Here is a 57671-nt window from a genome sequence, read left to right as displayed (position 1 = left end):
TTCGTGCACCTTCTCCTGATGTCGCGCTTGATCCTCATAACCTTTGCGGTGGAGCGACCAATCTTCCCTTGAAACAATAAATAGCGGCTCTGACTCCATTTCCCTCACCTCATTCCATTATGTTAACGCTGCAGAATGAAAAAAAGCCTTACATGCTCATCGCTTATTTCTTGTCTGTTACTCAATATATTCAAGAGCAGAGCGGTTATGTGAGGGAAAATGAACAGGGATCACATGAATTTATCCCCATAAACAGCTTCTAGAAGTTTAAATCCGCTTTAAAATAGGTATCTTTTCCGAGCATCCTGTCTTGCTTTACGATGTTATTTTTGAGTCATGGCAGCAATCTTAGAAACAATTTGGAAGAAGCAGCGAAGAAGCCGCATACGCTAGTCTATAAGGATCGTTGATGGTCTCATCCACGGTTCATTCTATTATAGAAGCGGCAGCCGCGAAGGAGGAATGGCAGGCATGGGCGTGAATGAGGCAGCAATGAATGAAGAAGACAAAGCAGCTTTGTTAGAGAAGGATCGGAACTATTTATGGCATCATATTTCTCCTCATAATGAGAATCCAATGGTTATCGTATCGGGAGAAGGAAGCTGGCTAACGGATATGGATGGGAATCGCTATTTCGACGGCATGTCCGGGATGTGGTGCGTCAATGTCGGTCATGGCCGGGTTGAAATCGCTGAAGCGGCTGCGGAACAGATGAAGACAGTAGCTTATGCGACTCTCATTCAATCTCATATTCCGGCAATTGAGCTGGCTGCGAAGCTGAATGAATGGCTCATTGGCGATTATCGATTTTTTTTCTCCAACTCAGGTTCAGATGCCAATGAAGTCGCCTTCAAAATCGGCCGCCAGTATCATCATCAACGCGGGAAGGGCTCTAAGTACAAATACATTTCACGCCACCGCGCCTATCACGGCAATTCTATGGGGGCACTTAGCGCCACAGGGCAAGCGCAGCGCAAGCTGAAATACGAGCCGCTAGGTGTGGGATTTTCCCATGTGCCTCCGCCCTATTGCTATCGTTGTCCTTTCGGGCAAACGAAAGGCTCCTGCAAAATGCAATGCGCTCAAGCCTATGAGGATGCCATCCTATGGGAGGGTGCAGATTCGGTCGCTGGCATTATCGTTGAGCCAGTTATTACCGGAGGTGGAATGATTGTGCCGCCTGATCCCTATTTAGCTCGGCTGCGAAAGATCTGCGATAAGCACGATGTCCTGCTCATTGTTGATGAGGTCATTTGCGGCTTCGGCCGCTCAGGAGAGAAATTTGGGCATCAGAACTTTGGGGTAAGGCCGGATATAGTGACGATGGCGAAAGGGCTGACAAGCGCATATTCTCCATTATCTGCAACGGCAGTGTCCGCCGAAATGTATGAAAGCTTCAAAGAAAGCGGAGCAGACAATCACTTCCGTCATGTGAATACCTTCGGAGGCAATCCTGTATCCTGCGCGGTGGCGCTAAAAAATATAGAAATTATAGAACGTGAAAATTTAGTCAGCCGTTCTGCATATATAGGCAAAGAGCTGTTTAGCCGAATCAAGCCGCTTGAATCACATCAGTACGTAGGCGAGCTTCGAATTTTTGGTTCGGCTATCGGTATCGAGCTGGTGGAGGATAAACGAACAAAGGAGCCGGCATCTGCTGCTAGAGTTGCTGCTATTATTGCGGAGTGCAAGCAAAAAGGACTGCTCATTAGCAAAAATGGCGATACAGTGCCGGGGTTTATGAATATTTTGACGCTGAGCCCGCCTTTGTCGACTACGGATGATGAGATTGTATTTATAGCCGAAACGCTGCTTCAGGTTTTCGGTGTCTGAGGGAGGCGGATAAAAGAGTGGAGAAAGAACTCAGCATTAATGCGAAGCGGCTGCACAGGCGTATTGATGAGCTCGCTCAGATTGGCAAAATTGGTGATACAGGCGTTTGCAGGCTGGCGCTGTCGAAGGAGGATTTGGCAGGTGTAGAGCTGGTGCGGAGTTGGATGCTTGAAGCGGGGATGAAGGCGCGGATTGATCCGTTCGGCAATTTAATCGGTGTTCTAGAGGGAGCTGACTCGGCAGCACCGGTACTTATGCTCGGCTCCCATATTGATTCGCAGCCGTACGGCGGGCGATTCGATGGCGTGATTGGCGTATTAGGGGCAATTGAAGCCGTTCAAACGATGGTTGAAAAAGGCTTTAAACCAACAAGAAATATTGAAGTTGTCGCTTTTTGTGATGAAGAAGGCTGCCGGTTTAACAAAGGGTTGTTTGGCGCAAGAGGAATGACCGGGAAGCTTGAGGAGGGGGAGCTTGATCGGACGGATAAAAATGGTGTGACTCGCAGGGAGGCGTTGATCGCGTTTGGATGTGATCCTGCTGCGTTTGAAGGTTATGTCTTTGATGAAGGGCGGATAGCTGCTTTTCTGGAGCTGCATATTGAACAAGGTCCAGTGCTGGAGTCGCTCCATGAACCGATTGGAATCGTCAGCGGCATATCCGGCCCTGTCTGGTGGACGGTAGAAATGACAGGTTTCGCAGGACATGCGGGTTCCGTGCCAATGTCTATGCGCCAGGATGCATTGGTCGGCAGCGCTAAGGTTATCATCGCACTCCACGAATTAGCTAGCGCTGAACCTGGCGCACCGACTGTAGGAACGGTTGGTTCGCTGTCAGTATTTCCGGACTCGCGCAACATTATTGCTGAGAAAGTAAGCTTCACCGTTGATTTCCGTGATATTGATCAGAGTAGAAGGAACAGGCTGGAGGAACAGCTTCTTGCAAGGATAGATGCTGTTTGTTTAGAGCATGGCTTGACGTACACGATTCGTGAGGATACGAGGAGTGCTCCGCGTTACTGCGCGCCTGAGCTTAGGGAGCTTATGCACGAAGAAGCGGCGAAAATAGGGCTTGCCCCGCCCGTTCTGATGAGCGGCCCGTTCCATGATTCGCTAACGATGTCCTATGTTTGCAACTACGGAATGATATTTGTTCGCTGCAAGGACGGGATTAGTCATAATCCGAAGGAGTATTCATCACCGGAAGATATCGAACTCGGTGTAGAGCTTCTCTACCGAACAGCGCACAGATTAAGTGACTAAAAGTGAACGATTATAAGGAGGAGATGGGCATGGGCGCGATAGGAAAGGCGGTGTTTATACCTGTCGAATCACTGCGGCGAAACTTTGCAGAGGTGAAGGCAGGCATGCGGCCAAAGGAAGCTATAGAGGAATCGAACCGTTGTTTGTACTGTTACGATGCTCCGTGCATAAAAGCGTGCCCGACGGGCATTAACATCCCTTCTTTTATCAAAAAAATTGCTTCCGGCAATATGAAGGGATCTGCTCGCGTCATTATGGATGCCAACCCGGTTGGAGCGACCTGCGCCAGAGTGTGTCCGACTGAGGAGCTGTGCGAGGGCGCATGCGTAATGAACGAATCCTCAAAGCCGATTATGATCGGCAGCCTGCAGCGCTATGCTACGGATTGGGCGATAAAAAATAATCAACAGCTGTTCGAAGCTGGTCAAAGCAACGGCAAATCGGTGGCAATTATAGGCGGCGGACCAGCAGGTCTGTCTGCTGCGCGCGAGCTTGCGAGATTTGGCTTCGCTGTTACGATATTCGAAGCGAAGGAACAAGCGGGCGGTCTTGATACATATGGCATCGTTTCGTTTCGTTTGCCGCAGAGCATCGCTCTGTGGGAGGTTGAACAGGTGAAGAAGCTGGGCGTTGATATTCGGACGAATACAGCAATTGGTTCTGACGTTGCCACAGATTCGCTGCTTGCGCAGTATGATGCGGTTTTACTTGCGATAGGAATGTCGAAGGTGCCTTATCTTAACATCGAGGGCGAACAATTAACCGGTGTGTATGACGCCATTGATTTTGTAGAAGCGACCAAAACGGAGCTTACAAATGACTTTGCTGGTAAACGTGTAGCGGTAATCGGTGCGGGCAATACAGCGGTTGATGCGGCTACCTGCTCGGTGAGGCTCGGGGCTTCGAAGGTGAAGATGGTATACCGCAGGACGAGAGAGGAAATGACCGCCTACGATTTTGAATTCGAATTCGCGAAGCAAGATGGCGTGGAGTTTGAATGGTTAAGCGCTCCAAGCCGGATTATCGGAGATGTTGACGGAAATGTCGAGGCGCTTGAATGCATGAGGATGCAGCTTGAAGAGGATGAACAAGGGGGAAGAAAGAGGGTGACGCCCGTAGAAGGCTCCACTTTCCTGCTTGATGTTGATGTCGTAATTAAGGCGATTGGTCAGACACGTCACTTGCCGCTTATTGAGCATCTTGGCTTGAATCATAAACGGGGGATTGTGATGGTGAATACGGAAACCTATCAGACCTCTAATCCCAAAATTTACGCTGCTGGCGACGTTATTTTCGGTGAAGGCCAAGGTGATGCGATGGTGGTTGCCGCTGCACAGCAAGGCAAGCTGGCAGCTTATTCGATTTACAAAACGCTAGTTGCAGGGAGGGAAAATGATGGCTGATCTGCGCATTCAATTAGCAGGCATAGCTTCTCCGAATCCTTTTTGGCTTGCATCAGCGCCGCCAACGAACACCGGCTATCAGGTTCAGCGAGCATTTGAAGCGGGCTGGGGCGGAGCGGTATGGAAGACGCTGGGCGATCCAATTATTAATACATCCTCGCGATTTGCAGCTATTCATTTCAATGGACAACGAGTAGCAGGATTCAACAACATTGAGCTGATTTCGGATCGCCCGCTTGAAGTGAACTTAAAGGAAATATACGAGACAAAGAAGCGATTTCCGGAGCATGCGCTTGTCGTTTCATTGATGGTGGAGCCTAAACGCGAGAAATGGCATGAAATTGTAAAAAAAGTAGAGGCTGTCGGTGTGGATGGATTGGAATTGAACTTCGGATGTCCCCATGGCATGGCGGAGCGGGGGATGGGCGCTGCTTCTGGTCAGCAGCCGGATCTGGTTGAAATGCAGACAATGTGGGTCAAGGAGGCGGCGAGGACGCCAGTCATAGTCAAGCTTACGCCGAATATTACGGACATTACCGCGACAGCGAAAGCAGCCGTTCGCGGAGGAGCGGATGCGATCTCGCTGATCAATACCATTAATTCACTAGCTGGAGTTGATATCGATACATGGAATACGATTCCGCATGTTGGCGGAAAAGGCGCGCATGGGGGCTACTGCGGGCCTGCTGTTAAGCCGATTGCGCTTAATATGGTTGCGGAATGTGCCCGAAATCCTTTAGTTGGCGTACCCATTTCCGGGATAGGTGGAATATCGAGCTGGCGGGATGCGGTTGAGTTTATTTTGATGGGCTCAACTGGCGTTCAAGTATGTACAGCTGCCATGCATCATGGCTTTAGCATCGTAGAGGATATGATCGATGGTATAAACAATTATTTGGATGAAAAGGGTTTGAAATCAGTCAATGAGCTAATAGGCAAATCGGTAGAGCGCTATTCGGATTGGGGAGATCTTGATCTTAATTACGCGGTCGTTGCACGAATTGAACAGGATACTTGCATCGTTTGCAATAAATGCCATATCGCTTGCGAGGATACTTCGCATCAGTGTATTGAGCGGCATATAGACGATACTGGCGCAGCATACCTGAAGGTTCGCGAGGAAGATTGTGTAGGCTGCAACCTTTGTTCTATTGTTTGCCCGGTTGAAGGTGCGATTGAGATGGTAGAGGTTCCCTCGACGGAGCCAGCTCTAAGCTGGAATCAACGGCAAGCGGCAATTGCGTCACTAGGAAAAAGCAATGATTCTGACGATGGCGATAAGAAGGAGGCTGTATAGGATGACGGTGAAGCTCATAAAAAATGGGGTTATTGTAACGGCAGCCGACACGTATAAAGCTGATGTGCTGATTAAGGAAGGCATCATCGCCAAAATCGGCATTGACCTCGAGTCGGAAGCGGATGAGATTATCGATGCAACAGGCAAATACGTATTTCCAGGCGGCATTGATCCTCATACCCATCTTGATATGCCGTTTGGCGGCACGGTTACGGCGGATGATTTTGAGACAGGCACAAAAGCTGCAGCTTTCGGAGGAACTACAACGATTGTTGATTTCTGCTTGACGACGAAAGGGAAACCACTTAAGGAATCCATTGCGGCATGGCATCAAAAAGCAGACAGAAAAGCCGTTATCGATTATGGCTTTCACCTCATGATTAGTGAAATAAACGATGCAGTGCTTGCCGAGCTTCCATCGATTATTAAAGAAGAGGGCATTACCTCGTTGAAGGTGTTTATGGCTTACAAAAACGTGTTTCAAGCGGATGACGGCACGTTGTTTCGGACGATGCTCGCAGCCAAGGAGCATGGAGCGATGGTAATGGTGCATGCTGAGAATGGCGATGTCATCGATTTTCTCATTCGTAAAGCGTTGGAGGAAGGCAACACCGATCCTATTTATCATGCGCTTACGAGACCGTCGATTATTGAAGGAGAGGCAACTGGACGGGCAGCAAAACTAGCCGAGCTTGCTGGAGCGAGACTGTATGTTGTGCATGTGACATGCGCCGAAGCAGTCCAGCAAATCGCAGAGGCGCGCAATCAAGGCGTGGACGTGTGGGGCGAAACCTGTCCGCAATATTTGGTGCTCGATCAGTCGCAGCTGGAGAAGCCGGATTTTCAAGGGGCAAAATACGTATGGTCGCCGCCTCTTCGTGAAGCGCACCATCAAGAGGTGCTTTGGAATGCACTGAAGAGCGGCCAGCTGCAAACGCTGGGTTCGGATCACTGCTCTTTTAATTTTGACGGGCAGAAGGATTTGGGGCGGGGGGATTTCAGTAAAATTCCAAATGGCGGCCCCGTTATAGAGGATCGATTCTCGCTCTTTTATTCGGAGGGCGTTCATCAAGGGAGTATTACGCTTAATCAATTCGTAGACATTGTATCGACGCGCAGCGCCAAGCTGTTTGGTCTTTTTCCCCAGAAGGGGACGATTGCAGTTGGCAGTGATGCGGATATCGTCATCTTTGATCCGCTAGCAGAGCGTATTCTCTCAGCTGAAACACATCATATGAACGTTGATTATAACCCGTTTGAAGGATTGAAGGTGACAGGTTTGCCCGTTAGCGTGCTATCACGCGGTGAATTTGTTATTCAAGATTGTCAATTTGTTGGCTCTATTGGAGCTGGACGATACGTGAAGCGGACTCCTTACAAGGCGGCTAATCGATAGCTGCTTGTCGCATCGCTGCCTCGGAACATGAGGGATAAAGGGAAGCTATAGCGCCAAAGGAGGAAGAAATATGTCCACCTATGAGCAATACGTCGAGGAGAAAAACAAGATTGATGCGTACTTGAATCAGGAGTATGTCATTACTGGCGTGCGTGAAGGGCTGAGCGGCGATTGGCTGGAGCTTAAGCATCCCGGAGGTGATGAAGCTTCGCTGCTGATTGAGACAGCGGATGCTCGCAAATATTTTGTTAATATGCTGCTTAAACAAGATGCTAGAGAACAAAAAGACGCGCAGTAAATATTTGAGCGTCGTTTTCCAAAAGGAGATAGCTGCTTGAGTACGACAAAGGATAAAAGGTTTGTTCCCAACTATAATTAATAAACATAGGAGCTGATAGGATGGCTATAGAACCTATTTCCCTACAGGATTCGCTTAAATTGCGTAATTTTATAAATGGTGTTTGGGTGGAGTCTGTAAATGGACGAACAGATAAAGTGATAAATCCAGCTACAGGGGCAGTAATCGCATACGTCCCTTTATCCGTTCAAGAGGATGTTGAAGCTGCTGTGCATGCTGCGGAGCAGGCTTATCCAGCATGGAGCAAAACCCCTGTTCCACGCAGGGCGAGGGTGCTGTTTCGTTACTGGCAGCTTCTGCAGGAGCATGCGGAGGAGCTGGCGGAGATTATAACGATGGAGAACGGAAAAAGCTACAAAGAAGCGGTCGGAGAAGTGCAGCGCGGCATCGAAAATGTGGAGTTTGCGGCAGGAGCGCCGACGCATATGATGGGAGCAACGCTTGCAAACATTGCAACGGACATAGATTCGGAGCTGTTCCGAGTGCCGCTTGGTGTAGTGGGAGGCATCACGCCATTTAATTTTCCGATGATGGTACCCTGCTGGATGTTCCCGCTTGCCATCGCGCTTGGCAACACTTTTGTGCTCAAGCCATCAGAACGTACGCCGCTTACCGTTAACAAGCTTGCGGAGCTATTACGGGAAGCGGGATTGCCGGATGGTGTACTTAATGTGGTGCATGGCGCTCACGATGTTGTAAATGCATTGACGAGCAGTCCCAGTGTAAAGGCCATTTCATTTGTCGGCTCGCAGCCTGTTGCCAAATACGTATATGAACGAGCTGCGTATAACGGCAAAAGAGTTCAAGCGCTTGCCGGCGCCAAAAACATCCATATTGTAATGCCAGACGCGCATATCGATAAAACGGTTGAGAACATCATTGCCTCCTCCTTTGGCAGTGCTGGTGAGCGATGCATGGCTTGCTCTGCTGTTGTTGCAGTCGGTGATGGGAGCAGCTTTATGAAGGCGCTGCAAGCTGCAGCGGAAGCAATGATCATCGGTTCGGGAATGCGCGATGACGTCACCTTAACGCCAGTCATACGCGATGAGCATCGCAAGCGCATCGAAAAGTATATTGCGAGCGGGATTGCTGAGGGGGCTGCGCTTCTGCTTGATGGCAGGCTTGCAGCGGAGCGCAGCGGCGAAGGATACTTTCTTGGACCGACGATTTTTGACCAAGTGAAACCAGAAATGAAGATTGCCACAGAGGAAATATTTGGTCCAGTATTATCTGTCTTGCGCGCGGAAGATTTAAATGAGGCGCTTACTATAGTGAATAGTTCTAGATTTGGTAATTCAGCAGTCATTTATACGGAAAATGCTAAGGCGGTTCGTCAATTCCGCGAGGAAGCGGAAGCCGGTATGCTGGGCGTTAATGTAGGCGTACCTGCACCAATGGCTTTTTTTCCGTTTTCGGGATGGAAGGACTCTTTCTACGGAGATTTGCATGCCAATGGAAAGGACGGAGTGGAATTTTATACGAAGAAAAAAATGATGACATCGAGATATTTTTGAAAAGGCTGCCTGGAATAAAAATGCCCCCGCAGGGTGCTGAGCTTCAGCACTGGCAGGGGCATTTCTATTTACAATACAGCATTCCTATTTCTAAGCATGCGATAAAGAATGATCGAAGTGACCGAGCAGGCAAGCGCACATGCCCCGATGAATAGATAACCGCCTTGCAGACCTGCAACGAGGCTGGCATGCGAGTTTTCAGTTCCGGCAAACAGCTGCTTCGTCCATTCTGTAATGGCGCCGATAGCGAGGTTGCCGATGACACTCGCTATACCCATTAAGGTTACGGTAAAGGTAATAGCGGTATCAGCGTTGTTCGGGTAACGTTTGGCAAGCAGGGCCATGACGGTTGGATAGATTGGGGCGATACCAACTCCTGCGAGTGCAAACAAAAAGGCACCTGGTTCACCGATGATAATGGCTGCAACTGAGCATAACCCAGAAAAAGCAGATAGTAAAATGAGCGATCTCGTGTAGCCAATTTTGTCAGTGACGGGACCGAGAACGAGCCTTGCGAGCATAAAGCAGAAGAAAAAGGCAGATAGCATTTTAGCCGACGCATCACCGCTCCAACCGTAAGCCTTCTCCAAAAAGTTAACGAGCCAACCGCCAACAGCAAGCTCCGATATTACTCCGAAAGATAGCACGACTACAATGAGCCAAGCGATCTTGTCACGAGCAAATTCCTTTAAAGAGATTCGATCCTCGTGTTTTTGCTCATCACCGGCATATTTTGCGAAAAGTCCTGGAAGCATGGGCAAAATCGAGAGCGCGAGCATAAGCATGTACATTCCCCGCCAGCCTAGCGCAGAACCAAATACTTGAACACCCATCAGCGAAGCAGCAATGATCGGAGCAAAGGTTGAGCTGAGCCCATAAAAAAAGTGTGCGAGGTTCATCATTGTGCCCGTGTTTTTGATGAAAATTCGAGCGGCAAGGATGGCTAGCGCGATTTCAAGCATCCCATTTCCGACATACATGAGGAAATAAGCAGATGAAAGTGAGGTGTAATTGGCTGCAAAATAGATGCAAACACCCGATACCGCCATAGAGCCAAATGTGAGCACCAAGGTGAGCTTCATGCCTGCTTTGCGGGTAAGCCACCCGGTAAAGCTGCATGCAAGCAAATAGCCAAGGGAGTTAAATGCTAACAAAATTCCGACTTGCAGCTCGTCAAGCTTCAACTCACTCTGCATTCTAGGAAGAGCAGGCCCTTTAATATTTTCAGAGAAGCCAAAGATGAGGAAACCTCCGAATACGACAGTAAGCAGCAGTATGTAGTTTTTGGATAAAGTAGATGTGAAACGAGACAATTTGGTAGTCCTCCATCGTTGTCATTATAATAGGAGTAGAGTTTGATAAACGTATGCCGTGTCTAACTTTATCGTGTATTTATGCGATGTGCAATAGATAGCGGAAAGCAATTTCAGCTTTACTATGCGGCATGATGAATCGGATGTTAAAATAAATGATAGACCAATAACGTGTTAAGATAGATAGAAATGCAAGGAAGGGATGTTTGTGACGAATGAAGCTATTTCATACTGCGGACTGGCATTTGGGCAAGCTCGTTCAAGGCGTATATATGACAGAGGATCAGCGTTATGTTCTGATGCAGCTGCTGCAAGCAATCGAAATCGAACGGCCGGATGCGGTCATTATTGCTGGCGATCTCTATGATCGGGCTGTGCCGCCTACGGAAGCGGTAGAATTGCTTGATGAGCTGCTCAGCCGAATCGTAATCGAATTAGGTACGCCAGTGCTTGCAATATCAGGGAATCACGACAGTCCAGACCGTATTAATTTTGGTACAAAAATGATGGAAAATCGCGGTTTATATTTGGCGGGACAGCTTCGCAAAACGCTCGGACCAGTCGTGCTAAATGATGAATTCGGCGAGGTTCACTTCCATCTTGTTCCGTACGCAGATCCGGCGCAAGTACGCTACGAGTTTGGCGATGAATCGATAAAAACGCATGACGATGCGATGCGGGCAGTTACAGCAAACATTGCTGAGTCTATGAATCCAGAAGCTCGGCATGTGTTTGTCGGGCATGCTTTTGTTACGGCAACCGGAGAGCCGGAGCTTAATACAAGCGACTCCGAGCGGCCATTGTCTGTTGGCGGAGCTGAACATGTGAGTGCGGCTTATTTTGAAAAATTTAATTATACAGCGCTTGGACATTTGCATCAGGCCCATTTCGTTCGCAATCACAAGATAAGGTATGCGGGTTCCCCGCTTAAATATTCGATTTCTGAGGAAAACCACGCGAAGGGTTATTTCGTCATTGAGCTTAAGGAAGCGGGTGAAGTAGAGATTGAGAAGCGCGAGCTGCTTCCGCTTCGCAACATGCGCCGTATAACTGCTACTATCGAAGAGATAACGAAGCATGAAATAAACGAGGATTATGTTTTTGTTACTCTTTTGAATGATAATCCCGTATTGTTTCCAATGGAGAAGGTGCGTGCGGTTTATCCGAATGCGCTTCATGTGGAACGCAGGCCATTATTTTCAGGCAGCCATTCGAGCGATGGCAGCAGGTTGGACGCTGGAGTGGCAAAAGGACGGCGTGAGGCTGATCCAATCGAACTGTTTGCAGCTTTTTATCAAGAAGTAAAGCAGCAACCACTCTCGGAAGCGAAAAAACAGTTGTTTGCGAATACGTATGCAGAGCTGCTGCGTGAGGAAGGAGGTATGCTATGAGGCCAATCAAATTAACAATGACAGCTTTCGGCTCCTATCGAGACACGGAAACGATTGATTTCAGCATGCTGGAGGATCGACGCCTGTTTGTTATTTCAGGCAATACAGGCGCAGGGAAAACGTCAATTTTTGATGCGATTTGTTTTGCTATCTATGGAACGGCTAGTGGAGAGGATCGAGCTGATCCCCGTATGCTTCGCAGTCATTTTGCTGCAGAAGAAATACACACCGCGGTTCATTTCGATTTCGCTATCGGTCGCAGAAGCTACTTGGTCCTTAGGCAGATGCCTCATCGCAAGGGCGGGAACAAAAGTGAAACAGGTGGTAAATGCGAGCTGTACGAGACGACTAGCGGGGAACCTATTCCAGCTGTAGACCGCTTTATTTTGTCAGACGTGAATGCTAAGCTGGAGCAGATTATTGGCCTCACCAAGGAGCAATTCAGTCAGATTGTCATGCTTCCACAAGGAGAATTTCGAAAGCTGCTGACTTCCGATACGGATAATAAGGAAGAGATTTTGCGCCGAATTTTTCGGACAGAGCTGTATGAGCGTTTGGAAAATCGTTTTCAGCAAAAAAACCGTGCGCTGCAGGATCACCTGAAAGAAGCAAAAGCGACTCTTAATGCTTATATGAAGCAAGTGCAAGAGGCGCTGCCAGAGCGAGAAAATAGTAAGCTTGTTGAAACCTTTAAGCAGGAAATATATAGTGCGACGCAAGTGACGGACGCTTTGGCGCTGGAGTTCGATTTTTATAAGAAGCTTGCAGGAGATGCGGAAGAGCAAAAGGAGCTGCTTGGAGGAAGGCTAGAAGCGGCTGAAGTGCAGCTGAGGGTTGCGATGACGCTTAATAGCAAGTACGAGGAGCATGCGAGGAAGCGGACGCAGCTTGAGCAGCTGGATGGTCAGAAGCCGGAATATGGCTTGAAGGAGCAGCGGCTGGCGCTTGCTGAAAAAGCAGCCCATTTGGCTCCTTATCAGGAGCATGCTGAACGAACCGCTGCTGATGTGAAGTTGAAGCGGGAACAATTTGCTACGAGGCAAGCGGAGCTGGAAACCACGGAGCGCGATTTTAAGCTTGTAGTTGAGCGGTTTGCAGTAGAAGAGCAGCGCGGCGAGGAACGGCGTGAAGCGGAACGTGAGCTTAGCAAATTGCTAGAGATGGCTCCAATCGTAAGAACGCTCGCTAGTCAGCAGCAAGCGATCGACAAGCTCGTACTTGCGGAGAAGGCTTGTACAACTAAGCTTGAGGCAATGGATGCAGAGCTTATAAAGCTGCGAGAAGCGAAGCTCGCTGCAAATGCACAAGTGAAGGAAACAGAGCTTGAAACGGCAGAGCTGACAGATAAGCTGGATCAGCTGCGTCTTATTGAGCAGCAGGGGAAACAATTAAAGCGAGTAGTTGACGTCGAGAAAGAAATGACGAGAATCGCTCTATTAGAGAAAGAATTCGCTCAAACTCTCAGCAAAGCAAAAGACAACCACGATCAGCTTGAGGCTGCATGGCTTGAGGGGCAAGCGTCACTGCTGGCTGCCCATCTGCATGAGGGCATGCCTTGTCCTGTGTGCGGCAGTGAGGAGCATCCAGCAAAGTCAGTCATCCATTCAGAGATTCCTTCTCGTGAACGGCTGCAAGAGGCAAAATTACAATTAGCCGCAGTGGAGCGGGAATGGCTTGAAGCGCGAGCACAAGCAGCTGCAGCACAAGCAACACGCGAGGATGGTGCTAAAGAGCTGGCGGAATTTGGATTGAAAGCCGTCATGCTGGAGGAGCAACGAACGCAGCTGCTGCAGCTTTGGCGCGGCCTTAAGGAAGAAACGGACAAGCTTCTATTGAAAGTGAAGCAGCTTCCTGAGCTCAAGCAGTTGATCGAACGTCAGGAGCAGCAGCTCGAGAAGCAACAGCTTAGTAAGGAACAACTACAGCAGGAGCAGCAGCGCTTAATCGTTGAGCGAACGTCACAGCAATCGGCGCTGCAGCAGGAGCTGGGCCGCATCCCAGAAACACTGCGTACTCCTGAGAAGCTGACTGAAAAACTAAATGAGCAGCAGGTAGTTTATGACCGAATGTCAGCAGCTTGGAAGTCTGTTCAAGAGCAGCAGCAAAAAATGACAGCGAAGCTGGCCGAACAGAAAGCATATGCCGTGCAATCCGAGCAGCAGCAGCAAGAATCTGAAAAAAACAGGCAGCTAGCAGATCAGCGATTGCTGGATGAGCTCGTGAAAGCGGGTTTTGACACGGTTCAGCAATATCGAGCAGCAGCTTTGCCTGACCCAGCTAGAGAACAGTTGAAAAAAGAAATTGCCGCATACCAAGCAGCCGTTGCTTCACTTATGCAGCAGCTGGTTGAACTGCAAAGCGAGCTTGCAGGCAAACCTAGAGTGGATCTGTCGCAGCTTCAGGAGCAGCTTGCTGCTTTGAAGCAGCAGCAGGAAAAACTATTTGCCGCCGTACAAACGGCAATACGGACCGGTCAAGTTGCTGAGCGACTTGCCATTTCAATTGGAAAAGCCAATGATTATGTGAGCGAGCTAGAGGCTAAGCTTGAAGAGGTCATGGATGTATTCCAGATGTTGAAAGGGGATAATGCGCTCAAGGTATCGTTCGAGCGCTATATTCTAATCGAGTTTTTGGAGCAGATTCTCTTTGCTGCCAATTCGCGTTTGCATGATTTATCGAATGGGCAATTTATGTTGCAAAGAAGTGACCGCCTTGAAACTCGAGGCAAGCAAAGCGGACTAGGCCTCGATGTCTATGATGCGTATACGGGTCAGAATCGTGACGTGAAAACTTTGTCCGGCGGTGAGAAGTTTAACGCCTCGTTATGCCTTGCACTTGGAATGACGGATGTTATTCAATCCCACATGGGCGGCGTGACAATTGAAATGATGTTCATTGATGAGGGCTTTGGTTCACTGGATGAGGAATCGCTTCAGAAAGCTATTACAGCGCTTGTTGATTTGCAGAAATCTGGGAGAATGATCGGTGTTATATCTCACGTTCAGGAGCTTAAGGATGCATTTCCGGCTTGCCTTGAGGTTAATAAGACGAAGGAAGGTTTTAGTCGGACGAAATTAACGGTGAGATAAGCGGCATAAATAAGAAAAGCCTGCTTCGAGCGCTCCATTGAGGCTGAGACAGACTTTTTACAGCTGGCCGAAATTTAATTAGGCAACCGATGAAGCAATAGAAGCAGAGCCTACAAAAAATAAGGCAATACCGCCTACAAATACGACAACGTTAAGTACAATGCCAATAACGCCAAACGTTTTACGACGCTTGCTTGAGACGGCACCGATAATGGCTAATATAAGACCTACAAGGGAGAGTAGCCCTGCTCCAAAAATACAAACGATGGTAAGCATCATAGAAACAAGAACTTCTTGACCAAGGGCTTCGATTGAAGCTTGAAAAGCTGCTCTATCAGAAGGGTCTGCTATAATGATGTCTGTATTTGCGATCTGATCAGCGAATGAGAAGCCTGAGACGATTGCAATAATAAGCAATACGGCTGAGAGCAGCCCAATGATGAAGGATGTAATGCCAATTCCTGAATGTTTCTTAGGACCTTCATAGATGGTTTGGTCATTTGAGAAAACGGGTCTTGAACCATAAGGCTCATTGCTGGAAGATGGATTAGCATTGTTATTGGTTTCATTTTCCATTTATATCAGCTCCTTTACTAATTACGGTAAAATTATACACAAATACGAGAGGATTGAAAACAAATGTTTCCAAAATATTTTGCAATCGGAGCAATAAACGCGGCTTTAGCCATTGCTTTAGGCGCATTCGGAGCACATGGATTAGAAAAACAATTGAGTGATCATTATTTAGAGGTTTTTGAAACAGGAGTTCGTTATCACATGTACAGCGCACTCGGTTTAATGCTAATTTCCTTGTTCGCAAAACAAATGGGGACGAGCAAGCTTGCTTTAAATGGCGGTCGATTAATTCTAACAGGAATGATCATTTTTAGCGGCAGTTTGTACGTATTATCGCTTACGAGCTTTAGCAAGCTTGGCATGATTACACCTATTGGCGGCGTTGCGATTATTGCTGGCTGGATATGTATTATTACCGCAGCACTTAAGAAAGAAAGTAATTAGTTAGAAATAAATAATGAATTGACGACATATTACTCTGTATTACAACAAATAAACAAGCTGCTTTAGTAAATATTTCTATACCAGAGCGCGTACATCGTTTATAATAAAGCGAACACTGACTTGACTCGAAATAGAGGAAGGACGTTTGTGCGTGACGAAACGGATAGATGGTTTTCCTGATAGAAAGCGGCAACTCCTCAAGCAATCATTGAATGGATCGTTGGTTGTTAGCTGTTTGCTGGCAGCACTCGGGTTGGTCTGGATTATCGTATCATTTACATTAATTTCTAACACGATGTACAAATGGACCGCTTTGGCCATCGCTGCATCGTTAATCGTAACTGCAGTAATTGTTTATATAAAGCGAAATGTGACGTTTAGCTTCCAAAATTATCATACGGCAATTGTAGAGACCTTGCTTCGTTCAGAAGCCGTTCCGCTGGCGATATTGGATAAAAACGGGATTGTCATGGAGTTGAACGAAGCGTCTGGCCGTACACTTGGCTATGACCGAACCGAGCTTCTCGGAGAAACGATTTTGCGATTAGTCGAGCCAGGCAGCCGGCAATTGCTGCAAGAAACATTTGAGCATGCTTTGCTTGGAGAAACGAAACAGATCAATATTAACATTACGCATGGTTCAGGCTTTCCGCTCGAGCTTCAAGTTGTTTGCTCACCTATGATACAGATGGATGAAGTCATCGGAACGGTAGTAATAAGCCAGGATTTAAGCGATCGCAAACGTAATCTTGAACGAATTCGCTATATGGCTTATCACGATGATATGACCGGATTGCCGAATCGCACTTTGTTTCAAATGAAACTGACGGAGACGTTGACAAGGGCGAAGGAAGAAGAACGTATCGTTGGTATTTGTTATTTGGATTTAGATCGCTTCAAGCTGGTCAATGCATCCTTTGGACGCGAATTTGGTGATATTCTTCTCATGCAAGTTGCAGAAAGACTAAATCGAGATCTTGATGACAATGATTTTGCAGCGCGTATGGAAGGCGATGAATTTGCTTTATTATTTTGCAATTTACGATCGGAGAAGCATTTGCTTGAGCTGTGCAGAAATCTCCTCAGGTCGATTGAAGAGCCCTATGAGCTGAGCGGCTTCCCGTTACATATTACAGCGAGTATTGGTTTGGTTACAAACCGCAACGCGGATGATGATAGTTATTCGCTTATCAAGAAAGCAGATATGGCGCTTGTCAAAGTGAAGGAAAGCGGGAAAAATGATTGCCTGCTTTATTCGGAGGACTGGAGCAATTCGTCATTGGAGCGACTTACGCTGCAGCATGAGATGTACCGCGCTATTCAGCGCGAAGAATTCATTTTGCATTATCAACCGCAATATGATTTGAGCTCAGGTACTATGGTTGGCGTAGAGGCGCTAGTAAGATGGAATCATCCGATTAAAGGCATGATACCGCCAGGGAACTTTATACCGTTAGCTGAAGAGAGCGGCATGATTGTCCAAATAGGCGATTGGGTACTGGAAGAGGCCTGCCGTCAAAACAAAGCATGGCAAGATGCTGGATTGCCACTAATGCCGGTATCCGTCAATTTATCGATTAGGCAATTTGTTCAAACGGATCTCGCAGGCAAGGTAGCGGCAGTACTTGAGAAAACAGGCCTCGATCCAAAATACTTGGATCTGGAAATCACGGAGTCGATGACGATGGATGTGAGCCATGTGTCTCGCTGTTTGCTCGACTTAACGGCATTAGGCGTTAATATTAGCGTTGATGATTTTGGCACAGGCTATAGTTCATTCCATTATTTGAAAAACTTCCCGATTGATCGGTTGAAAATTGACCGTTCCTTCGTACGTGATATTCAGCAGGACCCGAGTGATGCAGAAATCGTTGCTGCAATTATTGCAATGGCTCATAACCTGAATATTCAGGTTATCGCAGAAGGCGTGGAGACTGAAGGGCAAATGGAGTTTCTTCGCAAGCATAAATGCGATGAAATGCAGGGCTTCTTTTGGAGTCCGCCTGTATCAAGTGACAACATTGAACAAATGTTATCTCCGGGTTATGCATAAAAAAACCGTTCTATGGCTGATAAACAGTCATTGGAACGGTTTTTCTATTTCATGCGTGGATTAGTAAGAAAAGTCTTCAATTTCGTTCATTCGAAACGTATACACTTGCTTCTCGTCGACATGATAAACGGTAATAATATTTTCCGACTCATCCATATTAATGATTCGGCAAGGAATGCTGAGCGTAATACCTAAGCCTTTATTAATGAGGAGCCGGATTAAGGTATTGTTTTTCATGAGTGCTCTTATTTTGTCGTAATAGCTTAAAGCTTCCAGAGCATCTGCTGCTGGCTTGTCAGCCTTCTTAGCGTCTTTTGTTTTCTCAGGAATGGTGGTTGAAGTTCCGTTAGGCTGTATGCTGTCAGCATCTTTAGTTAGGTTAGGCGGCAAAGGAATTTCTCGTGTGGAGCTTGTATTGTTCTTGCGATGTTCGATTTGCTCTCCAAGTTGGATGCCAGATAATATACGGAAATCAACAAAGTCAGAACCATTTAGCGAATGAAGCAATTGCTCAAGCGCTGCAGCGTTGTTTTTCCCTTCTACAAGCACCTCAATATTAAAAATAAAGGATGCTCGGTCTTGTGAAGAGTTATGTTTTTCCATAGGACCTCCGGACGATTCGATATAGTACTAATATACCACTAAATCGATTTTTCATGTAGTAGTGAGCAGCGATAACTCGAGTGATGCAAGAAAATGTATCCGCATTCAAATGGATAGATACAGGAATTAGATTAAATCTGTGCTATACGGTATAAAGACCTAACTAGTTATAATAAAGTTATGGCTGATCTATTTTAGCATATATTATTATTTCTTTGAAACATTAAACGAAAGTTGTGATGTAAAGATTAAATGCAGAATAAATGTAAAATTTTATAAAAATAAAAAAATGGATTGTTGGTCTCGATATATTATATGGTCTTTGTATGGGAAGGGTTAGACAGGTTAAAAGTAGTGAAAAAGCTAGAGTCACTTTGCCTTATTGAAGGTAGAAGTGGCTCTATTTTTAGGTATGCTCCAAATGACTATTATTTGGAAGATAAGGCTTGAGTACAATCAATAACTGAGGAAAATTCATTTACTATTAATAGAGTCTGCCGATAGAGGGGGAGAATATTCTCTGTTTCTGGGAGAATTTTTATTTTAAACGATTTGTTTTATATAGATTAATGATAGGGAAATTGGGATTGAATATTTTCATCGATTCTAATTTTTAATGATATATGTATTCAAGATTGTTGTACAAAGGATGGGGCTAATGGATATGTATTGTGGCAGCTCAAAACTTAACAGATCGCAATGTTCAAGTAGCAATTGTTCATGCTCCGGTTCATTAAGCTGCGACGGATCGCGTAAGAAGGGGATTACTGGCGCGACGGGGGCGACAGGTGTAACGGGAGTGACGGGTGCAACAGGAGCAACAGGCACGACAGGAGCGACGGGGGTAGGAGTAACGGGTGCAACTGGAGCAACCGGAGCTACAGGTGCGACGGGAGTAGGAGAGACGGGTGCAACGGGTGCAACGGGAGCAACCGGTGCTACAGGAGCTACGGGAGTAGGAGTAACGGGTGCAACGGGAGCAACCGGAGCTACAGGTGCGACGGGAGTAGGAGAGACGGGTGCAACGGGAGCAACCGGTGCGACAGGAGCTACGGGAGTAGGAGTAACGGGTGCAACTGGGGCAACGGGCACGACAGGAGCTACGGGAGTAGGAGTGACCGGAGCAACCGGTGCAACGGGCACGCAGGGAGCTACGGGAGTAGGAGCAACCGGTGCAACGGGCACGACAGGAGCTACGGGAGTAGGAGTGACCGGAGCAACTGGAGCAACGGGCACGACAGGAGCTACGGGAGTAGGAGTGACCGGAGCAACCGGAGCAACGGGCACGACAGGAGCTACGGGAGTAGGAGTAACCGGAGCAACAGGGGCTACAGGTACCACAGGAGCAACCGGAGCTACTGGCCCGAACTTTGCTGCTGAAGGGTTTTCGGCATATTTGTCTACTCTTACTTTATCAGCAACGGGTCAGCTTATTAACTGGTCTGTAGCGAATCCTTATTATGGAAATGCGAATTTCAATGCCACAACTGGCAATTACACGATACCGGTCACTGGTAGATATTCTATTTTAGCAACAGTAAATTATATAACGACTGCAGCAATTGGCGTAAGCCTCGGAGCTGGAATAAACCCTTTCTTTATAGTTCAAAGAACATCGCCTACTACAACAAGTTTGGTTACGGGATTATTACCTATTTTGAATGTTAATATTGCGTTGCTTCTAACATTGAGAGCTGTACTTGGTAATGGAACAGTAACTTTGGCAGGTGAGGTTACGCTCTCCGCTGGAGATGTTATTGGGCTTTACTACAATGCGAACGGTCTGACAATATCACTTAATATAGGTGGCGGTTCTACGAATGGTGTGGTTTGGTCCATGCACGAGCTTACGTAATAATCAATCATACATTTCGATAATGGAGGTCAAATCTACTAGGCATATGACCTCTTTTGGAATAAATTCAGATAATGTATAACCATGTGCCGGAAAGATACATTTAATATAAGTATGAACAGGAATATGTGTTTTTTGAAAGAGGGGGGAATATGCTGAAAAGGAGATACTGTTCAAGGAAAAAGCCCTTATTTGAATCAATGAATGTTCTCATGGTGAAACCCTCTTTTATACAAATAAATAAACAAAAATCAAAATATATAATAAAGAAAAAATGCTGTAAAAAAAGAGCCCGAAGGAAGAGATGTTTCCCGATACTTCCGTGCCCTCCTAAGCGATGTCACAGACCAAGTCCGAGACCATGTCCAAGGCCGTGTCCTAGACCTTGCCCGGATCCACCTTGTGTTGATCCTGCGACTATGCTGGTCGAAAAAGAATGCTGTGGAAATATATTACTCCAGGGTAATCTAACGGGACTTCAAATATGGGAGACAGATATTGAAGCAAAAGTTAAGGCGGCGCAAATTACTATATACTCGAGTCCATCGAGCACAGATCCTTTGGAAGTAGAAATTGTTGGTACAGAAACTAAACTAATGATTGTACCACCTGGTAATACGGTTAATTTTATTGGTGAAGGCATTAAGTCCGTAAAAGTTTCTGCAAAAGGCAATGAATTACTTTATATTGAGGGGAAATATGTAATTTCAACTACGATTGCTCTGCATTCGAACCCTATTCCATTAAATGAACAATAATAAAGGGTGGTTCTTCAATAAATGAAGAACCATCCTTTATTATTGAGCTATAAGATTAAAGACTATAACGGACAGTAATACAAAACTCCCCTTGTGCTGCTGCCGTCGTAGTTAAGGAAATGGTATTAAATCGTGCTACCGTAAATGATGCACTGCCTCCAACAGGAATAACTATGGTTTGAATAGCTGCTACGATTCCTGTTCTGAAGAAGTTTACTGTTAATGGTGCTGTACCAGTTTCATATTTAACATATCCTGTACCATTGATGGTTTGTGATATATTGTCCGAATAAATGATTTGGGTCCCAGCTGCAGCTAATTGCCAATTCGAGCACACTTTATCTTGCACAATGACTTTGTCTGAGCAACAACTAAGTGTAGAATTTGTTTCACACATATTCCTTTATCCCTCCACTCGTTTATTTTATTGGACAGGGTAACGGGTAGTTATGCAGAACTCCCCTTGATAGGTACCTGGTGAAGCTGCTGGAAGCGTTATTTGAATGGCACTGAAGCGCCTATACGTAAAAGCAAGACTCGTTCCGGGAGAGAGTGTAAATGGAGCAGCATTGATTGGAGTTCCCGTGCTGTCGAGAAAATTAAATGTAATATCATCTGGACCTATGTCGTATTGCAAATACCCGGTACCGACAATATTTTGATTAATATTATTTGTGAATACGACAACTAGGACGTCAGCAGCGACAACGGTGCCACTCCAGGGTGTACATACTTTATCTTGCACAAAGTTTTTATCAGCACAACACGTTAAAGCAGTTGCAGAATTATTACAACCCATACCTAAATCCCTCCTATTTATAATTTCTAACTATTTAATGCAGGCATTAACCTGCTCGCTTGGACATCTGCCTGAGGTAGGAAATATCTTTTAAACAAGAAGTTATTCGTTATTGCAATTTCTATAGGTAATAGAATCAGAAAAGGATGCTTACTCGTTTTAGGAGGAGCAAATGAATAAACACTTCGCCTTTATTGATATTTATTAGTTCTTTACGAAGTAGGACACTGGTATGATCTCCAATCTAAGTATATACATAGAGGTCTTACTGGCGAAACAAATGACGATGATAGGCAGCGTGTTGCTGCGATTTGGGATGGAGAATGGCATGACATAGAATTGCTGGATAAGTCTGATGCGGAATTGAAGGAATATCTGACAGAAGTAATTGATGATTACAATGTATACACAGGTGGAAAAATCAATGGAAATTTGATTAAACATGCGATAACAGAGGCTAAGAAGATTAAAGAAGAACTAAATTTTAATGAAATACGTTTAAATGGAATAATTAAAATGAAAAATAATAAAATCTAGTCTGTATAGCCATGCGACTCCCAACATGCAACAAGAGCTGGCAGTGCAGATTGATTGACTTATAAATTTGTGACCGCATTTGTGATTTCACCCCTCAACCACTGCATAAATAAGCAAACATCCAACACTGCAAACTTACTTTTGCATATACTGATGTTGCAGTGCATTGCCTTTTACATTATGTAAAAGAAGGGGGTGGATCCTATATGATGCGGATGGTTCCTTTCACACTGGAGAATGGAGAAACCGTACTTGGCGTTGAAGTGAAGCTGCCCAAAACAACTTTGCTCGCTATCATGACGGACAAAGGATATATTATGTGCGGTGCGCTTGATGTTTCTCTGCTTAATGAGCGACTCAAAGACCGGGAAATTATAGCTGGCAGAGCTGTCGGAGTAAAAACGTTGGAAGAGTTGATGGAAGCCCCTTTGGAATCCGTTACTTTAACAGCAGAGACAAAGGGTGTTGTAGTAGGCATGAAAGGCTCGGAAGCGCTCCAATTGATGCTTTAACAAAAAGAAAACAAAGAGCCCCAATCAAGCTGTACGCGTAAATGCCGCGAACAACGGATTAGGGCTTTTATTATCTAGTGATTATTCAAAAAGTTTGCGAAGATTAACATCGTATGGCGCTTGGACGATGCCTTTTTCAGTAATAATGGCAGTTACATATTCATTAGGCGTTACGTCGAAGGCCGGATTGTATACTTTAATGCCCTGAGGAGCAGTACGTTTGCCGAAGCCTTCTGTAATTTCTTCCGCGTTGCGTTCTTCAATTGGAATTTCAGAACCAGTCGGCGTATTCAAATCAATTGTGGAAAGAGGACTTGCTACATAAAAAGGAATGCCGTGAGCTTTAGCGAGTACAGCTACGCTGTACGTTCCGATTTTGTTAGCTACATCACCATTTGCAGCAACGCGGTCAGTACCTACGATAACCGCATCTACCCAGCCCTTAGCCATAATCATACCCGCCATGTTGTCGCAAATAAGCGTCACATCGACGCCTGCCTGCTGCAATTCAAATGCTGTTAACCGAGCGCCTTGAAGGACAGGACGCGTCTCGTCAGCATATACACGCAGTGTAATACCGCGTTCCAAGGCTAAGTAGAAGGGTGCAAGAGCTGTGCCGTATTTAGCCGTAGCCAAGCCGCCAGCATTACAGTGTGTCAAAACGCCCATATCATCTTTAAACAATGATAGTGCATGTTCACCGATCATTCTGTTTGTTTCTTCATCTTCGCTTTGAATCGCGATTGCTTCCGTTAGCAAAGCGGCTTTGCTTTCCTCAAGCGACAAGCCTTTCTCGATGTAAGAAGCGGCAGCTGCTTTCATGCGATCAAGTGCCCAGAACAAGTTAACAGCGGTTGGTCTTGAAGTCGCGAGATATTCTGCTTGCTTGACGACTTGCGCGAGCCATGCCTCAGTGGTTTGCTCATCTCGGCTGCCTAGAACGACGCCGTAAGCTGCTGAAATGCCGATGGCTGGAGCTCCGCGTACTTTTAAGTGACGAATCGCTTCCCATACATCTTCTGCTGTCGTTAAAGGCAAATAAACGATTTCTTCTGGCAAAAGCCGTTGGTCAAGTAAATCAAGCCTGTCTTCGGTCCAGATAACCGATTGCAAGCCAGCATAATTATTTGTTGTCATGGTGTCATTTCCTCTCTGTGTTCAATCATTTATTTGCAAGTGATAAGGCAACGTCAATAATTTCCTCAATGGATTGCGTATTGCGGTTGTTGCGAATCAGCGATGTTCCAATAGCAAGAGCGAGGCGCTGAGCTTTCTCTTTAGCAGCTGCATCAGGGATACGATCTACATCGATTACATGAGACAAACCGACGATTCGGCGTACGATTTTACAGCCTGCAAAACCAACAGCGTCCTGCAGCAAACGATTCATATAGTAATCTTGGTAGCCTGGTGTTGAAGAAGCAATACGATCGAGACCATGCTCATCCCATAATGCACGGAATTTTTGATCGAATAGGTTCCACACATCACGCACCGAATCGGTCAAATAACGACGGAAGTCATTTCTCGTTTCACTATCCGTGCTCCAATGCTCTTGCCCTGCAAAGTTGAGAAGCAAATTCGCAATAACAGCACCGATATCAAAGCCGATAGGGCCATAATAAGCGAATTCAGGATCGATGACCTTTGTAGATTCAGGCGTTACGAAAACACTGCCCGTATGAAGATCGCCATGCAACAGCGCTTGTGCATTTGTTAAAAATTTGTCTCGTAGAATCGCTACTTCAAAATGAAGCTGTGAATCCTGCCAAAGCGTCTCAGCAGCATCCTGAATAGCTGGATCAAAGCTGTTGTTAGGCGAATTCGTATAAGGATCGTCGAATATGAGATCCTCTGTTATTTTACATAACTCAGGATTAATAAAAGCTTTTACGCGCTGCTTCTTTTCCTGCTGGTTCATGCCAAGATCAGAGGTGAAAAATAAAGTCCGCGCCATAAATGTTGAAATATCGTCCGCGAATTTAGGATAACGTGTTCCGCCAATCAACCCTTGACGCATGATAATATGATCGCTGAGATCTTCCATAATGGTGAGATAGAGCTCAGGGTCATATTTATAAACGTTTGGAACAAGTCCAGGAGCAAGCTCGCCTTCCAAAATAAGCTTATCACTTTCAATACGTGCACGATCGAGTGTAAGCGGCCAAGACTCACCAACAACTTTAGCATAAGGAAGCGCCTGTTTCATAATAAGGCTCTTGCCGCTGCTAGAATCAACGATGTGGAAAACCAAGTTTAAATTACCGTCTCCAATTTCTCGGCTGGTTAAACTTGCCCCCTTTGGGAAATAACCGTCAAGCGAAAGAGCTATTTGAATGGCTTCTTTTTCTGTTAATGGATGATATGCAGACACGGCTGTCCACCTCCGGTTTATAGTAGTTGGGCAGCAATGCCCAGTATTCATCTCAACATAGTATAATGTATATTATTTCGCCTTGGAATACCCTCATTTGATATAATGTTATCAATTATAGACAAGTTGGATGGAGGAAGTATAGTGACTGCAAAAAAAGAACAACAGCCGATCGCTTTGAAAGAGTGGGCTGTCAGTGTAAAAGCGCTCGCAGAGGGGCAGCAAATTATTGTTATGCGTAAAGGCGGAATCATTGAAGAAACAAGAGATTTTCAGCTTATTAGCCCTAGCTTTTATTTAATGCCTGCTTACGAGCACCAGAAGAAACATCTTTTAAAGGAGCAATATGTTGACGGTTTGGATGAAACGTTAGCGAATTGGTCGATAGACATGGAAACGATTAAGCTAGAAGCTTACGCTGAGGTCGTTGAAGATATTGAAGTAACGGATCAAGAAACACTCGATCGTTTACGCGATTTGCATATATGGACAGATACGTTTGCAGAGGAAAGATTGCGCTGGAAAAAAAACAAGCCGCTGCATGTTTTATTGCTTCGAGTTTACCAATTGGAGACGCCTTTGGAAATTTCGATGAGGCCTGCTTATAATGGATGCAAATCTTGGGTAAGAATGGAAAATGAAATACCATCTCCAAAGATGCTGCCTGTACTGGATGAAAAAACCTTTCTGTTTGAAGTTCAAAAAATTAAAAATGCATTGGCATAAAAGATTTATTTTGATCAAAGGATCTTACGAGGAAAACCCATCTAATTGCCGATTAAAGGTGAAATAGGAGAAATATAAGCCGAAATCAACTTTTAGCTTTTCGTTTTATATCTACAATAAAAAGACATTATCAATGAATCAAAGACATCTCACATTGATTTATAACAAAAACTATATTAAAATGATTATTGAGAATCATTGAGAATCACTCTATAATAGAAAGTCTATTATTTATAGAAGTGACTGAGCGAATTAAACCAACCTTGGAGGGATCAGCATATTATGTCTACTCATTTTGTCATTGATGGTCTGAAAGCGGCTATCGACGGAAAAGAGATTTTGAAAGGTATTAACCTAGAAATTAAAGGTGGAGAAATTCACGCGATCATGGGCCCGAACGGTACCGGTAAATCTACACTGGCATCCGCTTTGATGGGACATCCTAAATATGAAGTAACAGAAGGAACGGCAGTACTAGATGGCGCTGACATCCTTGAAATGGGTGTTGACGAGCGCGCACTTGCTGGTTTGTTTCTTGCAATGCAATATCCAAGTGAAATTCCAGGCGTAACGAACTCTGACTTTCTACGCAGTGCGCTAAATGCACGTCTTGGCGAAGGCAATGAAATCTCGTTGATCAAGTTCATTCGCAAAATGGAAAGCAAAATGAAAGAGCTTGAAATGAATGCTGAATTCGCTCACCGTTACCTTAACGAAGGTTTCTCAGGCGGCGAGAAAAAACGTAACGAAATTTTGCAAATGATGCTTCTTGATCCAAAAATCGTTGTTCTTGATGAGATCGATTCGGGTCTTGACATAGATGCACTTCGTATCGTATCACAAGGCGTAAATGCTATGCGTTCGGAAGATCGCGGTTTCCTTATCATTACTCACTATCAGCGTTTGCTTAACTATATTACTCCAGACTATGTACATGTTATGATGCAAGGCCGTATCGTTAAATCGGGTGGTCCTGAGCTGGCTGAGCGTTTGGAAAACGAAGGTTATGATTGGGTAAAAGAAGAGCTTGGAATCGAAGATGAAACGGTCGGTCAGGCTTAAGCAGAGAAGGGGGCAAAACGGATGAGTACACAACTATCAACGCAGGCCAACCGTCAAGCTGCTGAAGCGCTGGCACGTAGTAAAGGCGAGCCGAACTGGCTTGTTGAACTGCGCGGAGAAGCGGCAGACCTTGCCGGAACACTCGGATGGCCTAAGCCGGAGAAGGTTCGTATTGAAAGGTGGAATTTGACAGCACTAGGAAACTACGAGCAACCGACAACGGTTGGAGCAATTAGCGAACTTCCACAAGCTGTTCGTGAATTGATCACAGAAGGAACTGAAAATTTGCTTGTTCAACGTAATTCCGGCATCGTATGGAATCAGTTTTCAAACGAATTGGCTAGCAAAGGCGTTATTTTCACAGATTTGGAGACGGCATGCAAAGAGCATGGCGACCTCGTTCAAAAATATTTGTTCCAAGCAGTAGCGAAGGACGAAGATAAGCTTACAGCACTTCATGCAGCACTTTGGAACGGCGGCGTATTCGTTTACGTTCCCAAAGATGTTGAAGTTGAGCTGCCGCTTCAAGCGATTTTCTACAATGATAATGCTGAAGCGACATTTGCTCCGCATATCTTGATCGTAGCGGACAATAATAGCCGAGTGACATATGTGGATTGTGTTGTATCCGAACCGGGAGCAAGCAGTGCTCCTTTCGTACATCCATCTGTTGTTGAAGTGTTCGTGAAGCCAGGCGCTCATGTTCGTTTCAGCTCCATCCATCATATGGCTGAGACGGGCGTGGATATGTCAATCCGTCGTTCGGTCATTGAAAATGACGGCCAAATGGAATGGATTATCGGTGATTTGAATGACGGAAATACGTTGTCAGACACGAAATCCATGTTGAAGGGCACAGGCTCTACTTCTGATGCAAAAGTAATCAGCGTAGGCAAAAACGCTCAACAAAACAGCTTGACTACGCAAGCCGTTCACTTCGGCAAAAGCTCTGACAGCAACATGGTAACACGTGCAGTAATGAAGGATTCCGCTTCAGCGATCATTAACGGAATTACAAAAATCGAGAAGGGTGCGACGAAAGCGAACGGTGTACAAACCGAGAAGGTGCTCATGTTGAGCCCTAAAGCGCGCGGCGATGCCAATCCGATTTTGCTTATAGATGAAGATGATGTAACAGCAGGCCACGCAGCAAGCGTGGGGCAAGTAAACCCTGAGCAGGTATATTACCTAATGTCTCGCGGTATATCTAAGCAAGACGCTGAACGTCTAATTATTTACGGCTTTTTGGCTCCAGTCGTATCGGAAATTCCAGTCGAGGCGGTACGCGATCAGCTTCAGCGTTTGCTCGAAAGGAAGCTAGAGGGATGAACATAAATGCGATTCGGGAGCAGTTCCCGATATTGCATCAAGAAATAAACGGGCACCCGCTCGTTTATCTGGACAGCGCGGCATCTTCGCAGAAGCCGCGCTCCGTCATTGATGCGGTTAATCGGTACTATGAGCTGGATAACGCGAACGTTCATCGCGGTGTGCATACACTTGGTTCCAGGGCGACTGATGCCTATGAGGGAGCGCGCGAGAAGGTAGCGAAGTTTCTGAATGCGGGAGCACCGGAGCAAATTATTTTCACACGCGGTACTACAACAGCATTAAACTTGGTTGCTTCAAGCTATGCACGCAGTGTATGCGGTGAAGGTGATGAAATTGTCATCACACCGATGGAGCATCACAGTAATTTAATTCCGTGGCAGCAGGCTGCTAAGGCCACTGGCGCAACGTTGAAATATATCCCGATGCAGCCCGATGGTACCATTTCTCTTGAGGACATTGAGAAAACGATCACTCCACAGACGAAGGTGGTTTCCATCACTTACGTCTCAAACGTGCTCGGTCTCATAAATCCGATTAAAGAAATTACCCAAATTGCGCATCGTAACGGTGCCATTATGGTCGTGGATGGCGCTCAGAGCACACCGCATATGAAGATCGATCTCCAAGATTTGGATGTTGATTTTTATGCTTTTTCTGGTCATAAAATGTGTGGTCCTACCGGCATCGGCGCATTATATGGCAAGAAGGCACTGCTTAACAAGATGGAGCCGATTGAGTATGGCGGCGAGATGATTGATTTTGTTGATCTTTATGAGTCTACGTGGAAAGAGATTCCGTACCGCTTTGAAGGCGGCACTCCCATTATTGCGGGTGCGGTTGGACTCGGTGCTGCAATTGACTTCCTACAAGAAATTGGACTAGATGAAATTGATCAGCATGAGAGACGTTTAGCCACATATGCTTACGAGAAGCTATCTTCGTTGGAAGGCATCACATTGTACGGTCCGAAGCAAAATCGTGTAGGACTCATCACATTCAACTTGGATGATGTACATCCGCATGATGTTGCGACCGTGCTTGATTCCAAAGGCATTGCGATTCGTGCAGGCCATCACTGCTGCCAGCCGCTAATGCGTTGGCTGAATGTATCGGCAACGGCAAGAGCAAGCTTTTATTTATATAATACTGAAGATGAAATTGACCGCTTAGCCGATGCCTTACTACAAACAAAGGAGTTCTTCGGTCATGCAATTGGATGATTTATATCGCAGAGTCATTATGGATCATTATAAAAACCCTCGAAATCGCGGTACCTTGGATGAAGAATCAGTTACCATCAACCTGAATAACCCTACCTGTGGCGATCGTATTTCGCTGCAGCTGCAGGTCGTAGACGGCCAAGTTGCCAATGCGAAGTTCAGTGGTGAAGGCTGTTCGATCAGCATGAGCTCTGCATCGATGATGACAGAGGCGATAAAAGGAAAAACATTTGATGAGGCGCTTGCCATGGCTGAGAAATTCTCAGCTCTAATGAAAGGCGAACCGGTTGAATTTGATGAATATGAAGAATTGGATGCACTTTCTGGTGTAAACAAATTTCCTGCAAGAATTAAGTGTGCGACACTAGCGTGGAACGCCTTACGCAAAGGGATCGAGCAGCAAGAATCACATTAAACTAGATTTATGAGGAGCGTGAATGACCATGGCTAAATCAATGCCGGAAATGGAAGATTATAAGTATGGTTTCCGTGACGAGCACAAAGCCGTATTCGAATCAGGCAAAGGTTTAACGGAAGAAATCGTGCGTACGATTTCGGATATTAAAGGTGAGCCGGAGTGGATGCTGGATTTCCGCTTGAAATCACTTGAGCAATTTTTCAAAATGCCAATGCCTAAATGGGGCGGCAACATGGATGAGCTTGATTTTGACGACATCCAATATTATGTTCGTGCTTCAGACAAGCAAGGGAAAACATGGGAGGAAGTTCCTTCCGAAATTAAAGAAACATTCGACAAGCTGGGTATTCCAGAAGCTGAGCAAAAGTTTCTAGCCGGCGTATCGGCTCAATATGAGTCCGAGGTCGTTTATCACAGCATGCAAGAGGATCTTGAGAAGCAAGGCGTTATCTTCACAGATACAGATACTGCTCTTCGTGAGTATCCTGAGCTTATGAAAGAATATTTCGGAACGATTATTCCTCCGAATGACAATAAATTTGCTGCTTTGAACAGTGCGGTATGGTCAGGCGGAAGCTTTATCTACGTACCAAAAGGCGTAAAATGCGAAGTGCCTTTGCAGGCATACTTCCGTATTAACTCCGAGAACATGGGTCAATTTGAGCGTACGCTTATTATTGCCGATGAAGACAGCTCTGTTCACTATGTTGAAGGCTGTACAGCTCCAGTCTACAGCACAAACTCTTTGCACAGTGCGGTAGTTGAAATCTTGGTTAAGAAAAATGCACGCGTTCGTTACACAACGATCCAAAACTGGGCACCGAATATCTACAACCTTGTTACAAAACGTGCGGTAGCTGATGAGAATGCAACGATGGAATGGGTAGATGGCAACATCGGCTCCAAGCTGACGATGAAGTACCCAGCTGTTGTCCTTCGCGGTCGCGGCGCAAAAGGTATGGTATTGTCCATTGCCGTTGCCGGCAAAGGCCAGCATCAGGATGCAGGGGCCAAAATGACTCACCTTGCACCAGACACGAGCTCGACAATTATTTCTAAATCAATTAGTAAACACGGCGGTAAAGTAACATACCGTGGTCTTGCATCCTTCGGACGCAACTCCGACGGCGCGAAAGCTAATATCAAATGTGATACGCTTATTCTCGATAACGAATCAACGTCAGATACGATTCCTTATAACGAGATCTTGAACGATAACATCACACTTGAGCATGAAGCAACAGTGTCGAAGGTTTCTGAGGATCAACTGTTCTACCTCATGAGCCGTGGTCTGAGCGAAGCGGAAGCAACGCAAATGATCGTAATGGGTTTCATCGAGCCGTTCACGAAAGAACTGCCGATGGAATATGCGGTAGAGATGAACCGTTTGATCAAGTTCGAGATGGAAGGTTCTATCGGTTAACGATAAACTCAACAGGAAAAAGGGGGCTGTCCCAAAGTAGAATTTTCTACTTTAGGGCAGCCCCTTTTCAATGTGCATTTTCATCGTCTATTTTTCTTTTAGGAGCTTTACTGCTTTCTCGAAGTAGCTGCCAAGCTTAGGGGGTTCTTCCATGTTGCCTTAATACCATCCAAAATCCATTCCTTATCTGGACGGATCGGAGTCAAAAGCAGCTGCTGATTGTATAATTCTTCTTCGATTAGATTTAAATAAAGGGAAGATGCCACAACTTCTGGCTCAATAATTTGAACGGTAATTGCAAATCGAATCGGTGGCAACGAGTCCAGCTGCATATTGCCTGCTCTTACTGCAATAGGCTGACTAATAATTAGCTTCAAATAAACATCTTTGTCTATTTCATACCACGCTAGCTCGTGCTTTTGTTCTGCTTTCTCGATCCATTCATCCATCGTATTTTTCTCTTGTTTAGTCCAATTTGTTGCGATTAAAACACGATAAGAATCATTTTGATTGATTACTTTTTTGTCCATTACAAGTCCTTCGACCACTTTCTCTGGCTCTGACCAAGATAGTATTTCTCGAATCTTAATCGTGTCAGAAGGAGATAGTCTGAACATCGTATGCGAGTCATCTAAATTAGCAATTGAATCTGTATTATCATCACCGATCAAAAGATAATATTCCGAGCTGCCGATTATTACTTTATAAGTTGGAGCTGCCATTTTCACGATACCTTTTAATGGTTCAGCTTCTTCAAAAGCTTTTTTAAATACATCTACAAGGTCGGCTTCCGTTATGGTCTGATAGATGGTTTCAATAGCTGCCTTGCTGCCATCAGCATTTTTGAGGTTATAAATGACAACTTTTTCGCTGATACGATTTGGCTGTTGGCTCGGCTCATTACTTGCTAGCTCGCTTGGTTGAACAATTGGTGTATTGCTAATTGCTTCGGATTTGCATCCGGTCATCATTAAAGCGGTAATGATTATTGCTAAAATGCTTCTCACTCTATCACCTCTAGTCTTAATTTGCATATTTGGTATCATTTACAATAACAACGATAAAATCATTGTATAAGTTGCGAACGTGGTTGATAAGAATAAGCGGCAGCATAAAAAAAACCCGCAATCGCAGATATGATCTGCAATTCGGGTTGTTTTTGAAACATTTAAATATAAACCTGCTGGATTTCATACTCACGCTCAATGGCCATATCGATGAATTCTTCACCAATTTGAATAAGCGGGCGGAAAAACTCGGTAGGGTGAGTCATGACAATAATTCCACTTTCTCCACCTACAAGCTCGATTCTTTTGCCTATGAAATTAGGCATCATATGTTTAATAAAGGTGTGGGTTGTATAGGGATCAAGCTCTTTGAAGCTCAGCTGATAAAGCTCCTTAAGCACAAAAAGCAAATCACGCTTCTGTTGATACACGCGCTGGGAAATCATCGCACTGTAAATATCGACTACAGCAATGATTTTGGATACGGGATGAATCTCATCACCCTTCAGACCTTGAGGATATCCAGTGCCATCATTTCGCTCATGATGTTGAAGTGCTCCAATGGCTACAAATGGTTCATCCAGAGAGTCTAAAATAATTTCATGTCCGTACAAGGTGTGTCTCTTCACTTCTTCGTACTCTTCATCAGTCAGCTTCCCAGGCTTATTTAAAATGCTCTCTTCAATTCGGCATTTTCCGATATCATGGAGGAAGCCGGCATTGCCGATTCGAACAGCTTCTTCATTGGAGTATCCAACCCAAGTAGCGAGATAATAGGACAACATGCCGACCTGCACGGAATGCTGATACGTATAATCGTCTTTAGAATTGAGTAATAGCAGCATAGATACAACATCACGTTCCATTTGGAGGTTGCTCAGTAGAGGCTGGAAGATGGACGTTACTTCCTCGACATCAACTTTCCCTTGCTGATTCGCTTTCGTGAATAATCCCTCAAAGCTTTTGACAGCGTTTTCGTAAAGGGGCTGAACGGTAGGAAGCCACTTGGGATTTATAGTAGATTCAAGTGTACGACCTTCCGTTTCTTCGCTTACTCTTTCATCTATATCAATATAGTCCATTTGATGTTGAAATAATCTTGATATATCTTGGTTATTGAGTACTGTTCCTTTGGAGAGTACATGAAGTCCGTAATTGTTGAAAGTGTCATTGCTTAAACGGTCTCCATTAATTAATTCTGTAACATGAACTCTCATCGAGACACCTCATTGGTAGTAGTAGAAAAGATATACCTACAATAGTAGCAATGATTGATCGGATTGGCAATATGAGGGTATTATAATAGCGACTAATTACCTAATAATTCAGCATAAAGCGACCTTGCTTTTGATAATTGATCTGTGCCTTGGACGATGGCTCGGCCATCCTGGAACAGGACTAAGGTCAAATCAGCCTCAAGTTCAATTCGCAGTAAAAAACGATTGCGAGTTATTGTGCCAACCGGCTTTAAGCGTTCAGCTAACTCTTCCAAGTTCAGTAGAGCATCTTGACTCGGTGTAATTTGCACAGAATGGCGACCGCATAGAGCAGCAGCTGATCCCGACATTTGATCTTCCAAAAATGCGAACTGCCTATTTCCGCAGCAGTCGCAATGGCTTCGCTTCGATTTGGCCACAGAAATAGGAAGCCAAGCATGATTCCATAGGTCAACTTGAAATAAGGTGCCGTGTAGTGCGTTCTTGTTGCCTGAGAGCAGCTTAATGGCTTCCGTAGCTTGAAGAGAGCCGATAATGTCAACGACTGGAGAGATGACACCTGCCGTTTCACAAGTATCGGTCGTACCAGGCGGAGGCGGTTCATTGAACAAGCATCGGTAGCAGGGGGATTCGCCTGGTATAATCGTCATCGTCATGCCGGATGCGCCGACGGCTCCGCCATAAATCCAAGGAATGCTGTACTTCACGCTATAATCATTAATTAAATATCGAACAGAGAAGTTATCACTGCCATCAACAATAAGATCAACATCAGTGAGTAATTCCTCCGCATTCATTGCCGTTAAATCAGCAACTATCGGATCAATGAAGACAGAGCTGTTCATGGCGCGCAAATGTGCAGCAGCGGCCTCTGCTTTGGGAAGCAGCGATAATACATCTTCTTCGGTATACAGCATTTGCCGCTGTAAATTACTCCATTCAATAATGTCCCGGTCTATAATACGCACATATCCAACGCCGGATCTGACCAAATGCTGGGCGATGACAGAACCAAGCGCACCCATGCCAACGACCGCAGCGCGACTGCCGGCAAGCAGCTGTTGTCCTTTCTCTCCAACGGGAGAGAAGCGGACTTGTCTCGCATAACGAGCTGATCCCACGCCCGATATTTCAGGTGCAGCGTTATTTTGTGTGATTGGATTGTTCATTTTTGCTAATCTCCTTAAAAGCATCGTGAAGCCATATTCGACTCGCCTAGTTGTAAATTTAAAAGTCCTTTAATTGTTCAGTAGGATTCCACGGACCAAGCTGATGCCCTTTCCATTCTGATCCGTCTTCCCAAATTTCTTTCTTCCATATAGGAACGATTTGTTTAAGACGTTCAATGGCATAGCGGCTCGCCTCGTAACAGCTGTCACGGTGGGGGGATGACACCGCGATAACGACGCTTGTCTCAGCGAGGCCAACTACGCCAATTCTATGGCTGATGGCACATAAGGCGCCTTGCCAGCGCTCGGCAATTTCATTGCCGATTTGCTGCATCGTTGCAACGGCCATCGGTGCATACGCTTCATATTCAAGCCGTACCGTACGCTGACCATGTGTCCATTCACGCGTTGTTCCTACAAATGCAATAGAGGCACCATTTTCCGGTACGATAACTTTTGCAAGCACAGCATCGGAGCTAATGACATCGTTTGTTACGATATAGCGCTCTATAGGCTCCTTGGCAAGCTCTTGTTTCTCTTCTCCTCCGGATACTGGCGGAAGCAGGGCTAGCTCGTCAGAGGCGTGTATGATCGTATCCTCGGCGGCGTAAACGTGGTTGCATGCGATAAAAGCTATCTGTATTAATGCTTGATGATCTGGGTATTCATCAGAAATGGCGGCCTTCAGATCGGATACGCTCATTTTCTCCAAATCAGATTGCAGCTGTATGGAAGGGACCCCAATTCGTTCGGGAAGCCCTGCAAATAATTTAATAATCCAGTCATATTTCATGGTATAAAACCTCTCATCGTATAGGCTTGAAGCTGTTTATAGAATATCATAATTCAAGAAAAAATGTTATGCTTATACTCGTACAGAAAGGGAGTGAAGGTCATGCCGACATTGACGGATCGTTTTGGACGGGTACACGATTACTTACGTATTTCAGTAACGGATCGTTGTAATTTGCGATGCTTGTATTGCATGCCAGAGGAAGGAATGGAATTCACAGAATCAGAAAATTTACTTTCCTATGATCAAATTGTCGAGGTAGTTGAAGCGGGTGCGGCGCTTGGCATTACGAAGCTGCGCATTACCGGAGGCGAGCCGCTTATAAGGCCGGGTCTCGATGGTTTAATTAAAAGATTATCTGCCATAGCTGGCATTAAAGATATAGCATTAACGACGAATGGTGTTTTTCTAGCCAAACAAGCGGAAGCGCTTCGAGCAGCAGGCTTGAATCGTGTCAATATTAGTTTAGATACGCTGGACTCCACAAGATTTCGCTTTATTGCAAGAAGCGGGGAATTAAAACGTGTGATGGAAGGAATCGAAGCGGCAGCAGCAGTAGGCTTCGACCCTATTAAGCTGAATTGCGTGCTTCTTAAAGAAGTAAATGAGGATGAAATTGCCGCATTTTTAAAACTCGCCTACGAGCAGCCGATGCATGTTAGATTTATTGAATATATGCCAATCGGCCATGCGGATGAAAATTGGAAAAAGCATTATTTGCCGCTTTCGCGTGTACTGGAAGTAGCAGAGCAAGAGGGCTATACGATTAGCCGCGGACCAAACGTGCATGGAAACGGTCCTTCAGAGGATTGGCAAATGAAGGGCGGCCGCGGCTCCTTCGGGCTTATTCATCCTATCAGCGATCACTTCTGCAGCAATTGCAATCGGCTGCGCTTAACAGCGGATGGGTCCATTAAGCCTTGCTTATATTGGGTAGATGAGCTGAATGTAAGAGAAGCATTAGGGCATCCAGAGGAAATGCAGCAATTGCTGCTGAAATCGATGGACATTAAGCCGGAAAATCATGAAATGGCGGCTAAGCTGGCTGACAGCGCACAAACTCATATTCCTACCGAACGGCGGATGTCGCAGATTGGAGGCTGACGAGCAACTGATGCATGAGATCAAGATTGAACATTTTGAGATAGGAATGTCCGTTACGACCCCAGAGGAGATGGCAAAACTTTCGGGCGCAAGCTTCCTTATTGCAGGCAGAGTGCCGGATGCTGAAGGTGAAGCATTTGACTTATATCAATGGTACGCTGCATGGATGAGGGACAATAATTCTGAGAATGCTGCAGCGTCCAAGACGCCATCTTATTTAATTGTAGAAGCGGCGGATTCTTTCGAGGCTACTATTCCATGGGAGCAGCTTGAGCAGGCGGCTGTGCTTTACCGGATTAATGGCTTGCCTTTGCAGAAGGCAGGCCCTATCCGCCTTTATGTGCCCAACGGCAGCAGCAAATGCTTAAATGTGAAAAGCATCGTTAAACTCAAAATTGGACACGATGAGCCAAATACGCAGGTTGAAGCAGCATATGGTTTTAAGCATACATTTTCGATGAATGATTTGCGTAATAACAAGTAGACTGGTTTTGTGTCGATGAGTACAGGCATTAAGGAGGCGTGCATGAATTTGACGGACAGTTTTCGTACAAGGGTAGTGCTTCTTCATAGCAATGATATACATAGTCGTCTGGAGCATGCCGCCAAGATCGCTTCATTTATCACAGAGGAAAGACGAAGCTGGGGCAATGAGCGAGTGCTTGCGGTAGACTGCGGAGACCATATGGATCGCATGCGAGTGGAGACTGAAGGCAGCGATGGGATTGTTAATGTAGAGCTTTTAAATCAAGCTGGTTATGAAGTAATAACACTTGGCAATAATGAAGGACTTACTTATTCTTCTCAGACGATTTCGGAGGCGTATACCGATCGCGCTCAGTTTGCTGTCGTTTGTGCCAATATGCACGAGGCCGCTACAGGTGAGCAGCCTGATTGGCTGCTGCCAAGCACTATCATTGATAAAAATGAACTTCGAATCGGTATCATAGGCGTCACAGCGGCCTTTTCTGACTTTTATTTCTTGCTAGGCTGGCAAGTATCTGATCCATTCGCGGCGGTGCAAGAACAGGCGGCAAAGCTGAGAGATAAGGTAGATGTGCTGGTAGTGATGTCCCATATTGGGATTACCTTCGATAAGCAAATGGCGGAGAAGCTTGAGGGCATCGATCTTATTTTGGGAGCACATACCCATCATTTATTAGAAGAGCCAATTGTTATCGGTGATACGACGATTTGTGCAGCCGGGAAATTCGGCGAGTATATCGGGCGAGTAGAAATCGGAATGGATGACGTTTCCTCGCGCCCAATGTTCCGCGCAACCTGCGTTCCTACGGCCGCAATGGAAGAGCATCCCGAAGCTGCCGCCATCATCGGCAGCTACCTAAAGGCGGGACAGCAGCGCCTAAGCCGGGTTATCGCCCGGCTTTCTGCACCGCTGCCCGCCAGAGCCGAGCGGGAATCACCGCTCGGCAACCTGCTGGCCGCTGGCTTGCGCCGCTGGACCGATGCCGAGATCGGCATCGTCAACGCTGGACAGCTGCTCGGCGGCCTCGCGCAAGGGGACGTGACAGCGGGCGAATTGCACGCCCTCTGTCCGTCGCCGATTAATCCGTGCCTCATGCTCATCGCAGGCACGGATATAAGGACAGCGCTGGAGCAAGCGCTGCTGCCCGAATTTATCCATAAGCCGATCAAGGGATACGGCTTTCGCGGTGAAGTGCTGGGAACGCTTGCCATAGATGGCTTGTCCGTTACCTACGATTCGAACAGAATGCCGATGGATAGACTCATACAGGTAACGGTTAATGGAGAAACGCTGGATGATGAACGACTGTATAAGCTCGGAACGATCGATATGTTCAGTTTCAAGGCGGGTTACGAGTCGCTCGCCAACGCGGTGCAAGTGAACTATTTCTTGCCCGAATTCATTCGAGACGTGATCGAAGCGCAGCTGCAAAATTCGTCTGAATTGGCGGAATGTTGTCAGCTAAGATGGGAAAATACCTCGATTTGACAAAGAAGATGAAAAATATCGACAATTCATGTCGAAAATATAGTATAAAATGGTTGCGATTTTCCCGTATATCCCGTACATTAACATTACGAACGATTTTTTCCGATGTAATAGTTAGCCGACTTTTAATGGGGAAGGATCGAGAAAATGCGGTTGTTGCCAATAGCGAAATGCAGGCCGGGTATGAAGCTGGCCAAAAAAATATTTTCTCAAGAGGGTATCGTTCTTCTTGGCGAAAATATGGAACTGACAGAGAGACTTATATCCCGCTTGGATCAATGCGGAATTCAATATGTTTATATAACAGATCCGAAGACGGATGATATTGTGCTGCCTTCTTTAATTAGAGAGGAAACGATGCAAATCGCGCTGAAGGAAATTCGAACGAATTTCCGCGAAATGATGGATCGTCCTAAACGCAAAAAAGGCGTAACCTACCCCTATATTGCACAGCCATTTAAAAATATGATGAATATGATTATCGATGACCTCTCCGGTCATCAGGATGCCATGATCATGTTAATGGACATGAGCTCTGTTGATCATTATTTGTTCCAGCATTCTTTAAACGTCTGCGTTTATACGACCCTGCTCGGTATGTCGAACGGCTATTCCAAGGATGAGCTTACGACGCTTGGCATGGGCGCTCTTCTTCACGATATCGGCAAGACGCAGATTGCGATCGATGTGTTAAGAAAACCAGGCTCCCTCTCCAAAGAAGAGTTCGAAGCGATGAAGCAGCATGCGAGAATCGGTTACGAGCTGCTCAAGGATGAGCCTAACCTGCCGCTGCTTGTTGCCCACTGTGCATTCCAGCATCATGAGCGAATTGACGGAAGCGGTTATCCGCGCGGAATCAAAGGCAATGAAATTCATGATTATGCAAAGTGGATCGGGTTGGTCGATTCGTATGACGCCATGACAACAAATCGCGTCTACAGTGCTCCAATGCTTCCACATCACGCGATTGAGCGGCTTTATGCCGGTACGGGAACGTTATACGAGCAGCGAATGCTGCAGCTGTTCCGCGATAAGGTTGCTATTTACCCGATTGGAATAACAGTTAAGCTGCAAACAGGAGAGTCGGGTATCGTAGCAGATCTTAATCATTCTTACCCGCATCGACCTATTATTCGTATTCTATATAATGAAGCGGGCGAGGAATTGAAATCGCCTTACGAGATCGATTTGTCGAAGCAGCTCACGATGATGATCGTCAGCGTGAACGATGACGCGAGCGAAGTGCAGTTTGCCTCAGGCATTTAACGAAAGACAGATTGGGAGCCGCTTAGGGCTCCTTTTTGCTTCTTTTTTTGCCGTTTTATTTGCTTCCTTTGCAGTCGCGCATTACAATAACTAAAGAATGATTCATTCCAGAAAATAAGTCAGGTGCTGAAGAAAAATGAACACAATACAATTTCAACAATCAAGAACACCGTTATCCACACTTTCGCCAACGAATGATCCGTGGGATCCCATTCGTTCGTTGCAGCAATATGGAAGACATCGCTTAACAAGCGTCGAAATGACCGTTTCCAACCTATGCAATATGCGATGCGAGCATTGCGCAGTTGGAGATACACTTGTAATGACAGAACCCTCCAAGCTGCCGCTTAAGCAGATGCTGGATCGACTGGATGAAGTAGAGCATCTCGAAACGATAAGCATTACAGGCGGGGAGCCATCCTTCTCCGACCGAACGGTTCGTGATTATATGGTGCCGTTGCTTCAATACGCCCGCAGCCGCGGCATTCGCTCCCAAATCAATTCGAACGTGACGCTGCCTTACAGCCGTTATGAGCAGCTAGCTCCTTATCTAGATGTCATGCACATTTCGTTTAACTACACGTCTCCGGAAGATTTTCACCAAATTGGATTTGCGAAAGCCAATCACCATGTATCGCTCGAAGCCGCGACCAAGCTTTATGAACGAATGATCGAAAACACGCGTCGCCTTAGCGAGACAGGTGTACTCGTTTCTGCGGAGTCTATGATCAATTACAAAACGTATAACAAAATTGATGAGATTCATCAGCTGATTGTGGATATGGGATGTCAGAGGCATGAGGTGCATCCGATGTATCCTAGCTCCTTTGCGAAGGATTTACCGGTTCTCTCACGCGAGCAAATGCTGGAAGCTATTGAACGCTTGCTGAAAGCGCGCGACCAATCCGTTTGGATGCTGTTCGGCACACTTCCCTTTTATCCATGCAGTGACAGCAAATCAGAACGTGAACTGCTGCGAAGATTAGCGAATGAGCCAAATGTAACGGTACGCAACGATCCTGACGGCCGCAATCGGCTGAACGTAAATTTGTTTACAGGCGATGTATTTGTAACCGACTTTTCTGATGTGCCCGCTTTTGGCAACATCGGTTCGTCCAAATTGGAGGATTTATTTGATAAATGGCTGGACCATTCCCTTGCGCAAAGTGTGAATTGTCACTGCCCGGTCGCTTCATGCTGCGGACCTAACCTCCTTGTTAAGGATATGTACTATAAAGATGTTAATTTCCATGAGCGCAGCGCAGTGCTGGATTAGTATGAAAGAGCTGGTTTAAGAGTGGCGTAAAGTGCATATAAAAGAATAGAGAGGAGGAGAAGCTGTGTCTATTAAGACAATCGTATTTATCGCTTTAGGGTTATTGCTGCTCTATCTGTTTTTTACGGTAGGTGCTCCTTTCTTGCTTGCGCTTGTTGTAGCTATTTTTCTTGAGCCGCTTAATCAGCTGTTTATGAAAAAATTCCGAATGAATCGGCTGGTGGCAGCTACAATATCAAGCAGCCTCTTTACGGTTATTCTGATCGGACTAATCGCGCTGCTTGGCGTGAAAGTGGTAGCCGAATTAATAGCCTTTTTCAAAAAAGTGCCCCAATACTTCGAAAATGCCAATGGGATGGTAGACGATCTCATGTTTCAGGCACAATCGTTATATCAAAACTTCCCTCCTGACGCCATTGAAACGTTAGAGAAATGGCTAATGGAGCTAACGAGTACATTAACGAAAATGGTAGGTACGTTATCGAACACCGTTATCGCTTTCGCTTCAAGCATCCCGGGCATGTTCATCTTCTTTATCGTTTTCTTGGTAGCGGTATACATGATGAGCTTTAGTCTAAATACGATGAAGGCAACGGTGCTTTCATTATTTGAAGAAAAATCGCAGCCACAGGTCAATGATGTGCTGAACAATCTCAAAAAGTCGATTTTTGGTTTCTTGCGTTCGCAGTTTATTTTGAGTGCACTCACCTACATCATTTCGTTGATCGGTTTGCTCATACTTAATGTCAAATATCCGCTTGCTATCGCGCTGCTTATTATCATTGTTGATATTATGCCGATTCTTGGAACAGGTTCTGTACTTGTGCCATGGGGAAGTTATTTGCTGCTGACGGGCAATGTTTTTGTAGGGGTAGGGCTAATTATTCTATTTCTAGTTATTACCGTATTCCGCCGCATCGTAGAGCCTAAAATTCTCGGAGATTCTGTAGGGATCGGCTCATTGTCAGCGCTTGTAAGTTTATATGTCGGCTTCAAGCTCGTCGGTGTTATCGGTGTATTCATCGGACCGCTTGTCGTGATCATCTATATGGCAGCTCGAAGAGCTGGACTGTTCCAAATGAAATTCAAGCTATAGCCTTGGAAAAGCCGTGCCAAAGCCGTTGCTAGATACGTATGATACTGCAAAAAAAGCAGATCATGCAGGAGGCATACGAATAGATGGCACCCATTAAAGTTGCAATTGTAACACCAGGCTCCTTCCCGATTCCTTCATCAGGGAGCAGCTCGGTTGAGCGAGTGGTAGAGAAATTTGCCCCGCTGCTTAAGCCTTACGCGGAACCTCGTATATTTGGAAGACTGAGCAAGCGATTGCCTCGTCAAGGACAATTTAACGGTGTTGTATGTGAACGGTTTGCAGCGGGCAATAAGCAGCGATATATTCAAGAGGTAGGGCGTGCGGTTCACCGTTTTTCTCCTCACGTCATCGACGTCGAGAATCGTCCCCAATTTGTTCTGACGATGAAGCGATTGAATCCAGGCAAACGAGTCTGGCTTTATTTGCATTCCTCCACCTTCATTTCACCCTCCTATATTTCTTCTGCAAACTTGCATAAGTGCTTGCAGGCAGCAGATAGAATCATCGTAAATAGCGAGTTTCTAAGGCGAATTGTAGTGTCGAAAGCGCCAGAGGTCGCTTCGAAGCTGCGAGTCATTTATCCTGGGGTAGATACGGGCAGGTTCCCTTCACAATATTCCTCCGAAGGAGCCGCTAAACGGGAGAGTTTAAGGCAAAAGAGAGGATTGAATGGTAAAAAAGTGGTGCTTTTTATGGGGAGGCTTATTCCGCTTAAGGGCGTTCATCATCTTCTCAATATCGTGCCGCAGCTTGCCAAAAGCCATCCGGAGCTCGTCGTTATCATCGTAGGGAGCCCATTTTATGGCTCGCATCGCAAAACGGCTTATGCTCGCAAGCTTGAACAGCTTGGACGCAAATGTCCGGGTCATGTTCGTTTTGTGCCCTACGTGCCGCATTCGGAAGTGCCCAGCTGGATGCTCGTTGCCGATGTAGCGGTCGTTCCATCTGGACAGAGGGAGGCATTTGGGCTCGTTAATGTCGAGGCGATGTCCTGCGGCGTTCCGGTAGTCGCAACACGTGCAGGCGGAATGAAAGAAATTATCCGTAATGGCGAAACGGGCTATTTGGTCAATCAGCTTCATATCGAGCGAGAGCTGCGAGAAAAGCTGCATCTGCTGCTTCGCGATAAACAGCTCAGGCAGAAGCTGGGGCGCCGCAGCCGCGAGCGTGTGGAGCAGACATTTACATGGCGTCACACCGCTGATCGATGGGTAAGGCTGCTGAAGGAAAGCGGACTGTAGCAGGCTGTGTTTTTCCGCGGTTTGGAAAATAGAGGGTTGACACCCTTCTTTACTAAACGGTATAGTCAAACAAGGAAATCCACTAGGGGCGCCGTAATGGCTGAGATAAAGCGAATCGCTTTGGTCCCTTTGAACCTGATCTGGGTTATGCCAGCGTAGGAAAGTGGGATTGTGCGTTTATGCTTTGCGCGTGAAAGCTCTGCCGGAATCTGCTGAAGCCTCAGCTTATGCGGCAAGACTTTATCTGCTTAAGGGGAACCCTTGCAAGATAACACTCGCATGACGACACTCTTCGACCGCTCCTTTGCTGGAGCGGTTTTTTTGTTTGGCGCCAGTGAATCGATAAAGCTTTGTGGCCGCCATGCACGCTCCAGCAATTGCAGCTCTTGTAGCAGCCTAGCTACTTGTATAGCAGCGGTGTTTTAAACTTTCTCATATGCTTGCGTATGCCTCCAGGAGGAATTCTATTATTCCATTAGGAGGTTTTTGTTATGTCTATTTTTTCTACTCCGCTTCCGGGCAGCCGCAAGGTGTACGTCGAGGGCTCAAAGGGAAACATCCGTGTTCCGATGAGAGAAATTGCACTTGAAGCTAGTACTGGCAGAAATGGTGAAGAGCTGCCGAATGAACCTGTAAGAGTTTATGATGCAAGCGGTCCTTATACCGATGAAACGTATGAGGCAGATGTTCGGCGTGGTTTGCCCGGTATTCGCAGCGAATGGATTTTGCAGCGTGGTGATGTAGAGCCCTATGAGGGCAGGGAAATCAAACCTGAGGATAATGGATTTATTTCGGCTGAAAAAGCAGAGCAGCGAGGCGCTGAACGATTCCCGGGGTTAACGAGGAAACCGCTTCGTGCCAAAACAGGGCAAAATGTTACGCAGCTTCATTACGCCCGCAAAGGGATCATTACTTCTGAGATGGAATACATCGCTATTCGCGAAGGGATGAGTGCAGAGTTTGTGCGCAGCGAAATCGCGGCCGGCCGTGCCATTATTCCAACGAACATCAACCATCCAGAAAGTGAGCCGATGATTATTGGGCGGCAGTTTCACGTTAAAATCAATGCTAATATCGGCAACTCTGCTGTAGCATCTTCGATTGAAGAGGAAGTGGAGAAGATGACTTGGGCGACGCGCTGGGGAGCCGATACGATTATGGATTTGTCCACGGGGAAAAACATCCATACGACGCGGGAGTGGATCGTGCGGAATTCACCAGTTCCAGTTGGCACAGTGCCCATTTATCAGGCGCTGGAGAAAGTGAACGGCAAAGCAGAAGACCTTTGCTGGGAAGTATTCCGCGATACGCTTATTGAACAAGCCGAGCAGGGCGTTGATTATTTTACGATTCATGCTGGTGTGCTGCTGCGCTATATACCACTCACGGCAAAGCGCGTTACGGGCATTGTCTCGCGAGGCGGATCAATTATGGCAGCTTGGTGCCTGGCACATCATAAGGAGAATTTCCTATATACGCATTTTGAAGACATTTGTGAAATTATGAAAGCATACGACGTATCATTCTCGCTCGGTGACGGCCTGAGACCCGGTTCTATAGCAGATGCCAATGACGCTGCTCAGTTTGCTGAGCTGGATACGCTTGGTGAGCTAACGAAGATTGCATGGAAACATGATGTACAAGTGATGATTGAAGGCCCTGGCCATGTGCCTATGCATTTGATCAAAGAAAATATGGATCGTCAGCTGGAAGTATGCGATGAAGCGCCTTTCTATACATTAGGACCGCTAACGACCGATATCGCGCCAGGCTATGATCATATTACTTCGGCAATTGGAGCTGCGATGATTGGATGGTTCGGCACGGCGATGCTTTGTTATGTAACACCGAAGGAGCACCTTGGGCTCCCGAATAAGGAGGATGTGAAGGAAGGCGTTATTACTTACAAAATCGCAGCGCATGCGGCTGACTTGGCGAAAGGGCACCAGGGAGCGAAGCTGCGTGATGATGCATTGTCCAAAGCGCGATTCGAGTTTCGTTGGCGTGATCAATTCCATCTGTCGCTTGATCCAGAGCGTGCGATGGCTTACCACGATGAGACGCTTCCGGCAGATGCAGCTAAATCTGCTCATTTCTGCTCCATGTGCGGGCCGAAATTTTGCAGCATGCGAATCACTAAAGATATAAGAGAGTATGCCGCGCAAAACGATATGGAAACAACGGAAGCCATTGAAGCGGGAATGAAGGAAAAATCAGATGCATTCAAGGCGGCAGGGAGCAAGATTTATGGTTGATTCTGTTCTTGATGCTTTTGCAGATCGTTATTCGAGGCAAACGAGATTTGCTTTGATTGGAGAGGCAGGCCAGCGGAAGCTGGCCGATGCCTCGGTGCTTATCGTCGGTGTAGGCGCATTAGGAGCTTCGCTTGCGCAGCATATGGTAAGAGCCGGTGTCGGGGAAGTTAGGCTGGTAGACAGGGATTTTGTTGAGCCGAGCAACTTGCAGCGCCAAATGCTTTTTGACGAGGCGGACGCGCTGGCTGTGATGCCCAAAGCAGTGGCAGCTGCCAGTCGGCTTCGCCAAATTAACAGCAGTGTAAACATTATGGCGACAGTAGCGGATGTGAATGCACAGAACATCGGGTTTCTAGCCGGAGGCGTTCATCTCGTCCTTGATGGGACGGATAATGCAGCGACAAGGCTGCTGGTCAGCGACCAATGCTTTAGTCAGCGAATCCCATTTGTTTATGGCGGTGTGGCTGGGGCGCAGGGCATGCAGGCAACATTAGTTCCTGGAGATACATCTTGCTTGCGCTGCTTAATCGGAGCAGATGATATGGAGCAGGAGGCAGATACTTGCGATACGGTGGGCGTACTCGCTCCAGCGGTGGAATGGATTGCATCTATACAAGCAGCTGAGGCGATAAAATGGCTCACTGGCAATGAATCGGCGCTGCGTAAAACGTGGTTGAGCATTGATTTATGGTCATTTCGAATGCGGGAATCGGAGCTGCCGACGTTCAGGGCCGAGTGTCCATACTGTGGCCAAACGGCTGTTGGAGCAATAGACGACAAGCGTTGTTTTGAAGCTGATAGAGCAGAAGACAATCAAATAAGCTCTACCGTATTATGCGGTAGGGATACGGTGCAGGTGACGTTAGGCAAGCCGTTTGATTTAAAAGAGGTAGAGCAAGCTTTGAGAGCGCTTGGCTGCACGCTCACCGTGAATCGGTATTTAGTGAAAGCGATGATCTCAAGCGGAGAGCAGCTGATTCTCTTCCCAGATGGACGGGTGCTTGTGCAAGGCACAGCGGATGCGGAGAATGCAATTAATCTCGTTAAAACGTTTTTATGAAATGGAAACAAATGATTTGTTTGATGAAAGGTTGTGTTTGAGAATGAGTAGACAAGGCTGGCGGAACTTCAAGCTCTACGCCATTACAGCGAAATCTAATCACCCTGGCAGATCAGTCGTTGAAGTGATGGAGCAGGCGCTGATTGGCGGAGCTCAAATGGTTCAGCTTCGCAACAAAACAGGGACGAGGGATGAGGTGCTTGAAGAGGCCAAAGCCCTTCGAATACTAACGCGAAAATATGAAGTGCCTCTTATCATTAATGATTATCCTGATCTTGTTCTTGAGACGGATGCTGACGGTGTTCATTTAGGTCAGGATGATATGCCAATTGCCAAAGCAAGAGAATGGCTTGGAGTTGACCGCATAATTGGCATATCCACGCATAACCTGCAGCAAGCGCTGGCTGCTGAACAGGAGGGAGCCGATTATATCGGCGTTGGGCCAGTGTACCCTACCGAAACAAAGCCGGGCCGTACGGCTGTTACTACGAGTTATGTCAAGGAAGCAGCGCATCATATTTCCATACCGTTCGTGGCTATTGGCGGCATCACACTTGATAATGTTGATGCCGTGCTAGCGTCAGGGGCAACACGGATATGCGCAGTTTCAGCCATTGTTGGCCATAATGATCCGGCTGGTGTTTGTCAGGCTTTCTTAAAGAAAATTGATGCACACCGTTCTGAATATGTTCATCCATTTAAGACAGTGAAGATAAATGGCCGTGAGGAGCAGACTAGCGCTAAAACAGTGGAAGAACTGGTCATCCAGCTTGGACAACAACATAAAAAGCTCATTATTGAGCTTAACGGTATGATCGTACAACGTGCAAGGTGGGCTGAAACTGAATTACTTGGCGGAAGTTCCATCGAACTTGTACATTTTGTCGGAGGGGGCTGAACATTTTGGGAAATTGGAATCATGAAGATGTCCTTCTTATTGGAGGCCATGCGCTGCGGTCGCGCTTTTTGTTCGGTACGGGGCGATTTCCAAGTCCTGCTGTACTGCAGCAGGCGCTTGAAGCGTCGGGTTCGGAGGTTATTACGTTCGCGGTTAGAAGGGTTAATCTAGAGAGTGTAGAGGATGATTCGGTACTTCAACACTTTGAAGATAGACAAATGCAATATTTGCCGAATACATCTGGTGCGAGAACAGCGGAGGAGGCTGTTCGAATTGCGCGTCTGGCGAGAGAAGCTGGGCTTGGCAACTGGATTAAGGTTGAAATCAGCGGAGACCATCGAACACTTTTGCCTGACCCTATAGAAACGCTGCGTGCTACGGAGCAGCTTGCGAACGAGGGTTTTATCGTTCTTCCTTATACATCTGATGACCCAATTCTATGCCGGAAATTAGAGGAAGCAGGAGCTTCAGCAATTATGCCTGGAGGATCGCCAATTGGATCCGGGCTCGGATTGCTCAATCCCTATAACCTCGGACTTATTGCGGAGCAGTCGAGCGTTCCAGTCATCATCGATGCGGGTATTGGATCGGCAAAGGACGCTGCGGAAGCGATGGAGCTAGGCGCGGACGGCATTTTGGCTAATACGCCTATCGCTAAGGCACAGGATCCGATTATGATGGCTCGCGCTTTTCGATTAGCGATTGAAGCAGGGCGGCTGGCATGGCTGGCTGGCCGCATACCGAAAAAACGTTATGCATCCGCAAGCAGTGATTGGGCAGGCTCATTATTTGAAACAGGAGTTAGCGCAGGAGGGGAACAATAATGCCCCAATCGGTAATTATACTTGGAGGCGGCATTATTGGTTTGTCTTGTGCCTTCGAGTCGGCGCGTAGAGGCATGAACGTAACACTCATTGAGCCAAGCGCACTCGGAGGGCAAGCATCCGGTGCAGCAGCAGGCATGCTTGCTCCATTTTCAGAAAATACGGAGCAGCCCGATCATTTTTTTCAGCTGTGCCTAAACAGTCACCGCAGCTACCCGGCGTGGATTAAAGCGATCGAGGAACAATCCGGCATGTCGACGGAGTGGGTGCAGAGCGGCAGCATTAACGTTTTTATGCATGAAGCAGACGTCTTGCCCATACAATCCAGATTGCAGTGGCAAAATGAATGGGGAGCCGAAGCTCAGCTTATTGATGCAGCTCAGCTTAGGAAGCTGGAGCCGATGCTTGCTCATTCGGCAATTGCGGGCGTATTTACGCCAAAGGAGAGCCATGTGTACGCGCCAAAGCTTGTTGCAGCGCTTGAAGAAGCTTGCCGGAGGTTAGGTGTCGTCATCCTATCCCATGCGGGTAAAATTGAAGAGGTTGCAGTTCAACAGAGCGGGGGAGCGTCTGTCCGAGCAGAAACGATGATAAAGAAGGTTCATGCCGATCGGCTAGTCGTCTGCGCGGGCGCTTGGTCAGGTGAATATGAAAGATGGTTCGGACTTTCTGTTCCGATCCATCCCATTCGGGGACAAATCTGTTCTTATGAGCATCAAGAAACTGAAGTTCGCCATATGGTCTTCTCCAGCCAAGCCTATTGGGTCGGAAAAAGAAATGCTCGGCTCGTATGCGGTGCTTCTGAAGATGTTGCGGGCTTTGAGACGAGTGTGACAGAACGAGGCATCGGCCGCTTAATTCGCAGCAGCAATCAGCTTTTTCCATTTCTTAAAGGAAAAGAAACCGCGCATCGGTGGGCAGGCTTGCGTCCCGCAACGCGAGATGGAATGCCAATGCTTGGGCAAGTAGAGGGAATGCCAGCCGTTATTATGGCCGCAGGTCATTATCGCAACGGTATTTTGCTAAGTCCAATCACAGCTCATATTGTTGCTGATCTATTGGAAGAAAAGCAGGGAGAACCGTCGATCAGCAGATTCTCTCCTAACCGCTTTACGACTATTGCTATGAGAGGAAGACTTTCTACTTGATAGGAAGCCGCATGAAGACAGCACGAAAGATCTAAATTATTGCATTGAAAACATATGAAAAATCTGCTATATTGAAAACGAGAATCGTTATCAGTTGAGCGGGTTTTTTTATGTCTGGAAACAGACTTCCTTTATGAAGCATTTTTTATCAACCAAAGTATACATACAGAAGGGTAGTTTTCAAATGTCTTCTCTATCAAACAAGAAAGCGCTGGCAGGCACAAAGCTGCGCACACGGCCGCTAGTGGCTACAATTATTTTATTCGGCGGGTTTGCAGCACTCTTATTATCGCTCGCATTATCTATCTCTGTGGGTGCAGCAGATATCAGTCTCTCTACGGTGTGGGATGGCGTATTTCATTTCAATGAGGAAAACATTCAGCATCAAATTATTAAAGAGCTTCGTATGCCGCGTGCGTTAGCCGCTGCTTTGGTGGGAGCAGCTTTCGCTGTCGCAGGTTCTGTTATGCAAGGCATGACTAGAAACCCATTAGCAGACTCAAGCTTGCTCGGAATTAACGCAGGAGCAGGTTTTATGTTGGCGCTTTGCTTCGCTTTTTTCCCTTCAATATCTTATCTTGGTCTTATGTTTGTGTGCTTTGCGGGTGCAGCAGTTGCAATGGGACTCGTATACGGAATCGGCTCATTAGCAAAAGGCGGCTTAACACCTGTGCGGCTTACACTGGCTGGTGCGGCTGTAGGAGCATTGCTGCTTGCTATAACAGAAGGCATAGCGATATATTATAAAATCGGTCAGGATTTGGCTTTTTGGTATGCTGGCGGGGTAGCCGGAACGAAATGGCTGCAAATTCAAATTGTATGGCCATGGGTCGTTGGCGGACTGCTTGGCGCCATTGTGTTATCGCGATCCATTACGCTGTTAAGCTTAGGCGATGATGTTGCTGCAGGTCTTGGACAACGAACTGGCCTAGTAAAAGCAGCAGGCGTCATTATTGTCTTACTGCTGGCAGGTACCGCTGTTTCAGCAGTCGGCTCTATCGGTTTTGTAGGGTTGATTATACCTCATATCTCACGATTCCTAGTTGGCGTCGACTACAGATGGATCATTCCATGCTCGGCGGTTTTGGGAAGTTTGCTTATGGTGCTGGCGGATATTGGCGGGCGATTGATTAATCCGCCTCAGGAAGTGGCTATCGGTATTATAATCGCGGTTATAGGCGTTCCGTTCTTCCTCTATCTTGTAACAAGAATGAAGGGAGAATAAGCATGAATACTTATTTTATTACCGAAACCGAACAGCGTAGAAGAAAACGCGCAGTCCTCGTAATGACCGTGCTTAGCGTACTTATTATTTTGTCTGTTATCATTAGTATGAACACTGGTTTTATTCGCTTAGCGCCGCTTGATGTATTCAAAACGTTATTGGGATCAGGAACAGCTAAGCAGGAGCTAATTCTATTTGATTTCCGCTTGCCGCGGATTGTCATCTCTATATTAATTGGCGCAGGTTTTGCAGTATCGGGCTGTATTATACAAGGATTATCGCGCAACCCGCTTTCTGATCCAGGGCTGCTGGGTATAAACGCGGGCGCAGGGCTTGCAGTTATATTGTTTATTTCTTTTTATCCGACAACGGAAAAGGGCTCTATTTTTTTGATGCCGTTTCTTGCATTAATCGGTGCATCATTTACCGCATTGCTTATTTTTGTACTTTCGTATAAGAGACATCGAGGGTTATTGCCAACTCGGATGATATTGGTAGGTATCGCTGTAGCGGCGGGTATTAGCGCAGCGATGCAGCTTTTGATTTTGCGTCTTACGCCTGAGAAATATCAGTTTTTTGCTGTATGGATGGCGGGGAGCATTTGGGGAACGAACTGGAAGTATGTGCTTGCACTGCTCCCATGGTTAATCGTTATTTTTCCAATCGTGCAATATAAGTCGAAAGCCTTGAATGCTTTAAATTTAGGCGATCAATTGGCAGTTGGACTTGGAGCTCAAGTGAACAAGGAGCGGGCATTGCTGCTTGCTGCAGCGGTGGGCCTGGCTGGTTCTTGCGTTGCTGTCGGCGGGGGCATCGGATTTGTCGGACTCATAGCGCCTCACTTGGCAAGAAGACTTGTCGGTCCGCAGCATCAGGTATTATTGCCAGCTTCAGCATTTGTAGGCGCGCTGCTCGTTATTGTGGCGGATACACTTGCCAGATGGGCATTCCAGCCAAACGAAATTCCAACAGGCATTGTTGTTGCTGTTATTGGAGCACCTTATTTCTTGTATTTATTGTCCAGATCGAAATAGTTAAAAAAGTTGAAACAGAAACCGCGGAGAGCAGCATGCTCCCGCGGTTTTTTGTTTGTTAAAAGCCGCATATGTACATTTGTCTGTACTCCTTGTAGCCAGCCCATGGGTACCTGCATATATTACCTATGACATTTCAGGTGGAAGAAGGAGAGGACTATGACAAAAAACAGAAAAGGGAAAAGCCCGAAGGGGCGAAAGCCGCTTTTTTATGTTGATAATCCGAATGCTTCCGAGTTAAAGTGGCTAGATGATTTGAACAGGAAGAAGGCCGCTGTTGCACAAGCACATGCAGCTAAAACGTTGATTAAAAAAGAGGAAGAAGAGAAGGAGAAGGAGAAGGAGAAGGCGAACATTAACGCACTCGCTCTCATTCTCGAGAATCCATTAGAGCAGATGGATTCGGAAGTTGTCACGATGGAGGACGCTGAGGAGATTGAACAGTTAGAACAGCTTATTCAACTGGAATTAGAGGAGCAAGCAGAACAGCTGGAGCAAGTGCTGCAGCTGGGACTGTTGGAACAAGAAGAGCAGCAGGAACAAGCGGGGCAAGTAGAACTGTTGGAGCAAGGGGAACAGCTGGAACAATCGGAACAGCAAGAACAATTGGAACAATCGCAAAAAGAAGAGCAGCAGGAGCAATTAGAACATTTGGATATGCTGGAGCAGCTGCAGCAGATTGAAGAGCAAGAGCGTCTCGCTGTCGAAGAGCTTGCCGAGCAGATTGATCAGTTAAGCTTGGAAGAAAAGTTTGAGAAACTTGATGAGAAATTGGCGCCGGAAGGTCCTCCAGCTTTTATATACACGGATGATTTGGTGGACTTTTCGGTTACATCAGAGAAAATTGCACCTGGGTCGATCGACAGCAGCAAGCTGGCAGCTGGCAGCGTGCAGGCAAGCACGATTGCCGATTATTCCATTCACACCATTCATTTAGCTGACGGCACAATCAACTCCGCTAAAATTGCAAAAGAATCGATTATGGGCGAGCATTTGGTAAACCACTCGATTACTGGAAACAAAATTTTGGATTATTCAATTTCTGGAAATAAACTTCAAGACGGCAGCATCTCGTCGGAGAAGCTTGCAGATCGTACGATCAGTATGGACAAAATTGCAGAAGGGTCAATCGAGTCCAGGCATTTGAAGTCATTGCTCATTACAACAGACCTGCTTGCCGATCAAGCCATTACTGGCGATAAAATTAAAAGCGGTACGATTGGGCCGGAAAATTTGGCTAATGAGGCCATTGACAACTCAAAGCTTTCTGAAGGAGCAGTAACACACTCCAAGCTTCGTGACTCAGCAGTTACGAGTGAGAAGATAGCAGCAGAAGCGATTGAAGCGGAGCATTTGAAGCCTGGATTGCTGCTATCTGAGCATGTCGCAGTTGGTATTATTCAGGGAAAGCATTTGGCCCTCGGAGATATAGCCGCGGAACATCTAGCAGAAGGGGCAATCGGAACAAGGGAGCTGCAAGCAAAAGCGGTAAAAGCAGAACAATTAGCGGACGAATCGGTATCTTCGTCTCATCTTCAAGCAGCGGCCGTTCTGAGCTCCCACATCGGAACAGGGCAAATAACAAGTGAGCACATCGGGGATCAGTCCATTAACTCTAGGAAGCTTGCGGATCAATCGGTATCCACCATTAAAATTGTTGATCATTCAATAACGATCTCTAAGCTTTCTGATCAATCCGTTAATGCTCAGAAGCTCGCGAATGACTCCGTTCACAGCCGTCATTTGGGCACCGGGAGCATTACATCCGACAAAATTGCCGATGGGCAAATATTGCAGGCGCATCTGACAACAGATGCAGTAAATATGAAGCATATTGCAGCAAATGCAATTAAACGGGATCATTTGCAGAGCGGGATTGTTAATGAAGATAAAATCGCGCCTTTATCCATTCGTGTTGGCCATATTGGTATGGAGGCTGTTGGTACTACTCAATTAGCGGATGCTTCAATTACGCGAAGCAAGTTGGCTGATGGTGCTGTTGATAGTAAAGTCATAGCAAACTTTGCTATTGAATCCCGACATCTTCAGGATGAATCGGTAACGTTTCAGAAGCTAGCCCCTGAAGTGTTAAGGTCGTATCATTTTACTAAGGGTGCCGTAACGGGTGAAGCGATTTCTTCAGAAGCAGTGAACGGCATGCATTTAAAATCCGAGATCATTGAAGGACGCCATCTCGCAAAGGATGCTGTAGATAACAAAAAGCTGCAAGACGGTTCAGTTACGAGCAGCAAGCTAACGAAAGGCGCTGTTACGGATCAAGCTATTGCTTCAGGTGCAGTTTTTTCGCATCATTTGGCAGATCATACTGTAAATTCATTAAAGCTTTCCCCTGAATCGGTTACGACCGATAAGCTGGCTGATTTAAGCGTCTCGACTGGCAAGCTCGCAGACGGAAGCGTATCGAGTGTCAAGATTGCGTCTCAAGCTATTATGCCAGGGCATCTCGGAGCCAATTTGATTGCTTCCCACCACCTACAAGCAGAATCGATTCGCTCGACCCATATTGAAGCTCATGCAATTGGAGCTGAACATTTGGCTGATCAATCGATCGGAAATGAGCACCTTCAAGATGGTGTCATTACATCTGCTAAACTAGCTTACGGCGCTGTGCAATCAAAGCAGATAGCAAATGAAGCGGTGCTTAGCCGTCATTTGGGAAATGCATCCGTGCTTGGAATCCATTTGGGAGAAGGGGCGGTTCATGCCGCGCATTTGGCGGATGATTCGATTACGATTGAAAAGCTGACAGCAAACAGTATTGGACCAGCGCAATTGCAAAACGATTCCGTAGGTGCTGATGTCATAAGCAAAGGTGCTGTAGGTACGGATCATATCGCACCAGGAGCTATTACGTCGGGTAAAATAGCGGAATTGTCGATTGGCGCGAAGCAGCTTAAGCCAGAGTCGGTAAATGCAACGCATTTAACAATAAATAGTGTAAACGAACATGCATTGCAGGATGAGTCGGTGACGAGTGCAAAGCTGGCTCAAGATGCCGTCTCAAGCGAGCATGTACAGCTCGAATCACTTGCCGGCAAACATTTGAAATCCGATTCGATTCAAGGCTATCACGTTCGCAAGGGCACGATTACACTAGCTCATTTGGCTAATGATGTGCTTGTGTTTGATCGAATTGCTGACAACAGTATTTTGGGCAGAAAGCTTAAGGAAGGCTCTATCGATAGTAAGTTGTTGTCAGTCGACAGTGTGGGGACTGAGCAGCTGGCAGACGGAAGCGTGACGACGTCGAAGCTGAAGCTAGGTAGCGTAGGAAAGGATCAGTTGTCGGACGGAAGCGTAACGACATCGAAGCTGGTACTAGGCAGTGTAGGTTCGGAGCAGCTGGCGAATGAAAGTGTGACGACGACGAAGTTAGTACTAGGCAGCGTAGGCACGAAGCAGTTGGCGGACGGCAGTGTGACGACATCGAAGCTGGAACTAGGCAGTGTGGGTACGGGGCAGTTGGCGGACGGAAGTGTAACGTCGTCGAAGCTGGAGCTAGGCAGCATAAGCTCGGCGCAGTTGTCAGATGGTAGTGTGACCAAATCGAAGCTGGAGCTGCGCAGTGTAGGTACGGAGCAGTTATCGGATCGCAGCGTGTCGACATCGAAGCTGGTACTTGGCAGCGTGGGTACGGATCAGTTGACGGATGGCAGTGTAACGGCATCGAAGCTTGAGTTAGGCAGTGTAGGTACGGAGCAGTTGGCAGACGGTAGTATAACAAAATCGAAGCTGGTACTAGGCAGCGTAGGCTCGGATCAGTTGTCGGATGGCAGTGTGACGACGAATAAGTTGGTACGTGGCAGCGTGGGTACGGATCAGTTGATGGATAGCAGTGTGACGACATCGAAGCTGGTACTTGGCAGCGTGAGTACGGATCAGTTGTCGGATGGCAGTGTGACGACGACTAAGTTGGTACAGGGCAGTGTAGGTACGGATCAGTTGTCGGATGGCAGTGTGACGAAATCCAAGCTGGAGCTACGCAGCGTAGGTACGGATCAGTTGTCGGATGGCAGTGTGACGAAATCGAAGCTGGAGCTGCGCAGTGTAGGTACGGATCAGTTGGCGGATAGCAGTGTAACAAAATCAAAGCTGGTGCTAGGCAGTGTAGGCTCGGATCAGTTGTCGGATGGCAGTGTGACGAAATCGAAGCTGGAGCTGTGCAGTGTAGGTACAGAGCAGTTGGCGGACGGCAGTGTAACAAAATCGAAGCTGGTACTAGGCAGTGTAGGGCCGGAACAGTTGTCGGATGGCAGTGTGACTACGACGAAGCTGGTGCTTGGCAGCGTGGGTACGGAACAGTTGTCGGATGGCAGTGTGACGACCTCGAAGCTTGAACTAGGCAGCGTAGGTACGGATCAGTTGTCAGATGAAAGTGTAACTACAACAAAGATTGCGTTAGAGAGCATAGGCTCGGAGCAGTTAATGGATGGAAGCGTGACTGCATGGAAACTAGCGTTTGGCAGCGTTGGATCAGAACAGCTGACGGACGGAAGCGTGACAACGACGAAGTTGGCGTTAGGCAGCGTAGGTTCGGATCAGCTGACGGACGGAAGCGTGACAACGACGAAGCTGGCATTTGGCAGTGTTAATTCGGAACAGCTGACGGAAGGCAGTGTAACGACATCGAAGCTGGCGTATGAAAGCATAGGTTCGGAGCAACTAGCTGATGGCAGTGTGACAACATCGAAACTGTCGCATGGAAGCATTGGTTTAGAACAACTAATGGATAGAAGTGTGACATCATCGAAACTTGCGTATGGAAGCGTTGGTTCAGAACAACTGACGGATAGAAGTGTGACATCAGCGAAGCTTACGTATGGAAGCGTTGGATCAGAACAGCTGACTGACGAAAGTGTGACAACAGAGAAACTGGCGTTAGGCAGCATAGGTTCGAATCAGCTGATGGACGGAAGTGTGACATCATCGAAGCTGGCATTTGGCAGTGTAAATTCGGAACAGCTGACTGATGGAAGTGTGACGACATCGAAGCTTGCGTATGGAAGCGTAGATTCAGAACAGCTGATGGGCGGAAGTGTAACATCATCAAAATTGGCATATGACAGTGTAGGTTCAGAGCACTTGATAGACAGAAGCGTGACGACGACCAAGCTAGCTTTTGACAGCGTAGGTTTGGAACAGCTGATGGACGGAAGCGTGACATCCGCGAAGCTGGCGAATGGAAGCATTGGTTCAGAACAACTGACGGATAGAAGTGTGATATCCACAAAGCTTGCGTATGGAAGCGTAGGTTCAGAACAACTGACGGATAGAAGTGTGACATCAGCGAAGCTTACACATGGAAGCGTAAGTTCAGAACAGTTGGCAGACGGAAGTGTGACGACATCGAAGCTGGCTTATGGCAGTGTAGATTCAGAACAGCTGATGGGAGGAAGCGTAACTTCATCGAAACTGGCGTATGATAGCATAGGTTCAGAGCACTTATTGGACGGAAGCGTGACGACAACGAAGTTAGCGTTTGGCAGCGTAGGATCGGAGCAGCTGACGGACGGA

At 46.5% G+C, this 57671-nt stretch carries 48 protein-coding genes and 1 riboswitch (1 of these 49 running past the window's edge); of the genes, 36 read left to right on the top strand and 12 right to left on the bottom strand.

The window, feature by feature from the left end; translation table 11 throughout:
• Positions 1 to 99, bottom strand: partial view of a sporulation protein YhbH gene (gene yhbH, locus ACIFSR_RS33570; protein ID WP_076270296.1) — the 5' end (the start) only. It extends 1056 nt beyond the left edge of the window; only the first 99 of its 1155 coding nucleotides appear in the window; it begins with the start codon at positions 97 to 99; its stop codon lies beyond the left edge, outside the window.
• Between the two features lie 372 nt (positions 100 to 471).
• Between yhbH and ACIFSR_RS33565 the strand changes: the two genes are divergently transcribed.
• From ACIFSR_RS33565 to ACIFSR_RS33535, 7 genes are all read left to right on the top strand, one after another.
• A complete protein-coding gene (locus tag ACIFSR_RS33565; protein WP_339204109.1) occupies positions 472 to 1833 on the top strand; it encodes an aspartate aminotransferase family protein in 1362 nt (453 codons plus the stop codon).
• A 17-nt stretch (positions 1834 to 1850) separates the two neighbouring features.
• Entirely contained in the window at positions 1851 to 3095 is a 1245-nt protein-coding gene (locus tag ACIFSR_RS33560; RefSeq protein WP_430063536.1) for a M20 family metallo-hydrolase, read from the top strand.
• A 29-nt stretch (positions 3096 to 3124) separates the two neighbouring features.
• A complete protein-coding gene (locus ACIFSR_RS33555; protein WP_430063534.1) occupies positions 3125 to 4498 on the top strand; it encodes an NAD(P)-dependent oxidoreductase in 1374 nt (457 codons plus the stop codon).
• Entirely contained in the window at positions 4491 to 5795 is a 1305-nt protein-coding gene (gene preA / locus ACIFSR_RS33550; protein WP_430063541.1) for an NAD-dependent dihydropyrimidine dehydrogenase subunit PreA, read from the top strand. The genes ACIFSR_RS33555 and preA overlap by 8 nt, the downstream gene beginning before the upstream one ends.
• Position 5796: 1 nt before the next feature.
• Positions 5797 to 7191 (top strand): dihydropyrimidinase, encoded by a 1395-nt coding sequence (hydA, locus tag ACIFSR_RS33545; RefSeq protein WP_430063532.1) that lies wholly within the window; start codon positions 5797 to 5799, stop codon positions 7189 to 7191.
• Positions 7192 to 7261: 70 nt separating this feature from the next.
• Positions 7262 to 7489: a hypothetical protein gene (locus ACIFSR_RS33540; RefSeq protein WP_339204105.1), complete on the top strand. Its 228-nt coding sequence runs from the start codon at positions 7262 to 7264 to the stop codon at positions 7487 to 7489.
• Positions 7490 to 7590: 101 nt separating this feature from the next.
• Complete coding sequence (locus ACIFSR_RS33535) at positions 7591 to 9063, top strand: CoA-acylating methylmalonate-semialdehyde dehydrogenase (RefSeq protein WP_430063530.1); 1473 nt, start codon at positions 7591 to 7593, stop codon at positions 9061 to 9063.
• 68 nt (positions 9064 to 9131) lie between these two features.
• Here the strand turns inward: ACIFSR_RS33535 and ACIFSR_RS33530 are convergent, their stop codons facing one another.
• Entirely contained in the window at positions 9132 to 10376 is a 1245-nt protein-coding gene (locus ACIFSR_RS33530; RefSeq protein WP_339204103.1) for an MFS transporter, read from the bottom strand.
• Between the two features lie 215 nt (positions 10377 to 10591).
• Between ACIFSR_RS33530 and ACIFSR_RS33525 the strand changes: the two genes are divergently transcribed.
• Complete coding sequence (locus tag ACIFSR_RS33525) at positions 10592 to 11767, top strand: exonuclease SbcCD subunit D (protein ID WP_430063528.1); 1176 nt, start codon at positions 10592 to 10594, stop codon at positions 11765 to 11767.
• Complete coding sequence (locus tag ACIFSR_RS33520) at positions 11764 to 14856, top strand: AAA family ATPase (protein ID WP_430063526.1); 3093 nt, start codon at positions 11764 to 11766, stop codon at positions 14854 to 14856. The genes ACIFSR_RS33525 and ACIFSR_RS33520 overlap by 4 nt, the downstream gene beginning before the upstream one ends.
• A 78-nt stretch (positions 14857 to 14934) precedes the next feature.
• On the opposite strand, the gene ACIFSR_RS33515 is transcribed toward ACIFSR_RS33520, so the two are convergent.
• Entirely contained in the window at positions 14935 to 15432 is a 498-nt protein-coding gene (locus ACIFSR_RS33515; protein ID WP_430063524.1) for a hypothetical protein, read from the bottom strand.
• Positions 15433 to 15495: 63 nt separating this feature from the next.
• On the opposite strand from ACIFSR_RS33515, the gene ACIFSR_RS33510 reads away from it, so the two are divergent.
• Positions 15496 to 15876 (top strand): DUF423 domain-containing protein, encoded by a 381-nt coding sequence (locus ACIFSR_RS33510; RefSeq protein WP_430063522.1) that lies wholly within the window; start codon positions 15496 to 15498, stop codon positions 15874 to 15876.
• Positions 15877 to 16027: 151 nt separating this feature from the next.
• Positions 16028 to 17929, top strand: coding sequence for a putative bifunctional diguanylate cyclase/phosphodiesterase (locus tag ACIFSR_RS33505; RefSeq protein ID WP_430063520.1), 1902 nt, complete (start codon positions 16028 to 16030; stop codon positions 17927 to 17929).
• 60 nt (positions 17930 to 17989) lie between these two features.
• On the opposite strand, the gene ACIFSR_RS33500 is transcribed toward ACIFSR_RS33505, so the two are convergent.
• A complete protein-coding gene (locus tag ACIFSR_RS33500) occupies positions 17990 to 18532 on the bottom strand; it encodes a hypothetical protein (RefSeq protein WP_430063518.1) in 543 nt (180 codons plus the stop codon).
• A 658-nt stretch (positions 18533 to 19190) separates the two neighbouring features.
• On the opposite strand from ACIFSR_RS33500, the gene ACIFSR_RS33495 reads away from it, so the two are divergent.
• Positions 19191 to 20387, top strand: a complete 1197-nt coding sequence (locus ACIFSR_RS33495) for a hypothetical protein (protein ID WP_430063516.1) — start codon at positions 19191 to 19193, stop codon at positions 20385 to 20387.
• A 152-nt stretch (positions 20388 to 20539) separates the two neighbouring features.
• Positions 20540 to 21145 carry an S-Ena type endospore appendage gene (locus ACIFSR_RS33490; protein WP_430063514.1) on the top strand — a complete coding sequence of 202 codons (606 nt, stop codon included), beginning with the start codon at positions 20540 to 20542 and terminating at the stop codon, positions 21143 to 21145.
• 55 nt (positions 21146 to 21200) lie between these two features.
• On the opposite strand, the gene ACIFSR_RS33485 is transcribed toward ACIFSR_RS33490, so the two are convergent.
• Together ACIFSR_RS33485 and ACIFSR_RS33480 are read right to left on the bottom strand one after the other, a co-directional pair.
• The gene (locus tag ACIFSR_RS33485; RefSeq protein WP_076270281.1) at positions 21201 to 21542 is read right to left on the bottom strand and encodes a DUF3992 domain-containing protein; all 342 of its coding nucleotides are present in this window, start codon (positions 21540 to 21542) and stop codon (positions 21201 to 21203) included.
• A 27-nt stretch (positions 21543 to 21569) separates the two neighbouring features.
• Positions 21570 to 21944, bottom strand: a complete 375-nt coding sequence (locus ACIFSR_RS33480; protein ID WP_430063512.1) for a DUF3992 domain-containing protein — start codon at positions 21942 to 21944, stop codon at positions 21570 to 21572.
• Between the two features lie 339 nt (positions 21945 to 22283).
• Between ACIFSR_RS33480 and ACIFSR_RS33475 the strand changes: the two genes are divergently transcribed.
• Together ACIFSR_RS33475 and ACIFSR_RS33470 are read left to right on the top strand one after the other, a co-directional pair.
• Positions 22284 to 22481: a hypothetical protein gene (locus tag ACIFSR_RS33475; RefSeq protein ID WP_430063510.1), complete on the top strand. Its 198-nt coding sequence runs from the start codon at positions 22284 to 22286 to the stop codon at positions 22479 to 22481.
• A 206-nt stretch (positions 22482 to 22687) separates the two neighbouring features.
• Entirely contained in the window at positions 22688 to 22993 is a 306-nt protein-coding gene (locus ACIFSR_RS33470) for a YunC family protein (protein ID WP_076270277.1), read from the top strand.
• A gap of 81 nt (positions 22994 to 23074) precedes the next feature.
• Here the strand turns inward: ACIFSR_RS33470 and mtnA are convergent, their stop codons facing one another.
• Positions 23075 to 24130, bottom strand: a complete 1056-nt coding sequence (mtnA, locus tag ACIFSR_RS33465; protein ID WP_076270276.1) for an S-methyl-5-thioribose-1-phosphate isomerase — start codon at positions 24128 to 24130, stop codon at positions 23075 to 23077.
• Between the two features lie 25 nt (positions 24131 to 24155).
• Positions 24156 to 25367 (bottom strand): S-methyl-5-thioribose kinase, encoded by a 1212-nt coding sequence (gene mtnK / locus ACIFSR_RS33460; RefSeq protein ID WP_430063508.1) that lies wholly within the window; start codon positions 25365 to 25367, stop codon positions 24156 to 24158.
• 144 nt (positions 25368 to 25511) lie between these two features.
• Between mtnK and ACIFSR_RS33455 the strand changes: the two genes are divergently transcribed.
• The 6 genes from ACIFSR_RS33455 to sufB all read left to right on the top strand — a co-directional run bounded on the left by ACIFSR_RS33455 (position 25512) and on the right by sufB (position 31548).
• Complete coding sequence (locus tag ACIFSR_RS33455) at positions 25512 to 26093, top strand: DUF1802 family protein (protein ID WP_430063506.1); 582 nt, start codon at positions 25512 to 25514, stop codon at positions 26091 to 26093.
• Between the two features lie 282 nt (positions 26094 to 26375).
• Positions 26376 to 27155 carry a Fe-S cluster assembly ATPase SufC gene (sufC, locus tag ACIFSR_RS33450; RefSeq protein WP_076270273.1) on the top strand — a complete coding sequence of 260 codons (780 nt, stop codon included), beginning with the start codon at positions 26376 to 26378 and terminating at the stop codon, positions 27153 to 27155.
• A gap of 21 nt (positions 27156 to 27176) precedes the next feature.
• Entirely contained in the window at positions 27177 to 28484 is a 1308-nt protein-coding gene (gene sufD, locus ACIFSR_RS33445) for a Fe-S cluster assembly protein SufD (RefSeq protein ID WP_430063504.1), read from the top strand.
• On the top strand, positions 28481 to 29707 hold the full coding sequence (locus ACIFSR_RS33440; protein ID WP_076270271.1) for a cysteine desulfurase: 1227 nt from the start codon (positions 28481 to 28483) through the stop codon (positions 29705 to 29707). Before sufD ends, ACIFSR_RS33440 begins: the two co-directional genes overlap by 4 nt.
• Positions 29694 to 30122, top strand: coding sequence for a Fe-S cluster assembly sulfur transfer protein SufU (gene sufU, locus ACIFSR_RS33435; protein ID WP_076270270.1), 429 nt, complete (start codon positions 29694 to 29696; stop codon positions 30120 to 30122). Before ACIFSR_RS33440 ends, sufU begins: the two co-directional genes overlap by 14 nt.
• A gap of 28 nt (positions 30123 to 30150) precedes the next feature.
• A complete protein-coding gene (gene sufB / locus ACIFSR_RS33430) occupies positions 30151 to 31548 on the top strand; it encodes a Fe-S cluster assembly protein SufB (protein WP_076270269.1) in 1398 nt (465 codons plus the stop codon).
• A gap of 107 nt (positions 31549 to 31655) precedes the next feature.
• On the opposite strand, the gene ACIFSR_RS33425 is transcribed toward sufB, so the two are convergent.
• The 4 genes from ACIFSR_RS33425 to ACIFSR_RS33410 form a co-directional block, all read right to left on the bottom strand.
• Positions 31656 to 32555, bottom strand: coding sequence for a hypothetical protein (locus ACIFSR_RS33425; RefSeq protein WP_430063501.1), 900 nt, complete (start codon positions 32553 to 32555; stop codon positions 31656 to 31658).
• Positions 32556 to 32716: 161 nt separating this feature from the next.
• Complete coding sequence (locus ACIFSR_RS33420) at positions 32717 to 33772, bottom strand: HD-GYP domain-containing protein (protein WP_430063499.1); 1056 nt, start codon at positions 33770 to 33772, stop codon at positions 32717 to 32719.
• Positions 33773 to 33864: 92 nt separating this feature from the next.
• Positions 33865 to 34941, bottom strand: a complete 1077-nt coding sequence (locus ACIFSR_RS33415) for a ThiF family adenylyltransferase (protein ID WP_430063497.1) — start codon at positions 34939 to 34941, stop codon at positions 33865 to 33867.
• 58 nt (positions 34942 to 34999) lie between these two features.
• Positions 35000 to 35734, bottom strand: coding sequence for a molybdenum cofactor biosynthesis protein (locus ACIFSR_RS33410; RefSeq protein ID WP_430063495.1), 735 nt, complete (start codon positions 35732 to 35734; stop codon positions 35000 to 35002).
• 102 nt (positions 35735 to 35836) lie between these two features.
• On the opposite strand from ACIFSR_RS33410, the gene moaA reads away from it, so the two are divergent.
• The 15 genes from moaA to ACIFSR_RS33335 form a co-directional block, all read left to right on the top strand.
• Positions 35837 to 36838, top strand: a complete 1002-nt coding sequence (gene moaA, locus ACIFSR_RS33405; protein WP_430063493.1) for a GTP 3',8-cyclase MoaA — start codon at positions 35837 to 35839, stop codon at positions 36836 to 36838.
• 10 nt (positions 36839 to 36848) lie between these two features.
• The gene (locus tag ACIFSR_RS33400) at positions 36849 to 37322 is read left to right on the top strand and encodes a hypothetical protein (RefSeq protein WP_430063491.1); all 474 of its coding nucleotides are present in this window, start codon (positions 36849 to 36851) and stop codon (positions 37320 to 37322) included.
• Between the two features lie 42 nt (positions 37323 to 37364).
• A complete protein-coding gene (locus ACIFSR_RS33395) occupies positions 37365 to 38813 on the top strand; it encodes a bifunctional metallophosphatase/5'-nucleotidase (protein ID WP_430063489.1) in 1449 nt (482 codons plus the stop codon).
• A 147-nt stretch (positions 38814 to 38960) separates the two neighbouring features.
• On the top strand, positions 38961 to 40079 hold the full coding sequence (locus tag ACIFSR_RS33390; protein WP_339204077.1) for an HD-GYP domain-containing protein: 1119 nt from the start codon (positions 38961 to 38963) through the stop codon (positions 40077 to 40079).
• A gap of 136 nt (positions 40080 to 40215) precedes the next feature.
• Entirely contained in the window at positions 40216 to 41355 is a 1140-nt protein-coding gene (yfkAB, locus tag ACIFSR_RS33385) for a radical SAM/CxCxxxxC motif protein YfkAB (protein WP_430063487.1), read from the top strand.
• A gap of 64 nt (positions 41356 to 41419) precedes the next feature.
• Positions 41420 to 42451 carry a sporulation integral membrane protein YtvI gene (gene ytvI, locus ACIFSR_RS33380; RefSeq protein WP_076270261.1) on the top strand — a complete coding sequence of 344 codons (1032 nt, stop codon included), beginning with the start codon at positions 41420 to 41422 and terminating at the stop codon, positions 42449 to 42451.
• A gap of 83 nt (positions 42452 to 42534) precedes the next feature.
• The gene (locus tag ACIFSR_RS33375) at positions 42535 to 43692 is read left to right on the top strand and encodes a glycosyltransferase family 4 protein (protein WP_339204075.1); all 1158 of its coding nucleotides are present in this window, start codon (positions 42535 to 42537) and stop codon (positions 43690 to 43692) included.
• Positions 43693 to 43766: 74 nt separating this feature from the next.
• Positions 43767 to 43871, top strand: a riboswitch (TPP riboswitch).
• Positions 43872 to 44183: 312 nt separating this feature from the next.
• On the top strand, positions 44184 to 45947 hold the full coding sequence (thiC, locus tag ACIFSR_RS33370; protein WP_430063484.1) for a phosphomethylpyrimidine synthase ThiC: 1764 nt from the start codon (positions 44184 to 44186) through the stop codon (positions 45945 to 45947).
• Positions 45940 to 47007 (top strand): ThiF family adenylyltransferase, encoded by a 1068-nt coding sequence (locus ACIFSR_RS33365; protein ID WP_339204073.1) that lies wholly within the window; start codon positions 45940 to 45942, stop codon positions 47005 to 47007. Before thiC ends, ACIFSR_RS33365 begins: the two co-directional genes overlap by 8 nt.
• A gap of 43 nt (positions 47008 to 47050) precedes the next feature.
• Positions 47051 to 47905 (top strand): thiamine phosphate synthase, encoded by an 855-nt coding sequence (gene thiE, locus ACIFSR_RS33360; protein WP_430063482.1) that lies wholly within the window; start codon positions 47051 to 47053, stop codon positions 47903 to 47905.
• A 5-nt stretch (positions 47906 to 47910) separates the two neighbouring features.
• On the top strand, positions 47911 to 48729 hold the full coding sequence (locus tag ACIFSR_RS33355) for a thiazole synthase (protein ID WP_430063480.1): 819 nt from the start codon (positions 47911 to 47913) through the stop codon (positions 48727 to 48729).
• Entirely contained in the window at positions 48729 to 49877 is a 1149-nt protein-coding gene (gene thiO, locus ACIFSR_RS33350) for a glycine oxidase ThiO (protein WP_430063478.1), read from the top strand. Before ACIFSR_RS33355 ends, thiO begins: the two co-directional genes overlap by 1 nt.
• Positions 49878 to 50061: 184 nt before the next feature.
• Positions 50062 to 51102, top strand: a complete 1041-nt coding sequence (locus ACIFSR_RS33345) for a FecCD family ABC transporter permease (RefSeq protein WP_430063476.1) — start codon at positions 50062 to 50064, stop codon at positions 51100 to 51102.
• A gap of 2 nt (positions 51103 to 51104) precedes the next feature.
• Positions 51105 to 52136: a FecCD family ABC transporter permease gene (locus ACIFSR_RS33340; protein WP_430063474.1), complete on the top strand. Its 1032-nt coding sequence runs from the start codon at positions 51105 to 51107 to the stop codon at positions 52134 to 52136.
• 159 nt (positions 52137 to 52295) lie between these two features.
• A partial coding sequence (locus tag ACIFSR_RS33335) for a hypothetical protein (protein ID WP_430063472.1) occupies positions 52296 to 57671 on the top strand: 5376 nt, incomplete at its 3' end.

Origin of the sequence: Paenibacillus sp. NRS-1760, assembly GCF_050467785.1 — a bacterium.
GTDB lineage: Bacteria > Bacillota > Bacilli > Paenibacillales > Paenibacillaceae > Pristimantibacillus.
Note: the sequence above shows the minus strand (reverse complement) of the source record. Positions and strands in the feature narration are given on the sequence as shown.

What these genes read in the sequence shown, in the direction of transcription:
- ACIFSR_RS33345 (WP_430063476.1), top strand. Translation starts at nt 50,062, where the DNA reads ATGTCTTCTCTATCAAACAAGAAAGCGCTGGCAGGCACAAAGCTGCGC.
- yfkAB (WP_430063487.1), top strand. Translation starts at nt 40,216, where the DNA reads ATGAACACAATACAATTTCAACAATCAAGAACACCGTTATCCACACTT.
- ACIFSR_RS33495 (WP_430063516.1), top strand. Translation starts at nt 19,191, where the DNA reads ATGGATATGTATTGTGGCAGCTCAAAACTTAACAGATCGCAATGTTCA.
- ACIFSR_RS33540 (WP_339204105.1), top strand. Translation starts at nt 7,262, where the DNA reads ATGTCCACCTATGAGCAATACGTCGAGGAGAAAAACAAGATTGATGCG.
- thiC (WP_430063484.1), top strand. Translation starts at nt 44,184, where the DNA reads ATGTCTATTTTTTCTACTCCGCTTCCGGGCAGCCGCAAGGTGTACGTC.
- ACIFSR_RS33395 (WP_430063489.1), top strand. Translation starts at nt 37,365, where the DNA reads ATGAATTTGACGGACAGTTTTCGTACAAGGGTAGTGCTTCTTCATAGC.
- preA (WP_430063541.1), top strand. Translation starts at nt 4,491, where the DNA reads ATGGCTGATCTGCGCATTCAATTAGCAGGCATAGCTTCTCCGAATCCT.
- ACIFSR_RS33490 (WP_430063514.1), top strand. Translation starts at nt 20,540, where the DNA reads ATGCTGAAAAGGAGATACTGTTCAAGGAAAAAGCCCTTATTTGAATCA.
- ACIFSR_RS33515 (WP_430063524.1), bottom strand. Translation starts at nt 15,432, where the DNA reads ATGGAAAATGAAACCAATAACAATGCTAATCCATCTTCCAGCAATGAG.
- ACIFSR_RS33365 (WP_339204073.1), top strand. Translation starts at nt 45,940, where the DNA reads ATGGTTGATTCTGTTCTTGATGCTTTTGCAGATCGTTATTCGAGGCAA.
- hydA (WP_430063532.1), top strand. Translation starts at nt 5,797, where the DNA reads ATGACGGTGAAGCTCATAAAAAATGGGGTTATTGTAACGGCAGCCGAC.
- ACIFSR_RS33400 (WP_430063491.1), top strand. Translation starts at nt 36,849, where the DNA reads ATGCATGAGATCAAGATTGAACATTTTGAGATAGGAATGTCCGTTACG.
- sufD (WP_430063504.1), top strand. Translation starts at nt 27,177, where the DNA reads ATGAGTACACAACTATCAACGCAGGCCAACCGTCAAGCTGCTGAAGCG.
- ACIFSR_RS33480 (WP_430063512.1), bottom strand. Translation starts at nt 21,944, where the DNA reads ATGGGTTGTAATAATTCTGCAACTGCTTTAACGTGTTGTGCTGATAAA.
- ACIFSR_RS33555 (WP_430063534.1), top strand. Translation starts at nt 3,125, where the DNA reads ATGGGCGCGATAGGAAAGGCGGTGTTTATACCTGTCGAATCACTGCGG.
- ACIFSR_RS33535 (WP_430063530.1), top strand. Translation starts at nt 7,591, where the DNA reads ATGGCTATAGAACCTATTTCCCTACAGGATTCGCTTAAATTGCGTAAT.
- ACIFSR_RS33415 (WP_430063497.1), bottom strand. Translation starts at nt 34,941, where the DNA reads ATGAACAATCCAATCACACAAAATAACGCTGCACCTGAAATATCGGGC.
- ACIFSR_RS33470 (WP_076270277.1), top strand. Translation starts at nt 22,688, where the DNA reads ATGATGCGGATGGTTCCTTTCACACTGGAGAATGGAGAAACCGTACTT.
- ACIFSR_RS33440 (WP_076270271.1), top strand. Translation starts at nt 28,481, where the DNA reads ATGAACATAAATGCGATTCGGGAGCAGTTCCCGATATTGCATCAAGAA.
- sufU (WP_076270270.1), top strand. Translation starts at nt 29,694, where the DNA reads ATGCAATTGGATGATTTATATCGCAGAGTCATTATGGATCATTATAAA.
- ACIFSR_RS33485 (WP_076270281.1), bottom strand. Translation starts at nt 21,542, where the DNA reads ATGTGTGAAACAAATTCTACACTTAGTTGTTGCTCAGACAAAGTCATT.
- ACIFSR_RS33420 (WP_430063499.1), bottom strand. Translation starts at nt 33,772, where the DNA reads ATGAGAGTTCATGTTACAGAATTAATTAATGGAGACCGTTTAAGCAAT.
- moaA (WP_430063493.1), top strand. Translation starts at nt 35,837, where the DNA reads ATGCCGACATTGACGGATCGTTTTGGACGGGTACACGATTACTTACGT.
- ACIFSR_RS33510 (WP_430063522.1), top strand. Translation starts at nt 15,496, where the DNA reads ATGTTTCCAAAATATTTTGCAATCGGAGCAATAAACGCGGCTTTAGCC.
- ACIFSR_RS33565 (WP_339204109.1), top strand. Translation starts at nt 472, where the DNA reads ATGGGCGTGAATGAGGCAGCAATGAATGAAGAAGACAAAGCAGCTTTG.
- ACIFSR_RS33375 (WP_339204075.1), top strand. Translation starts at nt 42,535, where the DNA reads ATGGCACCCATTAAAGTTGCAATTGTAACACCAGGCTCCTTCCCGATT.
- ACIFSR_RS33340 (WP_430063474.1), top strand. Translation starts at nt 51,105, where the DNA reads ATGAATACTTATTTTATTACCGAAACCGAACAGCGTAGAAGAAAACGC.
- sufB (WP_076270269.1), top strand. Translation starts at nt 30,151, where the DNA reads ATGGCTAAATCAATGCCGGAAATGGAAGATTATAAGTATGGTTTCCGT.
- ACIFSR_RS33525 (WP_430063528.1), top strand. Translation starts at nt 10,592, where the DNA reads ATGAAGCTATTTCATACTGCGGACTGGCATTTGGGCAAGCTCGTTCAA.
- ACIFSR_RS33410 (WP_430063495.1), bottom strand. Translation starts at nt 35,734, where the DNA reads ATGAAATATGACTGGATTATTAAATTATTTGCAGGGCTTCCCGAACGA.
- ACIFSR_RS33500 (WP_430063518.1), bottom strand. Translation starts at nt 18,532, where the DNA reads ATGGAAAAACATAACTCTTCACAAGACCGAGCATCCTTTATTTTTAAT.
- ACIFSR_RS33520 (WP_430063526.1), top strand. Translation starts at nt 11,764, where the DNA reads ATGAGGCCAATCAAATTAACAATGACAGCTTTCGGCTCCTATCGAGAC.
- thiE (WP_430063482.1), top strand. Translation starts at nt 47,051, where the DNA reads ATGAGTAGACAAGGCTGGCGGAACTTCAAGCTCTACGCCATTACAGCG.
- thiO (WP_430063478.1), top strand. Translation starts at nt 48,729, where the DNA reads ATGCCCCAATCGGTAATTATACTTGGAGGCGGCATTATTGGTTTGTCT.
- mtnA (WP_076270276.1), bottom strand. Translation starts at nt 24,130, where the DNA reads ATGACAACAAATAATTATGCTGGCTTGCAATCGGTTATCTGGACCGAA.
- ACIFSR_RS33390 (WP_339204077.1), top strand. Translation starts at nt 38,961, where the DNA reads ATGCGGTTGTTGCCAATAGCGAAATGCAGGCCGGGTATGAAGCTGGCC.
- sufC (WP_076270273.1), top strand. Translation starts at nt 26,376, where the DNA reads ATGTCTACTCATTTTGTCATTGATGGTCTGAAAGCGGCTATCGACGGA.